The following is a 57,671-nucleotide window of genomic DNA, read 5'->3' as shown; positions in this document are numbered from 1 at the left end:
AGCAACTCGTTCTATTGACTTGACAAAGGTGGGAATTACTGGTACTTGGTCTGCACGTGACCTTTGGAAGCATGCTGATGAAGGAACTGTAAGTGATAAGATTGAGGCGATCATTCCTGCACATGGCTGTAAGATTATCAAGCTAACAAAGTAAGACTAGCTCTCTTCCGTCCCTTTATAGGGACAGAGCTATTATACAAATCGAACCAGTTGGAAGCATCCAGCTGGTTCGATTTCTTTATGTTCTATGTTCAAGCTAATAGGCTTATTTCGCAAACCGATTAGGTTAGATGTATTCTCGATACACCTTATTATATATGTGCTAACCCATTTCTATTGTCCCATCCTTATTCACTTTCAATCGCGGCTTGGGCTGTGGTGCAGCTGGTTGAGGCTTCTGTTGTCTTACAGGAGCAGGTTTATGTTGTGGAACAGGCTTAGCTTTAACAGGTTTTGGTGCCGTTGTCCGTTGCCTAGCGGGAGCTTTCCTCGTAGGTTGATGAGTAGCTGCATTCTTCTTATTGGGTACTATTCTGCTCTTCATCTCACCACCAACATAAGTACCATTAGGTCCTTTCGTCCGATACGCATAGAATGTGCTTTTAGGGAGATATACAGTATCTTCGATACATAGACCATCATCGTAACGTGCGTGTTCGATAATCTTTTGCCCAGTATCATCGTACACGTAGGTCATTCCCTGTAGTAGTCCATTCTCGTAGTTCTCAATGTATTCAAGATAAGGATTTGCACTGGGACAATTCATCTTTTGGTACTTGATGAGCTTACCCTGCTTCTTCCCTTTGCTGTAACTCACGATACTTTCGATGTTACCAAACGCATCGTAATACTTCACCTGTCCATCCCTTAGACCGTCCTTATAGTCTTCTTCCATGGAGAGGCTCCCATCCTCCTTATATGAAACACAGTGTCCTTCTAATAACCCCGTCTTCTTATCCCTATAAGTAATCGACTTTATCTGTCCATTGTCATAGGTTTCTACTATCTTCTTCACCTGTGCGTTACACGCTAAAGGTAGTGCGATAAGGAGGAGCAGAAGAACTTGAATCTTTCTCATACTATACTCGTGCTTAATACTCATTGCTTTAGTATCTTGTGTTCAGTCGCAAACTTATACTCATACTTCAGGTAGCCTTCCTTCAAAGTAAGGCTTGCGATGTAGTGTTCATCATCAGTTTCACTGTTCTCCTTGGTCGCTCTGAACCATATCTTCTGATTATCTCTTATAATGCCACCTATCTTCATTGGAAGCTCAAGAGAGTGTGTCCAGAGAATCACCCCATTAGTGTTCCGAAGTTGAAGAACCGTTGGTGCATCCTCCGAGATACTAGCATTATACTCTATAAGGATATACTTCGAGTCTTGGTAATCAATCTTTGTATTGAAGCCAGCAAACCAATCTGTTATTGCATTATGACTAATCATTCGACCGTCACCACGCGGAGTATCTGTCACACCATATAGGAAGTAACCAGCGTCTTGAGGGTCTCCTAAGTGATACATGAAGCGTATTCTCCATAATCGGTTTAGGCCTTTTTGGCTAGAGGATTCGCTCGCTTCCTTTCGATCTAATATATAGAATACACTATCGTGAACCTCTCCATTGAGTTCAGAAGCAGGTAGTTGCTGGGCGTATTCATAGGCTTCCTCCGTATAAAGACGGTCTGTGGCGGGGAAGTAATAATAGGTCTCTGCCATATTGTTGGTGACTTTGAAGCCCTCACCTACGCCCGCCGTACTAGCGTGGTCTTCGTAGGTATCAGAGATAAATGCTACTGATGAGATACCACTTGACATCGCTTTTTTATTGGCGAAGATAGTCTTTGAGACATTCTTTAGTGTGAGTGTCTGTGGGTCAATCTCGAGTATAAACTGGCTAGGAATCGTGATATACCACTTCTTGGCTTGGTTCAGATGTTGTATCTCAAGCATGTGGAAAGCTGTCATACCAATCTTCCTTGCATCGTCATCACTGATGAGAAGTTTGTCAGCTAACACCTTTCCGCTATCCGGATCGATAAATCCATAATAGTAACCATTCGATGAGGTTCTATTGTTGTAGAATGTGTTATGGAAACGGCGATCGGTTAGATAGAAGAAACAAACACGTCCGTCATGCTTCACTGGGACGATGGCTTTATAAGTGTCATCTACGTTGAGGGAGTCGTCTGAACTAAGGTCTGGACTGGAAGAGTGGAACCCGAAGAGCATAATACAGAACAGAAAGAATAAGACACCACCGATGATGACGAATGCTCGTATCGCATTGCTCATAGAGACGTTAGCGTCTCCTTTAATGCGCGTGAAGCCCCCATCGTCAAAATGATGCTTAACATGAATGGTTATATCATCGTCATCTAAGAAGTATTCCGTTCCACAGTTTTTACAGCGATAGAGCTTTTCATCCAGTTGAATATGCTTTTCACTACCGCAGTTCGGACACTTTATAGGTCTTATCTTTGTTGACATTTTCTTACAGAATCAGTGCTTATGATTGTTTCTTATAGTGGATGGCTAGATAACTCAAGACGCCTTCTACAGCCGTAAAGATAGCGAAGAGGATAATCCACCAGTTGTCTTTTACGCTGCTCGGAGCCACTAGTCCACTGCCAAACTCTATGATGCTGGCAAAGAGGAAGAGCATTCCTAGGCTCAAACGATGTGTTCGTTCTGCACCAAGAGCAAACAACATGACCACCAACAGGGTGTTAACAATGATGGCAGCACTCGTGTAGAGCATGTTTGCTAAGGGGTAAACAGAGAGAACCAGACCTGCAATGATGTTGACAAAGAGGATGGCTATGGCGGGAATTAGGACTTTATTCATAATTTAGAAAGTATTTCGTTCTTCTTTTGCTCGTATTCTTCTGCTGTGATGAGCTGCTCGTCAAGTAACTTTTTGAGCTTCCGCAAGCGTTGAGAAGGGTCACTGCTTGCACCTCCCGACTTGAATATGTCTTGTGCTAACTGCAGTCCGGCACCCATTTGCAAACCAGCTCCTGCCAGTCCACCTTGGTTCTTTGCAGCATCACGCAAGGCTCCTAACTTCTGCAACTCGGTGTAGTCTAGGTCTACTTCGGCTGCTGCTTGCTTCTCAGTGGCCATATTTGCAATGCGCCCAATACGTTCCATCGTATCGTCATCGAATGTGACTGATGCAATACGGAAGTCGGTTAACTCTAGACCAAGGCGTGATAACTTCTCTGACGTCTTCTCTCGTAATTCATTAGAAAGCTCTTCTAAGTGCGTATCCACCTCTTTGTAAGGGTATGCTTTGACTGCCAGAAAGTTGGTGAGTGGCGTTATGATGCGTGAAGAAACAAGTTCCTGCACATCCTCTACATAGTAGTTTGCAACGGTACCAAGCACCGTAACGAACATTTGTGATGCGTCTTGAATCCTTACGGAGAAGTTTCCACAGGCTCCAAGTGCCACTGGTAAGTTGTAATAGGGTTCTATATACTTCACTGGTGAGGCTGTTCCCCAAAGGATATTCACCATCTCTGCCGTGCGGAAGAAGTAGAACCTCATCTTGTGTTCGCTCTCTGTTTGCTGTGCAAGATTGAGCAGTGAAGTGATAAAGGGATGATTAGCGGTTTCCATGTCATAGATGCCGGGTTCAATAAGGGTGCCTTTTACCTTTCCATCATAAATGATAATACAACCTTGTCCCGGAGCAACGATAAGTTTACTTGCGTTCTTTATTTCATCTGTAGTAGTTTCCAATTGATGAAATAATAGGTTAGTTTTCTGCTCTTTCCATTCTATGACAGTTCGCAGTTGGCGTTTGAAAAAATCTTTTATTCCCATAGCTTTATTGGTTCTTCTTCAAATTCGTTTAATAATTGCTGTGTAATAAGTTATGATGCCTACTTTAATTCTAATATGCAAATATAATGATTTGTATTGGAAAGAACAAAAAATAGTAGGAAAAGGTGAGCTTAATTCAGTCCCAAGGCGTTCAATCAGTTCTTGTGTTTTGTTTGAAGGAAAGACTTATCGCATAGTGGTTTGCTTGTTTTTATTTTGCTCTTAGTTGTATAAAACAAAGCAGCCGCATCACCCAGTTGGGCAATGCGGCTGCGACTTAAGTATCAAAATATAATTCAGAGATTTCTTATAGTCTAACGCTGAGACCTACATACCATGTTGCACCATAAACTGGAGCATACATGAAGGCTGCGTCGTCTGTGTGTTTCTCGTCCTGAATATAGCTGAAGATATTCTTAGCACCTGCATAAACAGTACATGAACCGAAACGCTTTGCAGCACGGCAGTTGAAGATCATGAAGGTGTTTGTCTTCTTAATCTTTGATGTTGCACCATCGTCCTCAGAGTTGTAGTCGATGAACATTCTTCCCTGTAATGAGCTTGTGAGAGAGAAAGTCCATGTGCCAGGGGTATAATCGAGGTCGATATCGCCAGTCATTGCTGGGAAACGAGAAACGTTACGGCTGTCCTTCGCATACTGCAGACGCTGTGGGAACTCTTTTACAGTCTCATCGTTAGGGTCTGACCAGTCTGCACGCTCGTGCTTAAACTTACCTTGATTGAAGGTCCAGTTAATACCAGCATTGAAGTTGCGGAAGAGATTTGCCTTTGCACCTAATTCAACACCCTGTACGTAGGCATCGTCAACATTCTCCCACTGGTAAGAGTAACCGAACTTCTTAACCTCATCGTCTGCAGGAGAGAACTGAATCTTATCTTTCAAGTTGGTGCGGAAGATGTTGATGCTGAACTGATATTTCTTAGCATAATAGTCTGCTGAGAGGTTGTAGCTAATAGCACGCTCACCCTTAAGGTTAGATGATTTCCATACACGTGGCGAACCACTACAGAGGTGGAGGTCCTCAGAGAATCCGTAAGGAGCACGGAAACCTGTACCTACATTAGCACGAAGAATGAGTGAAGGAGTCAGTTCATATTTGATAGCAATACGAGGATTGATGGTTGTCTTACTAAACTTAGTAGTTGGGAAGGCGCTATCAGAAACCTTTACGCTGGTAGCGTACTCCTCACCAGAGCTATGATAATCAACACGGATACCTGGTACAACAATCAACTTTGGAGTCACGTTCCACTCATCCTGTACGAAGAAACCAAGCTCGTTGGCGTGTTTCTTACCGATAGAAGTATATGGAACGCCATAGTAAGGACTTGTCTTCTCGTCCTCAGCAGAGATGACATAGAGTCCAGTCTCACGCAAACGAGTGAAATAACCCTGTACACCACCAAGCAATGTATGGTTGCCAAGAATTGAAGTGAAGGAGAGTGATGGTGTCACCGTATTCTCCTTAGCAATGTATGGGCGCATCATAGAAACGTCAGGTTCTGCACCGTCTTCATCTGGATGTGCTGGATCCTTGTGAGAATCCATATAGTCGTGAAGGAAGGTGTCGTTTGTTGCCAGGCGTTTGTGATATACGTAAGCTGTTGTAAGATTTAATTCAGAGTGCTTACCGATAGGCAAGGTGTAAGCGAGGTCAGCTGAAAGACGGTTGGTACGAATGTCTTCAGTACCATCAGTATATGGATTCATATATTGATCATTCGTCATAACACCACCGAAACGGTGCTCGTCAATCGCCTTACCACGCAGTACGAGTTTATCGTTCTTAGCAAAAGGCTGATAGAAATAAAGGCTGAAACCAAGGTTATTCATCGTCTCATCTACACGATCAGAGATACCATCCTTGTTCTTTACTTCCTTACGTGTAAGTCCATTCTGTGTGCGGTCGATAGCGTCCATCTGTGTTCGCTGTGCGAATACACTCAGACCGATGTTGTTATAACGCATAGAACCAGAACCCTTATAGCTCTTGAAGCCAAAGTTTCCAAACTGAATATCACCATTAACAGATGGCTCAAAGGTTGGTTCCTTTGAGATAATATTGATAGCACCAGCAACGGCACTACTTCCATAGAGTGCAGAACCAGCACCCTTAACCACCTCAAGGCGGTCGATGTCATTGGTTCCAATCTGCTGTAAACCATAGACACCAGCAAGACCAGAGTAAATAGGCTCACCATCAATGAGTACCTGTGTGTGCTCAGCGCCCAAGCCTTGCATACGTACTTCAGAGAAGTTACAGAACTGGCACTGCTGTTCTACACGGATACCCGGTACACCTTCAAGTGCTTCGTATAAGTTCTGGGCATTCTTCTTGGTGATAGCCTGTGATGTCAGAACCTCTGTACGGATAGGCACGTCCTTTACAAAGTGGCTGGTACGAGTACCAGTTACAACGACCTGACTTAACTCTAATGGATCTTTTTCCAACTCAAAGTAAGCACCAGTACCCTTGTTGGCTTCCATATTTACTTCGATTTCCTGCTGCTGATAACTAGAAAGTGTAGCAATGATAACCTGCTTTCCAACAGGAAGATTACTTAATTTGAAGTGTCCAGTAGCATCGCATTGAGTTTTAAGGTTGGTACCTTTTACTTGGATTTTAGCATGAGAGAGGTGTTGTCCACCTTCTTTTGCCTTTACGTCACCGAAGAGCATTGCGTCGGTGTTTTGTGCCATGGCTGCTAAAGAGCATAATATGGCGGTTAAGATTAGTAAATATTTTTTATTTGTTATTATATGGTTTGTAAATAACTTTGCAAAGTTATGTTGTTTTTATAAATTAGGCAATACCTATTGGTCGGTATTTTCATTGCTATTGGCCTAATAAGCCTAATATCAGTCAGAACTTTCGTTTTTCTTGTCAATTTAGGAATAACTCTTGCAGGTTTCAATAATTTCTTTTTACTTTGTAAGCAGAATCAAAACGCTAAGCTATTGAAAACAATTCTCACAATAACAGGTTCAGATAGCACTGGTGGCTCAGGAGTGCAGGCTGATATCAGAACGATAGCTGCATTGGGTGGCTATGCGGTGTCGGCTGTAACCTCCGTTACTGTTCAGAATACATTGGGTATTCAGGCCTTCTATGATCTTCCTGCAGAAATAGTAAGGGGACAGATTGAGGCCATTATCAATGATATGCAGCCTGATACGGTAAAGGTGGGAATGATTAGAACCATAGAGACTTTGGCTGTTGTGGTGGATGCGCTGTTGAAGTATCGTCCTCACCATATTATATACGACCCGATTGTGACGGCAAGTAATGGTGACAGATTGATGACAGATGACGTGATAACACAGATACGTTGTCGATTACTGCCCTTGTGCTCTCTGGTTATCTTGAGGGAGGGTGAGCCTGAAAGAATCTTTGATTGTTCGGCTTTGAAAGGCGATGGGAGTCGAGCTGTTCGTTCATTCGTGTTAGACGACCCTTTGCAGCATGGTCTTGCCAATAGTTTTTCATCTGCTCTTGCTGTTTATCTGAGTCAGGACGAGACAATGGAAACTGCTTTGCAGCATGCACGGGAATATGTAAGAACATTGATAATGCGACAGAGTGATATCCGTGGACGGAGTAGCCAGTTATACTATGATTTTCTGGAAGCAGTACAGCAACATTATCGTACTAATCGTGATGTTGCCTTTTATGCTGACTGTCTGAATGTTTCTCCACGTTATCTGTCACAGGTGGCACATCGTATTTCTGGCAAATCGCCTAAGTGCATCATCGATCATACACTCGCAGAAGCACTTGCTTGTCAGCTACGAACAACACAGAAAACAATCCAAGAAATAGCTTTTGAGCATGGCTTTGCTTCGCAAGCTCAGTTCTCAAAGTTCTTTAGGAAACAGATTGGGCAGACGCCAAGTGAGTGGCGACGTCCTAAGAAAGACTTCCCCTTAACACCTCAGCAAGAGGGGAGTACCTAAGCGCAGTTATTGAGATTCATCAGATTTCAGATACTTGTTATCTTTGGTTTTCAATATCTTAAATAGAATTTTAACTATTAATACTAACATATCTTTCTTTATGCTCTATCACTTGTTGGTATTGCCTTGAAGGGAGTTCTAATAAATTAAGTAAAATGACAAATAGACAAGAACTAAACCGCAATCTAGCCCAGATGTTGAAGGGCGGTGTAATCATGGACGTAACAACACCTGAACAGGCTCGCATCGCTGAGGCTGCAGGTGCTTGTGCAGTAATGGCTTTGGAACGCATCCCTGCTGACATTCGTGCTGCTGGTGGCGTTTCACGTATGAGTGACCCTAAGATGATTAAGGGTATTCAAGAAGCTGTGACGATTCCTGTGATGGCTAAGTGTCGTATTGGTCATATCTCTGAAGCGCAGATTTTGCAGGCAATAGAGATTGATTACATTGACGAAAGTGAGGTTCTTTCTCCTGCAGATAATATCTATCATATTGACAAGACTCAGTTTGAGGTGCCTTTCGTTTGTGGTGCACGTAACTTGAGCGAGGCTTTACGTCGTATTGCTGAAGGTGCAACGATGATTCGTACGAAAGGTGAGCCTGGTACTGGTGACGTTGTACAGGCTGTTAGCCACATGCGTCTGATGCAGAGCCAGATTCGTGATCTCGTTAGCAAGCGTGAAGATGAACTCTTTGAGGCTGCTAAGCAGTTACAGGCTCCATACGAACTCGTGAAGTATGTACATGAGAATGGTAAGTTGCCTGTTGTGAATTTCGCTGCTGGTGGTGTAGCTACTCCTGCTGATGCTGCGTTGATGATGCAACTCGGTGCTGAGGGTGTCTTCGTTGGTTCTGGTATCTTCAAGAGTGGTGATCCTGCTAAGCGTGCTGCAGCGATTGTAAAGGCAGTGACAAACTATAACGATCCTAAGGAATTGGCTAAACTATCAGAAGACTTGGGTGAGGCTATGGTTGGTATCAACGAGCATGAGATTGAAGTGCTCATGGCTGAGCGCGGACAATGAGAATCGCTATTCTTGCCCTGCAGGGAGCGTTCTTAGAGCATGAGATGATGCTCAATAAGCTGGGTGTTGATTGCTTTGAGGTTAGACAATTGAGCGACTGGCATCAGGTGAAAGATGGATTGGTTATCCCAGGTGGTGAGAGTACCACACAAGGAAAACTCCTTCGTGATCTTGGATTGCTTGAGCCTATTCGTGAAGCTATCGAAGCTGGATTGCCAGTCTTTGGTACTTGTGCTGGTTTGATACTCCTTGCACATGAAGTGGAAGGGAATAGTCCGTCTGCACCTGTCCCTCCTCGATTGGGCACAATGAATATGACTGCTGCTCGTAATGCCTATGGTCGTCAGTTGGGTAGTTTTCATGCGGAAGCTTCTTTTAAAGGGATTGATGGCAATATTCCTATGACTTTCATCCGTGCACCTTATATAAAGGAAGCAGCTGGAGAGGTTGAAATACTCTCAGAAGTGGATGGGCATATCGTTGCTGCCCGCCAAGGAAACCAACTTGTCACGGCCTTTCATCCGGAATTAGATAGTGACACGCGTGTACATGAATATTTCTTGGACATGGTGAAGGCTAGATAATAACTAAATAAGATAAGTGAGATTTATGTTTATAGGCTGTTATAGATGCTTGTTAGCGTCTGTGACGGCCTATATAAGTTTTTATGGCTAACTTAAACTTACGTCTTATACTTTCAATGTAGTATTCTAATTGTTCTGTCAATATATTTTAAAAGAACTTGAATGAAAATGTATAAAGTCCTAATAAAAACTGTCCGGAGCGTCCGGACAACTTGTCCGAGTGTTTCGGAACAATTGTCCGGGTGCTTCGGAACAACTGTTCGGGACGTTCGGATAAACTTTATCAAGTATTTTTGGACTTCAAAGAGGTAAACATTTGCTGATAAGATAAGGGTAGGTTATAGAATGTATTAAGTTTGCTTATGTGGTTAAAGTGTCCAATGTTATTGGTGCTTACTATTCATATCATTGGTGTTTACTATCATTATAAGGCGTATGTACAAAAAACATGGCTGAAGAAAATGAATGTGTAGGGGTTCTTGTGAGCATTATAAATTATGCGAGGCACCACAGATAAAAGATCTCAAAATAGGTTTATCGATGGTATAAACAATAATGTAAACTTGTATTTACGGAGAGAATGTTTTTATGTAGCAAACAAAAAGGCATAAAAAAAGGACTACCGCTGTAGTCCAACCTTTGTTAACCTTAAATCTAATACTATGAAAAACACGATGCAAAGATAAATAGTAATTCTTAAATTTGCAACTTTTTCGATGTGTTTTTTGCGTAAAAGTGTTATTATTGATTTATATCAAGTAAATAATATGACAATGTGATAGATTATAGTGTTTTTTATCAATTACCACTACAGGATTGATAAGGTCGCATGGCTTGTCCTTCATAAGGTAAAGTGACTCTTTTATGTGGTCGAAGCCATTGAAACGATGCGTCACGAGGTATGAAAGATCTAATCTGCCTGATGTAATTAACTTGGCGAGTTTCTCCATGCGTAACCGACCGCTTGGCATCAATCCGCCTCGGATAGTTTTGTGTCTCATTCCGACAGCCCACTCAATGCGTGGAATTTTAATCGTATCGCCAGAACCGAGATAGTTCATATTTCCAATAATTCCATCAGGTTTTAGTACGCTGACTTTTATATTTGCAAGTGATTTTAAGGAAAAGAAAAATGTCGCTTCATTAGGATTAAAAAGGAGGAGGGTTAGGAAGAGTGAGCGTATAAGTTTTTGTAAGTCAACGTGCATAACACTGGTGTAAAAAGGATTGCATAAATGTTGAATGAATAAGTTTATATTGAAAGAAAATGGTCTAAGAAACTAACTGAAACGCATTTTTATCCCTTAAAACTTTGTTATGTCATTTTTTAAGCCTATCTTTGCAAAAAATAAAGAGATAAAGGCATTTAAGGATATGGGATTCCGGCATTCACTGAGATGATGTTGGAATTCTGTCTTTTTTATGTCTATTGAAAAGCAATTAATTTTTAAAATAAGATATTATGGCTTATATGTCACAGGAAGGCTACGACAAACTCGTGGCTGAGTTGCAGCATTTAGAATCTGTAGAACGTCCGAAAGCATCAGCTGCGATTGCAGAAGCTGCTGATAAAGGCGACTTGAGTGAGAATTCTGAGTACGATGCCGCTAAGGAGGCACAGCGTCATCTTGAGGCACGTATTGCAGAGATGAAGATGACCGTGGCAAAGGCAAAGATCGTCGATGTGTCACGTCTGAGCACAGATGCTGTGCAGATTATGTCCACAGTAGAAATGACAAACGTGAAGACAAATGCTAAGATGAAGTACACGATTGTCAGCGAGACAGAGGCTAACTTGAAGCTGAACAAGATTTCAATTAAGACTCCTATTGCACAGGGCTTGTTGAATAAAAAGGTGGGCGACGAGGTTGAAATCAACATCCCTCGTGGTACTATCACCCTTCGCATTGATAAAATTTCAATTGATGCATAACAATATAACAAGGAGGTTGATATGACAATATTCAGTAAGATTGCAGCGGGTGAGATACCAAGCTACAAATGTGCAGAGAACGAACAGTTCTACGCTTTTCTCGATATTGACCCAGTAACAAAGGGTCACACACTTGTTATTCCTCGCAAGGAGATTGATTACATCTTCGATATGGATGATGAGGAACTTGCTGCTTTTGAGATCTTTGCAAAGAAAGTAGCACGTGCTATAAAGACAGTCTTTCCATGTAAGAAGGTGGCTCAGGTCGTTTTAGGATTAGAGGTTAACCATGCACACATCCACCTCTTGCCAATGAACAGCGAGGCTGATGTTGATTTCAAGCATCACGTACAGGTTGAGGCTGAGGAGCAGAAGGAGATTGCTGCAAAGATTTTCAAAGCTTTTCAAGAATTGGATTAAGCTATATTTGTTGTAAAAGAAATAAGAAAAACGGGGATATATAATAATGTATATATCTCCGTTTGTCAGTTATACTAAATCTTTTTTACTAATAAGTGGTATAAAGGACATCATAGCATCACTCCAAATTCCGTGGAAAAGCCTAATTTTTTACGTTGTCTGACTTCAATTTGTTATCTTCTTACCCAACGTAGATGGGGCTTATAGAAACTCTTCCCCTTTCTTTATCTGTACCTCATTGGCATATTTTCTCACCAATGATGACGATTCTTCTTTCTTGCAGATAAATAAGACATTGTCCTTTTCGACAATGATATATCCGTCTAGTCCGTTGATAATACCCAATTTACCTTTGGAAAGTTTTATGATATTATTGGCTGAATCTTCAAGGATAACATCAGAGTCAATAACGACATTATCTCCTTCTCGTTTGCTCATTGACTCATAGACACCATGCCACGTACCAAGGTCTGCCCATCCGAAGTCACACTTCATTACATAGACATTCTCCGACTTTTCCAAGACACCATAATCTAACGATATGTTTGGATAGCGTGGAAAGTTCTCCCGGACGAAAACCTCTTCTTCTTTTATGGTCGTTATCTTTTCTCCAATTTCTCCAACAGGCAGGACAGAGGGGAGGAAACCACAAAGGCATTGGCGTAGATATTTTGTGTTAGAAAGGAAGAGTCCTGTGTTCCAATACCATTCTTTGCTATCCATAAACATCTGTGCAAATTCACGGTCAGGTTTCTCCGTAAAAGCTTGAACCTTATATATATCGCCTTCTCCCGTATAGACTCCTTTCTGTATATAACCATATCCAGGCTCTGGTCGGGTAGGGCTAACTCCCATGGTCAATATTGCATCGTTTTTCTCAACGAACATCAATCCTTCATTAATATTATGGTAGAAAGCGGTGTCATTTACGATATTATGGTCTGAGGGTGAAATTATAATGTTAGCTTTGGGGTCAAACATCATGATACGATGTACTGCCCATGCAACACTTGGTGCCGTGTTTCTATGTATAGGCTCAGCCATGATATGGTCAGCCGCCACTTCAGGCAGTTGTCCTCTGACAAGGTCGAGGTAATCGCAACTAGTGTTGATATATATGTTCTCTTTGGGAAGAATATGGGTAAAGCGATCAAAAGTTTGTTGAAGTTGAGTACGACCTACGCCAAAGAAATCAGTAAATTGCTTTGGAAATTTGTTTCTGCTCCAAGGCCATAACCTGCTTCCCTTGCCTCCGGCAAGAATCACGCAATAGTTGTTTCGTTCCGTAGTCATTATTTTTGTAAGCTAACCTGTTTCTTTCTCCAAAGATACCTTATATTACTCATACCTCCAAATCTTTTATTGTAAAATACCACAAATATTCATTAATCAACTTATTGTTGTTAAATAATTCCTCAAAAATTTGCCACATTCAGATTTTCTCTCTACCTTTGCACTCGTTGTTCAAACAACAGCCATGCCCAGATGGCGGAATAGGTAGACGCGCTGGTCTCAAACACCAGTGGGGCAACCCATCCCGGTTCGAGCCCGGGTCTGGGTACGAAGCAAAAAGCTAAGTGGTTTATTATTAAACACTTAGCTTTTTTCGTTTTAATAAATGTTCCCGAATTGTTCTCAGCAATCCTTTTTTAAAAGGTTATTATGGAATCATGAAAACGCATTTGATTATTGATGCAGAAAGTACCCATGATGAAAGGAGTACCCAGCAGACTGATGCCCAGATATTGACGAGTATAAGGTAGGATTGTTGGCGTACTACCTAAAAGAATGCTGATAGGCTCAAGGAAAAACCATCCAAGTAGCATGACAATCAGCGAGAATACCAATGTGTAGAAAAGTCCAGTACTTGCCATCACCTCTGCATCCTTGGTATTCTGAGTACCCAACTGACGGGAAATATAATTGCCCGACCCATTACCAAAGAAAAAAGAAAAGGCCTGTATGAAAAACATCACACTGAAAACGATACCTACCGCAGCCGTGGATTGTGTATTAATCTTACCTACAAAAACGTATCGACCAGATTATACTGGTCAGCAGCATAGAGATGATGGTAGGTATAGCCATGGCGCCTATCACACGATGGACAGGCGCCTGGGTCAGGAATGTATATTTATCGCTCATTGCTTTATTTTACAATCTTAGCTATCCAGCTGAAGAGTTCATTCAGGGCATAGTCGCCACTGTGAGGGCGGTTCCAAGGTAGCTTGAAGTTAACATCCTTACCTGCGTTCTGCAGTTTTGTTGCCATATTGATAGCGATAGGGAAAGCAGTATCACGGTCGCGAGCACCATGTCGGATATACCAGTGGGGAGCAACAGAGGTAGCTGCATCACCGATGAAATACATAGGGTTCAGCAGACGAACATTCTCTTTTACCTCGTCAGACAATGTGCTACCGGTCTTTGCAGCAGCCCATGTAGTAAAGTTAACATCAGAACCATGCTCGTTTCCAAACTCACCGTTCTCACCACTTGCAGCTGCTCCGTCCACGTTATAGCTGTCAAAAGCTGGTACACCCTTGAGAGCTTGCGTACTTACTACGTAGTTAAGATACTTGTTCATATCAAGGTCTGTGATATATTCACCAACCCTTTTTCTGCCACCCATCATCATCGGAGGCATACCGCCACCCATTCCTGCAGGTCGCGCCATACCTACACCGCCATTGATAGGAGCCTGAAAAGCTGCCTCACTGCTGAATGTAAAACCGATAGAATCAGGGATGTCTGCACCTGCATCTTTAGCATCCTGAGCACTACGGATAATAATCTGCTTGATATAGTCAAGATAATTGTCAGCATTTAGCAGTGTACCATCAGTCTTCTTCAAGCCAAGTGAGTTGATATAAGATGGGAACTGTGCTGCCAATTCCTTTATCAATGTCTGCTTACTTGCAGCGAGGCTCTTGCGACTATCAGTATTACCATACAGCCATTCGTATGCCATATCCGCATGATCGAGGTCGGTAATCGGGCAATAGCACACACTCGCAAAGACATCATCACGTCCGTCAGCTGCACCCATAGCCTTGAGCAGAGGCTCATAGGCAGGGTTGTTGCCTGTTGCACCCATCAAACTCGACATCGCTCCACCTGCACTGGTACCGTCAGTAATAATCTTCTCCGTATTACCCGGTATCAGGTTATCAAAGTGACGCAGGTAACGGATAGCCGCTTTTAAGTCGAGTAGGGCTTTCGGAGCACGACCAGTATAAACCGTCTTCTTTCCTTTCTTTACGGTAGAAGTACGACCACGGCTACCGGGAATGACGAGAACATAGCCCTCAGCCAAAGCACGTCCGCTGGCGTCCTGTGCTTGTGGGTCACCTGCCTGACTTGCCATATAACCTCCCACGTAGGTGCGGAGGAAGATAGGTGTCTGCTCGTTAGCCCCTTCTGGTACAAAGATATTCATATACTGATAGGTAGAATCCTCTACGTTGGTAACAAAATAAAGTTTGTTATAAGCCGTGTAATTCACCACTTTGCCATTAGGCATTGTCAATGATGCCTTCACTCCACTCTCAGGATTAAACTGCAGAGCGTTTGTCTTTGGTTTCTTAGCAGCATTCACATTCATTGCGAGCATCATTCCTAAGGATGCAATAATTAGTTTCTTCATATTTATTGTTTTATTGAAATTGCTTTTATATCTTTCGCTTATTACTCCTCACCATAGGTATTGTATGAAATGTTTTCCGTATTCCATTTATCCTTCGGACTCACATCAGCATCAGGATAACCAATGACAATCGTGTTTAGTGGAATTAACGACTCTGGAAGACCAAGTACCTTAGCTACGTCAGTACAACGTTCTTTTGAAGGGTAGGTACCCGTCCACACGGCTCCAAGTCCCATCCCTGTAGCAGCCAAGAGAATATTCTCCGTTGCTGCAGAGCAATCCTGAACCCATAACTCACGTGCATCACCTTCAGCCGCCTTTTTCATATCACCACAAACAACGATAGCCAGTGGAGCCTTTGCAGCCATAGCAGCATAGGGGTTAGCCTCAGAAAGCTTTTGTAGCTGCCCTTTATCCGTAATAACGATAAAATGCCAAGGCTGTTTATTCATAGCTGTTGGGGCAGCCATTCCTGCACGAAGCAGTTTTTCTATCTTGTCCTTTTCAACAGATTTGTTCTCATAAGAGCGGATAGATGTACGCTTGAGAATCGTATTGAGTACTACTTCAGAGCTATCTTGTTCCTTACCTTTGTCATTCCCAGTTACAGCAAGTTTATAACTAAGGAATACAAGTGCAATGGCAAGCACTGTATTGATAATCATTGAAATCTTCATATCGCTTATTTCTTGTTTTTTGAAGTTGACTGTTGACTATATTTAAAGAGCGAACCTGTTGGGCAAACAAAGCGACAGTAAGGTCGCACAATCACTGTGGAGAGTGCCACAAAGACGACAGCAATAACGATAACTACCCACGAGGCAGACTGGAAAACAAAAGCAGAGAATGGCTCATAATCAATCCAATCGAACCATACACCTGTCCACAGACATAGCATGAGGATTGCCCACAGCAGCTGTCGGAACATATCTAAACGTTTAGCCGTCTTTGGTTTCATTTTGATTTTATAACCTACACATTTTCCAGCAAGCTCTTGCAGCGAACCAAACGGACATACATGCGTACAATAATATGACTTTTTGCCAAAGAGGGGATACACAAACGCGGTGATAAGCATAATGACGGGTACTATCAGTGTCAGCACATTCATACCATTTGACATATAACTAACCATTGATGTAAAGCTTAGGAACGAACCACACCAGAAACCCAATACTATCACGTTGAGAATCTGCTGGCTTATCCTGTATCGTCTATCCTTGACAAAGAGCGGTATGATGGTAGCCAAAAGTACTACGATCAGTCTTGCTATAGCCTTGCTCGAGAAGTCCAGCTCCGCCCATATAGAATCCTGTACAGGATTTTTTGCAGCATATTGAAGACCACGTTGCACGTTACCAATGATAGCCTTTGACGAGAATGTAGCACCTGACACAGCATCCACTTTCAGCTTCTGTGCCTCTTCAACAGTACGTCCGTTCCACTTAGTTAGAAGTGCTGAAGCCTCCTTAAAGAAGTCGGGTGTTTCTGAATTTTCAAGTGCCTTGATACTCTTTATCTTACCATCTTCCAAGGTAATCTCCAAGGGAACGGTTCCTCCATAGCCTATGATGTCCTTACTAAGTTCAGTAGTATTCAACCGTACCGAACCATCTTCAAGGACAACCATTGTCTCTGTCTTTGTCGAATCCGTCTGTTGCTGCTTCAATTCACGTCCTACAACCTTTCCGTCTCTACGGATACTGACTGCCATAATTAGTAGAACACAGGTCAGCAGAGACAGCAACTGCTGTAGTTTTCTTGAATAATTGTTCATATTATTGTCTTATAATCTTTCTTTCATACACCTCCCTCATCAACTTTAACGTCTGATTACTACTATCACATATCCATACGCGCGTGTATGGACAAAAATAGAGTTACTTCGGCTGAGATTGAATGCCCCGGTTTCTACCAAAACCATTCTATATGACGACCACTAATAACGAAGGTTTAATCCCATCCCTCTTTTTTATCCTGCTATCTATAAGATTAGCGAAACAGTTGTATACGTAAAGCTTTTATTTGAAAATATGTAATGATATTTCAACACCTTACCTTCTCGAGAAAGTAATCCAAATGACTTATTTCAGATCTCTAAGTTTACATTATAGATTACAAACTTAGAGATATGGGATTATGTAATTCTTCTAATACAAACATATATCTTTTTCTGTTGCAGCATCATAATCAAGTACTTTCAATTTGATACTGTTGAAAAGTATTATCCATACAATAGATTTCAACTTCACCACAATTAATTTTCATTTTTTCGTATATCTCTTGTAATGGGATTGTATTTATAACTTTATATTGTCGTGTATCTATAATGATAACTTCTAATTCAGTAGCAATAAGTATTTTCTTTTCAAATATAATCATTTCACAGAAAAGAAACTTTAAGTCTAAATACATTATTCTACGTTTCGAGTCAAAATCATAAATAGCAAAATCCTGATCAATTCCTATAGCAAATATCTTTGGGAATATTTCTATGAACTGAGGCAGTAATAAATCACTTGACCAAGCAATTTTCGCATAGGAATCACCTTCCATTATCTTGCCATATATTTGATAAGAATCATTATGACAGTCTTTGAATACTGAATCATAATTTAATCTTTTATATATAGCATAATCGACAATTTCAATATTCATTTCTTTTTTAATATTTTTGAATCAACAAGAAAGTATCTTACTTGACGGTCTATTAAAGCTACAAGCTAATAAGACAGCACTTTGTCCAAAGTATTTAGTGGAGTCATCATGTGCATTAGGATTAGCTCCTAACTCTAATAATTTTTTAACGGATTCTATTTTATTAGTACGTGTTGCTAACATCAAAAGAGTCTGCTTGTACTTTGGGTCTCGGTAATCTACAGAAAGATGCTTTATGTTTATAATAATTTTATTCTTTATATCTTAAAATCCTTCCTGTAAGTAAAATGAAAAAGCTTAAAACCATTTGTAGTTTTGGAAAGGACTAACTTACTTATAAGTTATTTGTGCGCTATCTACATAATATACGTGAGGAAAAGGTTCCTTTAGCAAAAATCGTACTACGATATGATTGATAACCGAGTCTCCATAAATCTGATATAAGCTATCCGATTCTTGAGATGTTGGAATTTTGAGTTTACTTCCTTTACATTCTATTCTAAATCCACTACTTGCCCCTTTTCCACCAGAACCTGTTGGAATATAATACAATACCGGGAGTTGTTTGGTGAGATAACCTTTCAAACTTCTGCTTTTCAAATCGCATATACTATAAAAGATTAACCAAACTACAAAAAACGCACAACCTACAACATAAGAATAGTAATGCAGTTTATTCTTTATTCTAAGTATTATATAAGAAAACAAAAAGATCAAAATATTTAATGATATCATATAGAAATATGTATCTATAATGACATCCGCATCCATATAGAGTAGTATCCACAGCCCTGCTAAAGCCAAGAAATACCAAGTTGCTTCTTCCTTTAATATTTTTTTTAGATTCATCATCTTATCATGTTTTTATAAATTAAACTTCCTACCTTTGATCCTGCATTCGTCCCTATACTATTAAAGAACCTTCTGGTATAGACTTTTTTCCTCATAGAGTTTGCATGGAGTGTAGCCTTTTTCAGATTGGCTTCGTAGTTTTGACGCATAAAAGTACTACCACGATGAGCATTATGTCTATTCAACGTAACCTTAGCATCCTTAACAGCCTTCTTAGCACTTGAAAAAGAAGCTTCCAGTTTTTTTGATAATTCACCCAATCCTGCTTCTGCTAGAGAATTACCAAGTGCTGAGAAAAATTGTTCTTTAAAATCAACTCCGCTTAGGGATTTTTCCTTCCATGCTTCTGCAGTGATATTCGTTACCATATTAACAGCTGTATTTACCAAAATCTTGGCAAGAGTAGAATTTCCAACTTTAATAGATGAAAGTTTCTTTATTAATTTTGTTGTAGATGCACCAGAGACAACGAGGGACATAACTCCAGCAACAACTGCGTCTTTTCCTGCACCTTCCCAATCAATCTGGCTATAGGCTCGTTGTACATTTCCACCATTCTCTAATAAGTTCTGAACAAAACTTGCAACTGCTGAAAAAACAAAAGTACCTACACCTTCAGTTATTGCGGATACAAAGTCTTGTCCATCAGTGTCCGCCAATTTTATTGGGTTATTCAACGTATGTACAAATCCGCTCGTTGTGACATATTTCTCTGCCAACGGATCCACTCCATACCATAGACTCGTGACTGGGTTCAAATACCTTGCACCATAATAGTACAAGCCTGTCTCTTCATCAAACTGCTTGCCGTTGAACTTATACGATAGGTCCTCGGATTAAGAATGCTCGTCACCTAACAGTTTGGAGCGTCAGAGTAGCGTTTGTAGTGAAGTTAGGGCATAGATACGGGAGACAGCCGTCCCTGCTGTGATTTCCAATCACAGCACAAAGAGACCTATTTCTCTTGCACCACAACCCGACATCCACTGTAAGGCTCAATGCCTGCAGATGCTCAGTGTTATGTGTTTTATCGTAACTATGCCGGCTATGTTATTCTCTTTTTGAAAAGAATAAATAATCCGACATAGCACTTTCTAAGGCAAATATACAACTTTATTTTGTAAATGTATTCGTACAAGGAAGAAAAGCTATATTGGGTGTGTTATACACCTTTGATTGAATCAAAACACTGAGCTAACAGATTGACATATACATTTGTACCCAAAGCCTATGAATACACTCTCGTATGATATCTAAACCCCTAATTAAGTTTTAATTTTAGTTGCTGTCATTTTTAACATTTCGCGTACTAGGCTTATATTCATGTGATTAAAGGCGAGAACGGAGTGACAGAAGTGACAGCAAATGAAAAAACAACAAAATCCAGCATAAGAGTAACTATAAAGACTGCAAGTTGGTTGGATGAGTTGAACGAACCAGATGAGCAGATAACTCTGCAGCCTGAGCTGATAGCTACGCCGTCTTCTTGCTTGCATCTGCTGTAGCTTTCTCTGCCGCATTCTTTGATTTGTCTAAAAATGATCCGAATGCCATTGCGGTTTATAATTAGGACCCGCTAAATCATAAAAGAATAGCCTCCAACTAAACACAACTCCAAATTGACCTTAGGCTTAATACGCTTAACTCACATTAAATCCCTACCCTCCCATACATAGAAATGGTGTTAGTCCTTCGCACATGTGGTGCATACCATCCGCACAACATGTGCTAAGCACCCGCACCACATGTGCAAAGCACCCGCACCAAACCGGTGGAATATCAACACACAACCCACACGATTCGTTATAGAGCCTTATTTTGTAAATATCCAAGAGTACCTACTATTTTTAATTTGTGAGACTTTATTACAACACTGCTAATATTCTTTTATCTTTTGTAACAACAGATTACTGGCTTCTCTGCATTATTAGAATAAATATGTATCTTTCCTCATGATTATAAGTGTTCTTTACATTGGAACAAAGAGAAGCAAAAAGGCTGAATCCCTCACTTAAGATTCAGCCTTAAATCATATCTAATAAAATGTTTAGTGGACAGCGATTTTATTCTATCCTATTGCGGTTATACGTCCATCCCTATTGTATAAGAGCTCTAGGGATACTTATACCTCACTAATATAATATCTGGGGTATGTGTATAATTATCTTTCTAAAGTTTCCCACCCCTCTATTTCATGGGTATTTCAACCAAACTGCTTTGTGAATACCCATGAACGTGAGCCGTTAACACATGTCTAAAATATGTTTACGGTTGTGAGCTTTTCTTGTTGCCTGTCTTCCAATGCTTTGACCATAATCTCAAAGTTGTTCCGCATTTCTGAGTCGGTGACTATTAACTGCCCTATCTCACTAACAGAGAACCCAAGAACGTCACAAAGAGCAGCAAGCAACCTCTCTATGCACTTCAGCACACGATGCCATAACGTAAGTGCCATGACATCATCTTCCATGTCAGCAAACAATTCACCCATGGTCTCGTACTCTGACATCCGTTTTTCTAACGACATCACGATATATGTAATGTAGCAGAGCGTTGCATCAGCAATCTGACCATCAAAGTCTCTCCCCATGTATGAGCCGAGCCTGAGATGTCCTTTTGTCTCCTTGTTGACCACTTCAATGTTCCATCGTATCTGGTATAACTCGAAGGCACGCACAAAGTTCATCGGTAAATCAGTACTAAGCATGATATTCCAAGTCTGTCGACGTCCATATTTAATCAGGTATATCCTGACTGGTATATTCCCCAGACATCCCCTCAACTCAATGTACTGACACTTGTACTTCCGGCAGCATTTGGTACGTCTTGTATACATTGCTACGAGCTCAGCGGCATTGTGTCGCTTGTTCTCCACAAAGTACTTTGTCTTTCCCATCTTTGCAAGACCGATGTAGTGTATAGCTCCGTTGCCTACTCTCCTGACTTCCTCAATGAACTTCTCGCAGGCAAACCAACTATCCGCCAAGGCATAATGGGGATGAATACCACTCTTCCACATGCGCTGGAGTATCCTTATGGCGGAGTCCATCTTGCTCATACCGCACTCTTGATTCCGCTCATACGCTGGACTCTCTTTCATGCGTCTCTTGGAGAATCTGCTGCGGAGTGCCTTCTTGCCAAGTCCGCCATCCTCTTTCCCTCCAAGTTCCTCATGGAGGGAGAAGTCGAACGGCAGAGAGGACTTACCATCGAAGAACAGGCATAAAAGAAGCTTGTAGCCCAGAACATAGTTCATTCGTACATGGTCGAAAACCTTGGTGATATGCTCAAGCTTTCTACCAGTCTTTTCCAAGGTTGTATCGTCAAATATGACACAGGAGTTCTCGCTCTCTGTCTGAATGCCATTCTTTCGGAGAATGCATTCAAAACGAAGAACAGTATAGCTAAGCAAACGACGCCAATTCCTTGTCTGCCTGACTATCATACGATAATAGCAGTTCTTTCCAGTGGTGAGAAGATGGTAGAAATTCTTCTTGTATATGGAGTGTATTGTCTCACCATTAATACGGAAAAGACAAAGGGAAAGAATCAGTTGAACAGCGGAGATACCATCGTGTTTCTCCAAAGAAAGCCTACAGAGCATACGTCCAAGACCAAATTTTGAGAAAAGTGAGAGAATATCGCTTCTCATCTTACTTTTAACACTTAAAAGCTTGGATATCTCGCTGAAATTGTCTAATTTTGTATTCATAATAGTTACTCTTTAATTTGTTGATAATCAATGTAATAAAGCACTACAAAGTTACCAATAATTATTGAGAAACTGTTATTTTAAACCAACTTTTTGAGGGTGGGAAACTTTAGTCAGATAATTAGTTTTAGATATAAAACTTTATTCTTTGTTGCTAATTGACTTTTCGTCTACGATATAATTAAAAAATAAGATGAAATGTGATAGATTGTAAAAGAATATGTATATATTTGCATCGCTAAGCAATATTAAGTACTAATCAACCTATCTCCAAAAATAGTAATTTAAATGGCTAATTAGTATGAGTGAGAAGTGTTGGATTAGTGCGAAGACAAATAAGTTCTATTGCAATGGAAGACATTTATGATAAGTGGGTAATGCAGTTGAGAGAAGGTTCTTACGAGGCTTTCTCAGAATTGTATATGTATTACTCGAACAAGTTATATAGCTTCATATTGGCGCAGACAAAGAATGTTTCACTTTCAGAAGATATCGTTCAAGAAACTTTTATGAAATTGTGGAATATGCGTGAACAATTAGATTGTTATGGTAATGTAAATGCCTTGATATTTACCATTGCTCGTAATTTAATTATTGATAGTTTTAGGAAGCAGGTGGCACAGCTTGATTTTGAGGACTATCGTCAAGCATGTGATAAACTATCTTCATTTGCAACACCAGAAGAACAGCTTGATTACTATGAGTCGGTTGATCGAATTCGGCAGGTAAAGAAACTGTTATCAAAGCGTGCTTGTCAGATTTACGAGATGAGTCGTGAAAAGAATATGCCCATTCAAGAGATTGCAGAGTCCCTGAACTTATCTTCACAGACTGTAAAAAACTATCTTACATCTACTTTAAAAATATTTAGAAGAGAGTTGTCAAGATAGCATTCTAAACTACAAGATAAGATGCAGAAAATGAAAATATATACTATCTCTATCTAGCTTTACCAAACGGTATATTCTCTTCTTAATCGATATATGTAAAATATTTTCATCTGATTCGTAACCTATATATGCTCTTTTGGTTTCTAAAAAACGCCCAATTGAGTTGCAATAGGTACCCTTTTGAGGTCTTACTAACGCCCTTTTGAAGTCCAATTAAGCACCTTTTATTTTACTACTCTGTAACTAATTGATTTTCTGTTGATTGCAAACTTGCTTTTTATATGTGTTTTTGCCGTCCTTTATAGATGTTTTACCCGAAATTATGTAATGATTTTTCAAATACTTATATGTCGATTTTCGAGGTTTTAAAATGAAATGGTTTTCAATGTTAAAGGATGATAATAGGAAAGATAGATGACTGTTTTAGCAATGTTTTTTTAAAGAGTAACTTCGGTTCTTCCATTAAATTAATACGAAACGCGTCCATACATTTAACGGAAGAATCTTTTTTGTTTTTTCATAATTTGTTAATAAAAGTTATTTTTAGGTATTATCTTCATATCTATACGTATACATCTTATAAGCTAAAAACGTATGGAAAAGAAATTCGAAGAATTATATAAGCAATATTTATCGGGACAAATATCTCAAATGGATTTTGAGCTATTGAAAAATAAGGTTCCGCTCACATCAGATGAGGAGTTGTGGGATTTAATGTGTGATGATTTATCTACATCGTCAGAGTCTGTAAAGATGAGTAGTGAGTCACAGCAAAGAATCTTGCAAAATATCTATGCTAATGTGAAAGAAGAGAAACGTCAGACACGTGTTCGCAGATTCTTGCGCTATGCGGCGATGTTCGTTTTGATGTTGTCATTGGTAGGTGGCAGTTATTGGTGGATAAACTCATTGGCTCCTTCGGCTCCGGTTTATACTTATGTAAGTGTTAAGGCGGGTAGTAAACGTACGATAACCTTGCCTGATGGTACGCGAGTAACCCTCAACGGAAATAGCCAATTATGTTATAATGTAGTACCTCAAAAACATCGTGAAGTGGTGTTGACAAAAGGTGAAGCTTTTTTTGATGTAACGAAAGATGCCTCTTGCCCATTTCGTGTAAAGGTAAACGATATGCAAATTGAAGTCTTGGGTACCGAGTTCAATGTACGCTATCACGAAGATGCCATTGAGACAGCCTTGTTCTCTGGTGCCGTTCGACTTACATCAGAGGCGCTGAAAGAAGATTATCGTCTTTATCCAGGAAAGAAATCAATCTATAAGCTTGCTTCGCATCAGCTTAAAATCTGTGACAATGATGCGACAACTGATGCACGTTGGAAAGAAGGCTATCTGGCATTTAATAGTAAGGCGTTGGCTGAGGTGTTACATGAAATTGAGGATTGGTATGGCGTACGCATTCAGCTTCGTAATAAGAAGTTAGCTAACGACCTCCTCACGGGTACCTTCTATAATGAATCATTGGAAAGTGTACTTAGTTCGTTGAAGATGCAGTATAAATTTAATTATCATACAGATAATGGAACAATAATCATAGAATAAATCTTTATATCTAAACCCTTATAACTAAAAACATAGTATATGGCAAACAATCTAAAAACAAGAAGGAGATTCCTTCTGCGTTGCTTGTTGGTTATGGTATTATCACTTATACCGACAATGTTGTTGGCGCAGCGTGGTAATGTGAGCCTAAATCTCCAAAACGAAGAAATCAGTCGGTTTATTCGGCAAGTTGAACAACAAACGAATTACACATTTGTGTATCGTAACAATGTACTTAACTCTAAGACGAAAGTAACATTGGTATGTAAGAACTGGCCTTTAGAGAAAGCCCTTACACATGTGTTTTCTCCTCATGGAATTCAATATTCTTTCAACAATAATACTATTGTATTAAGCCTTGCCCCTGTGGCAAAGGAAAGAGTTGAGAGTTCTGAACAAAAAAAGGCAGTAGCTATTAATGAGCGGGAACAATATACACCAGAGAAGCATAAAATCTCGGGTGTTGTTCTTGAGGCAAATGGTGATCCAATCATCGGTGCGAGTGTCTTTGTAAAAGGAACAACGATAGGAACAGCTACGAATACCGATGGAGAGTTTACGATAGAAGCTCCAGCAAATAGCGTACTTTCTATTTCATACATTGGTTTTGCTACTCGTGAGGTAGCTGCGAAGAGTGGTGCCAATCTGAAGATTACCTTAAAGGAAGATGAAGCACAAGCCCTTAATGAAGTTGTTGTCGTAGGTTATGGTACACAGAAGAAGGCAACCGTAACAGGTGCTATTGCATCAGTGTCAACAAAAGACTTGGTACAAACCCCACAGGCAAATATTAGTAATATGTTGGTCGGTAAGATGCCAGGACTTATTGCTATGCAGAGAAGTGGTGCGCCAGGTGAAGACAACTCAACCCTTTTGATTCGTGGTGTGAGTACATTCTCAGACAACACAGCCCCTTTAGTAATGATTGATGGTGTAGAGCGTCCAAATTACAATGGACTCGACCCTAATGAAATTGAGTCGGTAAGTATTCTTAAGGATGCTTCTGCTACTGCTATCTATGGTGTACGTGGTGCGAATGGTGTTATCTTAATAACAACTCGAAAAGGTCAGAAAGGTAAGCCACACTTGAGTTATTCTGGTAATTTCGCAGTTCAATCACCTACAGCTTTACCACATTATTTAAATAGTGCAGAATATTGTGAGATGTATAATGAAGCTTTGAAAAATGATGCTTACACAAAGGGTACATCTTATGTTCCACGCTTTACCGAAGCAGATATTCAGCTCTATCGTGATGGAACAGACCCTATTATGCATCCAAGTACTGACTGGGTGGGTAAGTTCTTGCGTAAGGCTTCTCTCCGTACACAGCACAACTTCAATATTTCAGGTGGTACAGATCGTATGAAGTACTTTATCTCTGCTGGTTTCTTCAATCAAGGAGGTATGTACAAATATACGAAGGTAGATCGTAATCACGATGTGAATGCTTCTGACACACGTTATAACTTCCGTTCAAATCTCGATTTTAATATCACACAGGACTTTAAGGCAACTGTACAACTGTCAACACAAATCAATAATATCCGTACTCCTGGTATTGGTAATAGTGAACTTTGGAAAGAGATTTCTTGGGCAACACCATTGGGTACTCCAGGTATGGTAGATGGAAAGTTGGTACGTCTTGAGAATACAATTGATGATGAGAATCCATGGCAAGCATTGTTGAACAATGGTTATAACAATACCTATGCTAACACCATTAACTCAACTTTGCGTTTTGACTATGATTTGTCACGTTTATTGTTGAAAGGTCTTTCAGTTCATGCAAGTACTTCTTATGACAGCTATTACTACAGTAAACGTCTCTCGGTGAAAACCATGCAGACTTTCGTTCCTAAGGTAGACCCAAGTGATCCAACGAATATCATCCTTGTACCACAAAACGAAGAAAGCACTTGGGGTGGAGGATTCAATTACGGAAAGAACAGAAAGGTTTATTTCGAGGCTGGAATCCACTTTGATCGTACATTTGGAAAGCATCATACTACTGCTCTCTTGCTCTATAATCAGAGTAAATATTACTCACCAAGCCTTGCCTATCATGTGCCTAATGCCTATCAAGGTATTGTAGGTCGTGTGACCTATGGTTATGCTAGTCGCTACTTGGCAGAGTTTAACATGGGTTATAATGGTACAGAGAACTTTGCTGCAGGTCGTCGATTTGGTTTCTTCCCTGCTGTATCTGCAGGTTGGGTAGTCAGTGAAGAACCTTTCTTCCCAAAGAATGATTGGCTTGTTTATATGAAATTGAGAGCAACCTATGGTGAAGTAGGTAATGATAAGATTGGTGGTGACCGCTTCTTATATCTGCCTTCTGTTTATGGCTCAACAAGTGGAAACCTTTCTGGTTATAACTTTGGTTCATCAGCTAACCCTGTTTATTCGCAGATGATAGAGGAAAAACGTTTGGGTAACCCATTGTTGACATGGGAGAAAGCTCGTAAGTTGAATCTTGGTGTTGATATGAACTTCCTCAAGAATCATTTGACAGTTTCGTTTGATTACTTTAAGGAGCGTCGTAATAACATCCTCTCAAATCGAAACAGTGCGCCAATGTTGATTGGTGCTTCTTTGCCAGCTTACAATATGGGTGAGATGGAGAACTCTGGTTTCGAATTTGATGTAAACTATCGTAATAAGATACGCGACTTCAACTACTGGGGGCGTTTCAACTATTCTTTTGCGCGCAATAAAATTCTCTTCCAAGATGAAGTTCCTGAAAAGTATGCTTATCAGATGCGTACAGGTCGTCGTGTAGGTCAGTTCTTTGGTCTTCTCTCTAATGGCTTTTATAATTCTTGGGAAGAAATCAATGCGCTCGACCGCCCCGTAAGCAGTTGGAATGGTAATCGTTTGCAGCCTGGTGATATCCGCTATGTTGACGTAAATAAGGATGGAAAGATTGATATGTATGACATGGTGCCAATAGGTTATTCACCTACTCCAGAGATAATCTATGGATTCTCTGCAGGATTTAACTGGCGTGGCTTTGACTGTTCAGCACTCTTCCAAGGTGCCTCACACGTTTCTATTAAGTACTTTGGTCGTGCATTGTGGCCATTCATCAATGCCCATAATAGTGCTAAGACTTTGATTTTGGAACGTTGGACACAAGACCGTTATGACCGTGGTGAAAACATTAGTTTCCCTCGTTTGTCAATGAGTCCATCGCGTGATACTGATAACAACTATCAGGATTCAGACTTCTGGATTCGCAATGCTAACTATTTGCGTCTGAAAAACTTAGAGCTTGGTTATACCTTTAATAAGAAGCAGCTCAAGGCATTGGGATTGGAAAGTCTGAGAGTGTTCATTAGTGGAACAAACTTGTTTACTTGGACAGATGTTATTGACTTGGATCCAGAGGCTCCATCAAGAGGAGGAGCAACTGAGATTAATACCTACCCATTGCAGAAAATCTATAACATGGGTATAAATATTCAATTCTAAAAACCTTTCGTATGAAGAAGAATTTTTTATATATAGCATGTAGTTGTGCTTCTATTTTGCTCGCATCCTGTTCTGACTACTTAGAGACTCCACCCTCTGTCGACTATGGAGAGAATGAAGTTTTCTCAACTCGAGCAGATGCAGAGAGATTATTAACAACGCTCTATGCAGAAGGAATGCCCTATGGCTTTTGTATGAGTAGTTCTAATACAGATCGTCGTTTGTTGTCTTCTTCGACCTTAGCTTCAGCTTGCGATGAGGGAGAAGATGTTGCAACTTGGGCGATGGGCAATGCTGCATGGAATGCAGGCAACCATACAAATAGTAACTTTACATGGGACGAAGATTGTCGCTTTTATTTAAGAAACCATACAACACGTGTTGCAAATCTTATCTTAAAGCGTATTAATGAAGTGCCTTTTGATGAAGGTGATCCTGAATTTAATAAGCGTGCTACTGGCGAAGCTTATTTTATGAGAGCCATGCTGTTATGGGAAGGTGTCTATCGATATGGTGGTATGCCAATCGTAAGAGAGGTGATTGATCCAACAGACTTCTCAGAACGTCCTCGTAACTCGTTCTCTGATTGTGTTGATTCTATTCTTGTTGACTGTGATAGAGCAACACAATTTCTCCCTGATTACTATACTGATGAGTCAAAGTTAGGTCGTGCTACACGCATAGCAGCCTTAGCTTTGAAGGCAAGGGTTCTACTTTATGCAGCAAGTCCATTGTTCAATACGAACAGATCTTATATGGCATTCCCTGGTCACGAAGACCTCATTGGTTATGGAAACTATGATAGAGAGCGTTGGAAGAAGGCAGCTGATGCAGCTAAGACAGCTATTGATGCAGCAGTTTCTTCAGGACATTATAAGATTCATAATACTGGTAACCCAGAGAAAGACTATGAAGATGTATGGACTATTCCTAATAATGAGGAAATCATTTTAGGTAATATGAAGTACAGAAACTTCAAGACAACAAATCGTCCTTTGGTTGCAAACTTGCCTACTTGGGCTATGAACAAGGCATGGGGAGATGCAGGTTTATATGTAACATTCAATTTTGTTCAGCGTTATGAGAAACGCGCAGATGGTCAGCCTGCTGATTGGAATATGAATGGTGGTGATAACCTCATTGATATTTATAACAGTCTTGACCCACGTTTCAAGCAAACTATTGCTTATCATAGCAGTAGCTGGAATGATGAAATCCCATTTATCAACTTCCTCGATGGAGGTTCTGAGAAGTCTGCTATGGACCGTACAGCTCATTTGCTTCATAAATGGGTTCCACGTAGTTTACATGTAAATGGCAGTAATTCTACCGATGTACAGTGGCCTGTTTTCCGTTTGGCAGAACTTTATTTGAATTATGCTGAGGCACTTAACGAATATGAAAGTACACCTTCACAAGCAGCTTACGATGCTGTTAACCTTGTTCGTGCACGTGCAGGTATGCCAGACTTCCCTGCAGGTATGCCACAGGAGGCTTTCCGAACAAAGCTTCGTAATGAACGTGCAGTAGAGTTGGCATTTGAAGATCATCGTTTCTGGGATATCAGAAGATGGCTTATCGCTGGTGACGAAGGAGTGATGAAGGGTAAGTTCTATGGCTTGAAGATTAATTCAACAGACGGTAATAAGACACATATCCATTATCAACCATATGTGTTTGAACACCGTTTTTGGAATGATAACTGCTACTTGTATGCTATTGACCAGAAAGAAGTCAATAAGGGCTATCTCATTCAGAACCCTGGATGGTAATAACGTGTAAATCTTAATGTAAAATAATTGAACAATGAAATATAAGATTCATATCATAGGAGGTGCTCTTATGCTATCCAGTCTTTCTGGATATGCACAAGAAATCACTGATACAACAGTCGTAAATGTAGCTTATGGTGTACAGTCTTCAAAAACACAGTCGGCTGCTATTTCTACCGTAAAGGGTGAGCGCCTCATGGAGATTACATCACCAACGGTGGGTAACTCGTTAAAGGGAATGCTTCCTGGACTATCGATTCTACAGAAATCGGGTGAGCCTGGTTACGACTTCTATATGGAGAATATGTTCACACGTGGTGTAAGTTCGTTCAACAGCAAGCAGCAGATGCTTGTCTTTGTTGATGGTTTTGAAGCTCCATTAGATAACATCTCTGCCGAAGAAATAGAGTCAGTATCTTTATTGAAAGATGCTGCAGCCTTGGCTATCTACGGTTCAAGAGGTGCAAATGGTGTTTTGTTGATTACTACAAAGAAGGGTTATCATTCTTCTCCTAAGATAGGTTTTCGTATGCAGACGGGTATCCAAATGCCAACAATCATGGATACACCGATGGATGCTTACAATTATGCACGCCTGTATAATCAAGCACTTGAGAATGATGGAAAAGCGGCTTTATATACGAATGAAGCACTTGCTGCTTATCAGTCAGGAAGTAATCAATATCTTTATCCAAATGTGAATTGGAAGAATCAGTTGTATAAGAATACCACACCACTGACGATGGGCGAATTGTCTTTCCGTGGTGGTGGCGGTGGTCTGAACTACTATGTAATGGCTGGATTAATGCATAATGATGGTATTTATCGAGGAACAGATTCAAAGCAACGAGAGAATGCCAATGTAAACTATGCACGTTATAACTTCAGAGCAAATTTAGATGTTGATATCACAAAGTATTTCCGCACGTTCCTTTATTCAGGTGTGAGCTTTGCAGAGAAGACAACACCGGGTGCTGGTGGTGCAGATGATTATTTGAAGTCTGTTTGGACGACTCCCCCTAATGCTTTCCCTGTTTACAATCCGAATGGAAGTATTGGTGGAACATCATTGTATACCAATCCTGTTGCAAATCTTTTGAACAGAGGCTTGTATAAGGAGAACTCTCGTTCGTTGCAGGTTATCTTTGGTTTGCAGTATGACTTCAGTGCGCTCGTTCGCGGTTTGAGTGCCAAGGTAATGTTTGGTTATTACAACTTTATGGCTGAATCATCTCCAAAGACACGTGACTACGCACGTTATTCTCTGGCTCAAACAGGTGTTGATGCACAAAATAACCCTGTTTACAATTATACTCAGTATGGCTCAGATGCAGCTTTGACAGCTACAGAAGGCTTCAGAACCAGTCAGTCACGTATAGGTTTACAAGGTCAGATTGATTATCAGCGTCAGTTTGGAGATCATGGTGTTCATGCTATGTTGTTGATGCACAATGACCGTTATCAGGTGTATGATGTACGTGATGACGAATGTTATGTGAACTTTGCAGGCCGTCTGTCCTATGATTATCAGAAACGTTATATTGCTGAAGTTGTAGCTTCTTATATGGGTACAGATAACTATGCACGTGGTCGTCGTTTTGGAGTATTCCCAGCAATGTCAGCAGCATGGGTCGTTAGTAGCGAATCGTTTATGAAGTCTTTGTCATGGGTTGATTTCTTGAAGTTGCGTACTTCTTATGGTCTTACTGGTAACAATCAAACTTCTGCTCGCTATATTTATGATGAGTCATACGGTGGTAGTGGTAGTTATCTGTTCGGCACAGGTAGCTCGCAGTCTTCTGGTTTCACAGAAAAGACTTTGGCAAACCCATTTGTAACATGGGAAAAGAAGCGTATGTTCAATGTTGGTATTGATGCTACACTTTGGAAAAATCTTTCTGTCAACTTTGATGTCTTCCATGAGGTGCAGTCTGATATCCTTGCTTATCCTTATGCGCAGGTATTGGGTATTGTTGGAGCTTCTTATGGTAGTATACTACCTTTGATGAATGTGGGTAAAGTGACAAACCACGGTTTCGAGCTCAAAGCACGTTATCAGGGTAAGGTTCGTGATAACTTTTCTTACTTTGCTGAGGCTGGAACATGGTATGCTATGAGTCGTGTTGATGAGCAGGGAGAAGATGTTAAGCCAGAAAGCTACCTTTATAAGAAGGGTAATTCTGTGTGGAAACCTATTGTTTTAGAGGCTGATGGCTACTATACAGCAAATGATTTCGATAGCAATGGAAAACTTAATGCTAATCTTCCGCAACCTCGTTTTGGACGTGTTGCACCTGGAGATATCAAGTATAAAGACTATAACAATGACCAGGTAGTTGATGAGAATGATGCTCATCCTATTGGTAATAGTACTGTCCCTGCATGGAATTACATGTTTAGTGGAGGCTTTAAGTACAAAGGTTTTGATTTCAGTGTAATGTTCCAAGGTGTTGCGCAGCGTGATATCTATCTCCGTGGAGCGAATATCTACTCTTTCCAAAACAACGGTACAGCATCTAATTTAGCACTTGATAGTTGGACTCCAACACATACAGATGCTTCCTACCCACGTTTGTCAACGATGAATTTCAGCAATAATTATCGCACTTCAACCTTCTGGCGTCGTAATGGAAGCTTCTTGCGTCTACGTAATGTTCAGGTAGGATATGAACTTGCAAATTCCGTTACACGTGCATTGCGATTAAGTAGTGTTTATTTCTACGTGAATGCTACCAACTTGTTCACACTGGATCATCTTGGAAAATTGGGTGATGCTGAGCAAGATAACCTCTTAAGCTATCCACTTATGCGTACTGTTAGTGTAGGTTTAAAGCTTGCATTCTAATTTATGTCTTATATTAGAAACTTTATTCTATGAAAACAAAGTTTTTTTCAAATATTATCATCCCAGTGTCTATCAGCACTGCACTGGTTCTAAGTTCATGTAATAGTCTTTTGGACCGTGAGGAAGATTCGTTTATAGATAAGACTGCAACGTTTGATTCTTACAATAGAACAAAGCAATATCTTACCTATGCTTACTCACTGCTTCCTGAGGGATTGAACCGTTTGTCAGATGGAGCTATGTTAGATGCTGCAACAGATGATGCCGAGTTTGCTATAGAAACAGCAAATGTTCAACAGTTTAATAATGGCTCTTGGAGTGCTTTGAGCAATCCTGATGACCATTGGAATCGTTACTATGCTGGTATCTCTAAGTGTTGTACTCTACTGGAAAACACCAATCATGTCAATCTTGATATTACACGATTGGACCCTAATAAGCAGGTTGAGTATGCTAATAACTTGAAGGATATCCGTATGTGGCGAGCAGAGGCTCGTTTCCTTCGTGCCTACTTCCAATTTGAATTGTTGAAGCGTTATGGTCCAACTCCAATTGTTACCTCTACGCTCAGTCTCAATGAGAATTATGAGAATACTCCACGTCCAAACATGAAGGAGGTTGTAGACTTCATCGTTAAAGAGTGCGACACGGCTGCAGATACACTTGAACTGACACCATGGCGTAATAATAATGATGCTTTTGGTCGTGCAACGAAGGGCGCAGCGTTGGCTTTGAAGAGTCGTGTGTTACTTTATGCTGCCAGTCCTCTTTACGTTAATTTTGGTGATTTAAACGAATCTAATAAGCCGTCTGATGCTTCTCTTTGGAAGGCTGCAGCTGATGCGGCTAAGGCTGTTATCGACCTCAATCAATATGAGTTGGCTACCTCTTATGGCGATTTGTTTAAGAATGACTTCCAAAATAAGGAATATATCTTCGTACGTAGATATGGTGCAAACTCAAGTTTTGAAAAGAGTAACTTCCCAATTAGCTTTGGTGGAAAGGGGGGAACTAATCCTTCACAAAACTTAGTTGATGAGTATGAGATGCTTGACGGAACAGCCTTTGATTGGAACGATCCTGCTAAAGCAGCACAGCCTTACATAAATAGGGACGCACGATTGGCTGCAACAATCTTGATGAATGTAGCTTCTTTCAAGGGAAAGAATGTAACTACTTTCCCTGGAGGTGCAGATGCAAGTCCTAATCCAAATGCAACCAAGACTGGATATTACTTGCGTAAGTACCTCAATGAGGATGTTAATATTCAGACTGGAGGAGGTAGCGGTGGTCATGTTGTCCCATTGTTCCGCTTGGCTGAAATCTATTTGAACTATGCTGAGGCACTCAATGAATATGACCCTTCTAATCCTAATATTGCTATTTATTTGAATAAGGTTCGTAATCGTGCTTCACTTCCAAATGTCGTAAGTGGACTTTCACAAGATGAGATGCGTAAGGTTATACAGCATGAGCGTCGTGTGGAGTTGGCTTTCGAGGAGCATCGTTCTTGGGATGTACGCCGTTGGAAAATTGCTTCTTCTACACTTGGTTCTCCACTTATGGGAGTACAGATTGCCAAGAAGGCTACAGGTGGATTTACCTATGCACCTACAGAAGTAGAACATAGAGTTTTCCAACCTAAAATGTATTGGTATCCAATTCCAGAGTCTGAGCTACTCAAGCTGAAGAAATGGAGTCAAAATAGAGATTGGTAATATAATTACTGCTGTCCGATAAAGCCTTAACACGATTGGTGTTGGGCATGAACACCACACGTGCTGAGCACCAGCTCCACGATATAAGATGGTAAGATAGGGGCATTACTTACATTAAAAATAGAGTAAGACACTAATAACTAACTTACAAGGACATGGTTTGTCGGACAGCACTATAACAAAATTAGAGCATCATGATAAAGTTAAAGAATATCTTTACTATGTTGTGCGTCTTAGGCGTTGCAGCTTGTACAGAAAATAATATAGCCTACGATGAGGTTGTGAATGTGCCAGAGGGAATCTATCTTTCAGGTTCTTCATCAGAGTTCTCTATCCCAATTGAGACAGGACGACTAATTGCTGGCTCTCATGCTAATATGTTAAGTCTTAAGGCTTGGTTGAAGAAAGATGGTCGCTTTCAGATTTCCTTTGTGGGTACTGATGGAAAACCTATTGTTTATGGAAAGGGAAGTGAGATTCCGCTTTCTAACGCTCAGGCGGCAGCTTATAGTTTGACAGAAGGTGGTGAAGGCTTCTCTGTTCCTTCAGAAGGACTGTATCAGATTGTTGTTAATCAGCAACGAAAGGAATTGACCATCATTCCTATTCAGTTTACAATGAAGGGTGATAATGCGCTTACAGCAGATGGAAGTACGGCTATTCCACTTAATAATGTTACTTATGACAAGCTTACGCACGTTGTGACTTGGAGCAATGCTGACTCAACTCAGCAGCTCTTGCCAAGTAAGTATGTCTTCAATATGAATGATGGTACAACTTTGTATCTGCGTGATAGCGAAACGGAGGTTGACACTTTGTCGGCTGTTTTCACTGGTACTGCTTTGGCTGAACGTGCCAATCAGCTCAATGATAGTTATCAGCCATTGACAAATAAGTCAAATGTTAAGTTGAAGTTCCCTTTGAAAGGACAGTACAGTGTTCAGGTGCAATATAGTGTTTTGACTGGTAAGTTTACTGCACGTATGGGTGGTAAGGGTGTTGAAGTTACTGGACTTTCCAACGAACTCTATATGGGTGGTTCAAACTTCGGTGCTTGGAACACGAATGGAGTTGTAAAGATGGCGCCTGTAGGTGCTGTTGGCAATGGTGAGTTCTGGCGTTTATGCTATCTGCAGGCAGGACAAACAGTAGAGTGGGCTATGTCAAAAGATGGTTCACAGGCTTTCTCTTCATTGGCAACAATGCAGGGAGTTACTGTGGATGGTAGTGGTAAGGCAACTGTAAATACCTCTGGACTTTATTTGGTTTATGTTAATTTAGACCGTAAGTTGATTTCTTTTGAAACACCGAAGGTGTATGCTTCGGGCACTGCATTAGGAGATAAGGAACAGGCTTTAGAACTCAATGGTAGCAACTTATCTGTTGAGACAACTGAGACAGGACAGCTTAACTTCTTTGCTAATTCTGAACAGAATGCACGTGATTGGTCAACTATGATGTTCACAATTCGTAATGGAAAGGTGGAATATCCTGGTGTAGCAACGAGTGAAGCAAGTGTATTGCCTGTAGCGAAGGGTACAAAGGTAAGCCTTGATATTGCTAATAATACAGCTGACTTTGGTGGTACAACTCCTGAGAATCTTATTCCAGAAGGTGTTAAACACCTCTATATGACTGGTGATGACTTTGGTAATTGGGATTGGAGTTCTCCAGAGGTAGCGTCATTTGAGAATGGTTATGCGGGTGACTCTCGTTGGTTCTATATCACTTATCTTCGTGGAGGGACTGCACTTGAGTTCTCAACAGAAAAGGCATTCGGTAAAGGAAACTTTGCACAATTGAAGACACTGACAGACTATACTGTTGCTAACAATCGTGCAGTCGTTCCAAGTGATGGTATTTATATTGTCTTTGTAGCCTTGGATTCTCGTGATATCGCTATTCAGCCACTTAAGTTATCGGGCGATTGTGGCGGTGCTCCAGTAGTATTTGCAGCGAATGCTGATGGTAGAACTATGAGTGCAACGATTACGAATGGGGGTAGAATGCGTATTTATCCAGATATTCCTGCGTTCAAGAACGCGAAGAAGTTTAGCTCTTGGAAACGTGAGGTATATGTTAATCCAGAAACAAAGGATTTTCTCTATCGTAAGAATGGTGAGGGAGAACCTAATAAGGATTATGTTTGGAAAGCAGGAACAAAGGTTACTATTGACTTCGTAACAAAGAAAGCTACCATCGTAGAGCCTTAAGGTTCTTAATGTAACGAACTTATACTCTCTATCAAATGATTAAGCGAACTCTATCCTATAACATTAAATTCCCCCTGTTATTGGGATAGAGTTGCTTAAAATAAAAGTAAAAAGAAACTTTTCAAATAAAATAAAACAAGCTTATGAGGATTCTTATTTCAATGATTTGCGTCCTAAGTATGGGTGTAATCAACGTAAGAGCGCAGTCGGAAGTATCTGAGGTTCCTACTTTACCAGGGTGGAAGAATTTGCCTGGTGATGAGTTTAATGGTACTTCTGTAAACAAAAAGATATGGGGACTATATGGTGACCCTAAACGAAACTATGCCAATGATGCCTATGGTAATAACCCTGGACAGGGTATGGCACAGACTTATCGTGAGCAAATGGTTACGGTAAAGGATGGTATTCTAACTATTCGAGCTACACGTGACCCAATTAATACGGGAATCAGTAAACCAGAAGTTCCAGATCCTTATGTGGATTATGGAGTTATTCCTCGTTATCCACTAAAGCCTAATCACAATGGTACAAACTTAGGATGGTGGTCAGGCTTCTTGTCCAGTAGGGATGTTAAGCGGTATTACCCACTTTATTCTCGCATCGAAATAAAGGCAAAGGTACCTTATGAAATTGGAACTTGGATGGCATTATGGCTTCGTCATCGCTTAGGTGCAAGTACTTTTGAGGTAGACCTTTTAGAGTTCTTTGTGAATGATGACAATGCTGATAAATGGAATAATTGGGAACAGCATACTTATAAATTCAAGGGTAAGAGAACGCTTCATCAGTCTGTGCATGGATTGGGTTGGTTTCAAGACAAAGATAAAAAGCTCACGCTCACAAACAAATATAACTATAATCCTTTCTCTGAGCGTGTAAGAGAAATCTCTTTTGATCCTGCTGCTGATTTTCATGTGTACGGTGTACAAATGGACCCTGTACCGGGTGATTCGTCTAAACATATTGCTATAAGTTTCTTATTAGATGGAAGAGTACGGTCGGTATTCTCTACAAAAGATTATGTTATTGACGGAACTTCTATTTATAAATACAATGAATTTCTAAAGAAAAAATATACCGCAGACATTGATAGCGTTTGGGATGTAGCTATAAATGGTGGAATTGGTGGTACGCCTGATGAGGATGGTGGTGGTATTCTTTATCCACACATGGATCCTAAGTATGGTGGTGACCCTAATAAAGTTCCTCATAATTATGAGATGAATGTTGATTGGATGCGTATATATAAACGTGCTAATCAACCATTGTGGCTTGGCTCTACACCTGTTAGTTGGGATTGGAAGACCAAAACGGTTGAGTTAGTAATTCCTGCAGAACGCTTTACTAATCTGAAAGTAGGCGACCAGCTGGTGATGGATATTGATACGCTGAGTGCATCAGAACATCGTGAATCTGGTAAAATAAAGCTTGATATCTATGATAAAAAAGGTGAAAATATTATTGCAGTAAGACCTGAACTTGCTCAACTCGATGCACAGGTGACTTTTGTTGTCAATACAGAGGAACTTTGCAATAAGCTAAAAAGCGAGGGTTGTATGTTGAAGGGTGAGAATCTTCGACTATTCTCCGTTTGCCGTTCTTCTAAAGATATTGCAAAATGGCTTGGTTTTAAGCAAATTAGTTGGGGTGAAACACTCATCCCTAAAGAGCAATTTAAGGATGTAGAAGATAAGTACCAGTTAGAAGTCATTGTAAGAGATGTTAAGCCAGATGCAAAGGTTTTCTTACGTCAAAACAAGAATCCAGAGGAGGGACAGCGTGACAGACCAGCTCTTTCATCTGATAAACCATACGGTAATATTATCAAGCTGACAGAGGGTGCTGATGAGATGGCCTATGTGTTTACGATTAATGCTGCTGCTGCACAGGAACTGAAGAATAACGGTTTAGCTGTGACAGGTAATGGATATTACTTGCGTAGTGTTCGTCTGATTAATAATGCCAGTACGGCTGTGAACAATATAATAACCACAGCTCAGCATGATGGTGCTGTTTATACCCTTGACGGGATTAAGGTAGCCGAACGGTGGGGGGCAAACACGCTTACACGTGGGGTCTATATTGTTGATGGACGTAAGGTAATCATTAAATAACTTGTGAAAATAAACATTCTATAAATATAATTGCTATAAGTAAAGTGCTTTTTTCTTGGTGACAAATTGCAATGCGTGTAAGGCTCCGCACCATTGGTGCTGGGCGTCAACACCATTGGTGCTAAGCATCAATACATAGGTAGGAAATTGTATGAAAGGACCGTTAATGTCATTATGTACATAATAAGATACTAATGTTTCCCTTTAAGAGAAGTTTTTACACAATAGCAGAATATAAAAAATGTACTTAATAAAATATGAGAAAATCCACCTTCTCTCTCGTGCGTCGTAGCAGTTTTGTTCTGCTATTACTACTGTGTTTATATCGTTTAGAAGGACATGCTTTTGAACGTAACTTATGGGATGATGGTTGGCGGTTTGCCATTTGTCAAGATGATAGTCCTCAGCAATCAGTATTCGATGATAGTGCTTGGCGGTTATTAGACCTCCCACATGATTGGGCTATAGAAGAAGACTTCCATGCTCTACACCCATCGGGGGCTAATGGAGGAGCCCTTCCTGGTGGTAAGGGATGGTATAGAAAACACTTAGTCTTACAAGATAAGGATGCAAGTTCACGTTATGCGCTTCATTTCGATGGTGCATATATGAACACTTCTGTTTATGTAAACAGTCAGCTTGTGGGTACTCGACCTTATGGATTTATTAGTTTTAGCTTTGACCTTACACCTTATCTTAATAAGCAGGGAGATAATGTTATTGCAGTGAAGGTTGATAACTCCCATCAACCTAACAGTCGTTGGTATACGGGATGTGGTATTTATCGCCATGTCTATCTTATGAAATCAACGGATGTTCGCGTAGCCCAATGGGGTGTACAAGCTATCACAGAAGTGAAGAAAGGTGTTGGAAATGTAATGCTTAATACGCAGATAGAGAATCTTAGTGGTCGTAATCGTCGTTTGATAGTACGTCAAAAGGTTTGGAATAAGAATCATGAAGTTGTTGCTCAAAGTTCTAAGGCTCTTAATGTTGTGGCTTCAGCTACAATGGTTAGTCAGCAAATGCGTGTGCAGAAACCTAAGTTGTGGTCGCTTTCTTCTCCTTATCTCTACACTGTTACAACAGAAGTTCTTGAGAATGATCGTGTCATCGATTGTGACACTTTCAAGTTAGGTCTTCGTACTGTAAAGTTTGATGTTCAAAAGGGATTCTTCTTGAATGGTGAGAATATCAAGATTAATGGTGTTTGTCTGCATGGTGACTTGGGTTGTTTAGGTGCAGCGATTAACGAAGATGCTCTTCATCGTCAGGTTAAAATGATGATGGAGATGGGTGTTAATGCGATAAGATGCTCACACAATCCTCCAGCTCCAGAGTTACTGAATCTCTGTGATAGTTTGGGTGTGTTGGTTGTTGATGAGTCCTTTGATAGTTGGTTACAAGGAAAGACCCCTTATGACTATTCATTGTATTTCAAGTCATGGTTTGAGCGTGATCTGAGAGATATGGTGCTGCGTGATCGCAATCATCCTTCGATTATTCTTTGGAGTATTGGTAACGAGGTCTTGGAGCAATGGAATAAGGTAAATAACTCAGGAATGGCATTGGAGGATGTTAATATCCTATTGAATAATACAAGGGATAAGTCTGCTCTCTCACAGGGTGATACCCTCAATCTTAATTCAAAGCTTACCCAGGCTTTGGCTGCTATAGTTCGTCGTTATGACCCGACCCGAATGATTACAGCTGGATGTAATGAAGTATCGCCTAATAACAACTTATTTAAGAGCGGAGCCTTAGATGTGATAGGCTTTAACTATCATCAGAAAAAGGTGAAAGATGTACCACAGAATTTCCCTGGTAAGCCTTTCCTGATGACCGAAACGGTTTCTGCTTTGCAAACACGTGGCTATTATAAGATGCCAAGTGATTCTCTTTTCCGCATGCCGGGCAAGAAACGACCGTTCACAGATCCTACTTTCCTTTGTTCTTCTTATGACAATTCTTGCGCTTATTGGGGTTCTACACATGAGCAAACATGGGATGTTGTGAAGCATACTCCATATTGTGCAGGACAGTTTATATGGACAGGCTTTGATTATATCGGTGAACCTACGCCTTTCAATTTCCCTGCTCGTAGTAGCTATTTTGGAATAATCGACTTAGCAGGTTTCCCTAAGGACTGCTACTATATGTATCAGAGTGAGTGGACCGACAAACCTGTTTTGCATCTTTTCCCACATTGGAATTGGATAGAAGGACAGACAATCGACCTCTGGTGTTATTATAATCAAGCTGATGAAGTTGAGTTATTCATTAATGGAAAGTCGCAGGGGGTACGCCAGAAGCGCAATGATCATGAATATCATGTGGCTTGGCGTGTAACCTTTGAACCTGGTGAAGCATGCGTTGTAGCAAGAAAGAATGGTAAGGTTGTTGGTGAACAGGCACGGAAGACAGCAGGTACTCCTCATCACATTCGTTTGACTCCAAATCGTCAGGTGCTAAAAGCGAATGGTAGAAGCTTATCGTTTGTATCGGTAGAGGTTGTTGATAAGGATGGTAACCTTTGTCCATGGGCAGAGAATAATATCCATTTTTCATTATCAGGAGATGCGAAGATAGCAGGTGTAGACAATGGAAGTCCGTTCTCATTAGAGCGTTTCCAAGCTAATGAACGTTGTGCTTTCTTTGGCAAGTGTTTGGTTGTAGTACAGGCAGGAAAGAAGCCTTCTAATATTCAACTCACTGCTAAGGGAGTTGATTTAGCTCCACAAACAATAAATATTAAGTCTGAATAATATAACAACTGCAATTATATGAAACGAACTATTGTAGCTATTGCTTGTGCAATTGGCTGTTTCTGTGTAGGTAATGCACATAATGTAAATTCTCAACTTCCTCAGAAACGAGAGAAAAAAGAAGTTAAGGTGGGAGATAGTGAGACAAAGTTTGTGCATGAACTTATGCAGAAGATGACGCTTACAGAGAAGATAGGGCAATTGTCTCAATATGTAGGAGGAACGCTTTTGACAGGTCCTCAGAGTGGAGCTCTTTCTGATTCGCTCTTTATTCGTGGCATGGTGGGGTCAATACTCAATGTCGGAGGGGTTGATAATCTGCGAAAGTTGCAGGAGAAGAATATGCAGTTATCACGTTTGAAGATACCAATTCTCTTTGCTTTCGATGTTATTCATGGTTATAAAACGATATTTCCAACGCCTTTGGCAGAATCATGTACGTGGGATTTAGATTTTATGTATGAGACTTCCAAAGCTGCAGCTATAGAGGCTTCTGCATCAGGTATTCATTGGACATTTGCCCCAATGGTTGACATTGCACGTGACCCGCGATGGGGTAGAATCGTAGAAGGTGCTGGTGAAGATACTTATCTGGCTTGTAAGATAGCTGAAGCACGTGTGCGTGGTTTCCAATGGAATCTTGGTAAACCTAACTCAGTTTATGCTTGTGCCAAGCATTTTGTAGCCTATGGTGCTCCACAAGCAGGACGTGATTATGCACCAGTAGATATTTCAATGTCTACTTTGGCTGAGGTTTACCTGCCTCCATTCAAGGCTTGTGTTGATGCAGGTGTGAAGACTTTTATGTCAGCTTTTAATAGTCTTAATGGTGTTCCTGCAACTGGTAATCGTTGGTTGATGACCAATCTACTGCGCAATCAATGGAAATTCCAAGGTTTTGTAGTAAGCGATTGGAATGCTGTACAAGAGTTGAAAGACCATGGTGTAGCTGCAACGGATGAAGAAGCTTCCCTTTTGGCTTTTAATGCTGGTGTAGACATGAATATGACAGACGGTTTATATAATCGTTGTTTGGAAAAAGCCTTACGTGAGGGGCGTGTCGATATAAAGGCTATTGACGCATCAGTTGAGCGTATTCTGCGTGCGAAATATGCCTTAGGCCTTTTTGAAGATCCCTATCGTTTCTTTGATTCTAAGCGCGAACGTACTGAAGTTCGTTCTAATAGTGCTATGACTTTGGCTCGAAAAGTTGCTGCATCGTCAATGGTTTTGTTGAAAAACAGTCAAAGTACACTTCCTCTTTCTAAGCATACAAACCGCATTGCTCTCATCGGTCCTTTGGTTAATAATCGTTCTGAGGTGATGGGATCGTGGAAGGCACGTGGTGAAGACAAAGATGTTGTGACAGTATTAGAGGGTATTAAGAATAAGTTGGGTAGTGCTGTAGCTATCAATTACGTACAAGGTTGCGACTTCTTAGACCCTTCAACGCAGGAGTTTTCGAAAGCCTTTGAAGCAGCAAAGCAAAGTGATGTCGTGATAGCTGTTGTTGGTGAAAAGGCTTTGATGAGTGGAGAATCACGCAGTAGAGCAGTCCTTCGCTTGCCAGGTCAGCAAGAAGCACTCCTTGACACACTACAAAAGGCTGGTAAGCCGCTTGTTGTTGTGTTGATGAATGGTCGTCCTCTCTGTTTGGAAAAGGTTGATAAGCAGGCAGATGCTTTGCTTGAAGCTTGGTTCCCTGGTACACAATGCGGTAATGCAGTAGCTGATATTCTCTTCGGTGATGCTGTTCCTGCAGGTAAGTTGACAACCTCTTTCCCTCTCTCTGAGGGACAGATTCCAAATTATTATAATTATAAGCGTTCAGGAAGACCGGGTGATATGCCTCATAGTTCAACGGTTCGTCATATTGATGTTCCTAACAGAAACCTCTATCCTTTCGGTTATGGCTTGAGTTATACGAAGTTCTCTTATGGTGAGATACAATGTGCAAACGAGTTTAATGTTGATGGTACACTACAGATTTCGGTTGATGTTACCAACACTGGTGGTTATGATGGCGAGGAAATCGTACAACTTTATGTAGCAGATAAGCATGCTTCTATGGTTCGTCCAGTGAAGGAGTTGAAAGGCTTTAAAAAGGTTTTCATACCAAAGGGTGAGACTGTGCGCGTAGACTTCACTCTCAATGCTCGTGACTTAGGTTTCTGGAATAATGAGATGCAATATGTAGTTGAGCCAGGAATCTTTGAGATTATGGTGGGAAGTAGCAGTGAGGATTTGCAGAAGAAAGAAGCTATTTGGAAAGGAGATAAGTAAATAAAAGAAGCGTAAAGGAATTGTTCGGTAAGGTTCTTATGTATAGGTTCATCTTTGGTGGCTTATAGTATGATGGGTTATAATGATATTCAAGAGACTCACATATCATCTTCTATAGTTGTGTTGTTGCCCAGCACCATTGGTGTTTGTGGTTAACACCAATGGTGCGGAGGGTTAAGCATAATGCAGGATGTCTCCAAAGGAGATTAAACTTTGCGTTAGGACGGACTTATATTGGACAGCTTTAATACGAAATGATGGTATATAAAGTTCTATTTGTTTGTGAGGAAAAGCCAGTATAATAGTTGTGGCTGATTGTGCAGTGACCTTTTTATATCAAAAAAGTTGTATAAAATATAGTACTTTGTATGCTGTCTTGCGTATTATTTATAGATTCTTTTTTAGGAAAAACGATTAATGATTTTAAGTAAAAGTAGATGAAACATTTATTGTTAGGTTTATTGTTGCTGCTTTCATTTAGTGCCAAGGGCATTGAGGTAACTCATGGCCCTTGGATTTGCGACATGGATAGTACAAGTGTTACAATTGTTTGGGTGACAGACAAGCCTGGAAAGGCGTGGGTTGAGATAGCACCAGATGGCCCTGACCATTTCTATGGTAAGGCTCGTCCTCGTTATTATGATATTCTTGAGGGGCGTAAGGTGCTCACCGATAGTGTTCACCGCGTTCATATTGAAGGTTTAAAGCCTAATACAAAATATCGTTACCGCGTTTTCACACAGGAAGTTGCTGAGTGGCGTTATGATGATTGGGTGACATTTGGTAAGACAGCTTGTACTGATGTATGGCGTGGAAAACCTCATGAGTTTACAACCTTCCCTGCACAATCACGTGAAATAACATTCTTAGTACTAAATGATATTCATGAACGTGCCAAGTTTATGAAGGATTTATGTAAGAATATCGACTTCAAAAAACTTGATTTTGTGCTGCTTAATGGCGATATGTCAAATCGTTTGAGAAGTCAGCAACACATGATGGAGGCTTATTTGGATACTTGTGTGAGCATGTTTGCTACTCATACTCCTTTATTCTTCAATCGTGGAAATCATGAACTCCGTGGTCAGTTTGCTGATTATCTCTATCGTTATTTCCCGACTAATTCAGGTAAATACTATCGTCTACAACATGTAGCAGGTGTTGATTTCTTGTTCATAGACTCTGGAGAGGATAAGCCTGATGAGGATATAGAATATAGTGGCATTGTAGATTATGATCAATATCGTGTTGAGCAGGCTCGTTGGTTGCGTCAACTTCGAGAGGAGAAGAAAGTGGGTAAATACCCATTGGTTGTGTTTTCGCACATGCCACCAACACTTGAGAACTGGCATGGTCCATATCACATGCAGGAAACATTGACACCAGAACTTAATAAGATGAATGTGTCTGTTATGCTTTCCGGTCATCTTCATGCCTTTGGCTATCAGAAACCAAATGAGATAATAAACTTCCCTAACTTGGTTAATAGTAATAACACCTATTTGTTATGTCGTATTGCAAACGGCAAGATGGAGGTGGATTATGTGGGACTTAATGGTAAGGATAAGAAGCATTTCACGTTCCTAATGAAATAGATTCTTCTTTTAGGTTAAATATAGGTTTTATGTGGATTACAGATTTGATAATATTTTATTATCATTTTGTAATCCATTTTTTTATTCAGATATCAAAATCGAGTGTCGTCTTTTGGTAAATAATAATTGGATATTACCAAATCTATAAAAAAAAGACTTATCTTTGTCCTTCAGATATTGTATAGAATAAAATTGCAAAATGATAGATAAAACGAAACTGATGCTTGTTCTGTTGGTAGTGATTGTGACGGTTATAACTTGTATTCATCCAATCTATCCGAATGAGCAGACGCTGCAGCATATCGGTACTGTGCTGTTGCTGATACCGCTGACGATGGATGTCTTTAGGAAACAACTTCCAATGTCGGCGTTTATTGGTATTGTTGGTTTTACGCTGCTTCATGTTATTGGAGCACGTTACATTTATTCTTACGTTCCTTATAAGGAGTGGGCTGTATCGTTAGGTTTGGTTGAAAAAGGTTTCTTCCATGACCCACGTAATCATTATGATCGGTTAGTACACTTTTCTTTTGGGGCATTGTTGTTCCCTTACTTCGTCTATCTTTGTCGGAAATGGGTAAAACATCAGTCGTTTGTTGCTGTTGTGATGGCATGGATGATGATTCAAACGGGTAGTTTGATTTACGAGCTATTTGAATGGTTACTGACGATAGTCATGACCGCAGAGGAGGCTGATTATTACAATGGTCAGCAAGGTGACATGTGGGATGCGCAGAAGGATATGGCTTTGGCACTGTTTGGCTCTACTGGAATGTTCCTTGTATATGCTGTTCGTAGCCTTGTTAGAAGGGGTAAATAGGACAAACAGAGATGAAAGGTTACGTCGCTGAATAGGCTTATGGGCATAAAATAAAAATAGATTTTACGCCTTGAATTAATTAGAAAGCATTGCTGTGTAACTACAGATAATTATCACTTCGGAATTATTTTCACGACAAGAAGAATTTATTTTCATGAAAAGAAATATTTATGTTCATGAAGAAAAATATTTTTTTTCATGAAAATAATTTGAGAAAGGATAATTCTGATGGTGAAAGAAGGGGAAAGTCTTTTGAATATTGATAGTTCTGAGAAGTTGAAAATAGGCTTAGGATGGTTTGAAATGAGGGTGATGTATTTTGCTTAGTTCGGCTTGTGAGGGAATGTGAAAAGGTGCAAATTGTCATTTATGGATAGCATTTAGATGTAATTTATGTGTGTTTTCTTGGCAAATCAACCTTTTTTGCTTACCTTTACACCTAAATTTGAATAACGAAGATTATGAGTTACAACTTATTAAAAGGTAAAAGAGGTATTATTTTTGGAGCCCTCAACGAGATGTCAATTGCATGGAAAGTGGCTGAAAGAGCAGTTGAGGAAGGTGCAATGATCACTTTGTCAAATACTCCAATCGCAGTAAGAATGGGTACAGTAAATGCACTGTCTGAGAAGTTAAACTGCGAGGTTATTCCTGCTGACGCAACAAACGTTGAGGACTTGGAGAACGTATTCAAGCGCTCAATGGAGGTTTTGGGTGGTAAGATCGACTTCGTTCTACACTCTATTGGTATGTCTCCAAACGTGCGTAAGCATCGTACATATGATGACTTGGACTACAAGATGCTTGACACTACATTGGATATCTCTGCGGTATCATTCCACAAGATGATTCAGAGTGCTAAGAAACTTGATGCTATCAATGAGTATGGTTCAATCCTTGCACTCTCTTACGTAGCTGCTCAGCGTACCTTCTACGGTTACAATGATATGGCTGATGCTAAGGCTTTATTGGAGAGTATTGGTCGTAGCTTCGGTTATATTTATGGTCGTGAGAAGCATGTACGTATCAATACAATCTCTCAGTCGCCTACAATGACAACTGCTGGTTCAGGTGTGAAGGGTATGGATAAGCTCTTCGACTTTGCTGATCGTATGTCTCCATTGGGTAACGCAAGTGCTGATGAGTGTGCTGACTATTGTATCGTAATGTTCTCTGACCTCACTCGTAAGGTGACAATGCAGAACCTCTACCACGATGGTGGTTTCTCAAATGTAGGTATGAGCCTCCGCGCTATGGCTACATACGAGAAGGGGCTCGATGAGTATAAGGACGAGAACGGTAAGATTATCTACGGATAAGAAAGCCCCACCCCGACCCTCCCCGAAGGGGGAGGGAGGCAAATTCGCCTATGGTTTGGAAAGTAGTTTTGAGAAGAACAATAGAAAAAACTCCAGTAAGTGAAAACTTACTGGAGTTTTTTATTATTTTCCTTAGACCTTCCTCGTCGTAATCATAAAGAGGGTTTATATTAGATAGTAGTAGAAAACTATCATGATAAAGATAATCTCTTTATCCTATCCATCCTCTATTTGTCTCCCTCCCCTTTCGGGGAGGGTCGGGGTGGGGCTTTACTTCCTACCAAAGTCGGCAGGAATCTCACCCCACTGCTTTGTTTCCCACTTTATAATAGGTGTTGTAACCTTATGCGTTTGGAGCCAATGTTCTGCACGAGCAATGATTTGATGGAGTTCTTCAGTTTCTGCATTGCGGACAAAAGTAGTCTTACAACGCTTTTTGTTTACCCATAAGATAGCATTATAAGAGTCGCTATAAATAACCTTATCCTTGATACCTTGCTTCTCCATCAGTGCCAAAGCATGAACAATAGCGAGGAACTCACCAATATTGTTTGTTCCCATTACTGGACCAAAATGGAATACTCTCGCACCTGTTTGTAGGTCAACACATTGATACTCCATAGGTCCAGGATTGCCAGAGCAAGCGGCGTCAACAGCCCAAGCCCCCCTCGGTCCCCCCGAAAGGGGGGAAGCCCCAATCTGCTGTGGTTGGATAGCTGACTGAGTGTTTGTTTGAGAAGTCGTCTGTGTATTTGGTTGAGCACCAATAGCTTGATTCGTGTTATGTGAGTCTATTGCCATTATGGTTTCTTTAATCTTCTTGATAACTTCTTCCCGATGGTTGAATATTTCTTCATTAGTGAATCGGATGACTGTATAACCCCATTGCTCAAGGTCACGAGTCCGTTCCTCATCCTTTATAATCTGTTCATCATTAAAATGATACTTACCATCAATTTCAACAATAAGTTTATACTTAAGGTTGATGAAGTCGGCAATGTATTGTTTGATGATATGTTGTCTACGAAACTTATATCCACTTTGTTTTCCTTTTAGGTATAACCAAAGTAGGTTTTCTGCTTGTGTAGCATACTGTCTGTTCTTGATAGCATTTGCTTTCAGCAGTTCATACTCTATCTCATCAGCCGTTTCGTAGATATACATAGTCTAAGCAAGTCTCACTTTTATCCCCCTTGTCCAATTAGTTTCCCTCCCATCTCTTCAAAAAGGGCTACTATGACCTTTCTTATCCTATTTGCCTCCCTCCCCTTTCGGGGAGGGTCGGGGTGGGGCTACATCCTCTCAGGCACTTCAATACCGAGTAATGCCATACCATTCTTGATGACCTTAGCCACGTTCTTGGCAATCACAAGGCGGGTAATCTTCTCTGCTTCAGTGTCAGCGTTGAGGATGCTGTAGTCATGATAGAACTGGTTGAACTCCTTAGTTAACTCATAGCAATAGTTTGCAATACCACTTGGGCTATAGTCAATACCAGCCTGTGCAACTGCAGCACCGAAGTCATTGAGCTTCTGGATGAGTGCAATCTCCTTCTCATTGAGTGGAGCATCGTCGTTAAGTGATGCTGGCAAGGTGATGTTCTGTGCCTCAGCCTTACGAAGGATACTGCGGATACGTGCGTAAGTATATTGGATGAATGGTCCTGTGTTACCATTGAAGTCGATAGACTCCTCTGGGTTGAAGAGCATATTCTTGCGCGCATCAACTTTAAGGATGAAGTACTTCAAGGCACCCATACCCACGATACGAGCAATCTCGTTCTTCTCTTCCTCTGTGATACCTTCGAGTTTGTTTACCTTATCCTCGCTAAGACTCTTTGCATTCTCAATCATTGATGCAACAAGGTCGTCTGCATCAACCACTGTTCCCTCACGACTCTTCATCTTACCATTTGGCAATTCAACCATACCGTATGAGAAGTGTACGAGGTCTTTACCCCACTTGAAGCCTAAACGGTCCAAGAGGATAGAGAGAACCTGGAAATGATAGTTCTGCTCGTTACCAACGACATAAATCATCTTGTCGATAGGGAAGTCGTTGAAACGCATCTCTGCCGTACCAATATCTTGTGTCATATAAACCGATGTACCATCCTTACGCAACAAGAGCTTCTGATCTAAGCCCTCGTTGGTGAGGTCAGCCCATACAGAGTTGTCTTCCTTACGGATGAAAAGTCCCTTCTCAAGACCCTCTTCTACCTTCTTCTTACCAGCAAGATAGGTGCTTGATTCGTAGTAGATCTTATCGAAACCAACGCCTAATGCCTTGTAAGTCTCGTCGAAACCAGCATATACCCAGTTGTTCATCTTCTCCCACAAAGCACGAATCTCTGGGTCGTTAGCTTCCCACTTCACGAGCATATCGTGTGCCTCCTTAATCAGTGGAGCCTCGTGTTCAGCCTTTTCCTTTGCCTCTTCGGCCGTCAATCCCTCCTTCTCATATTGCTCTTGCAACTGCTTGCACTCCTCTTTGTAGTGCTTGTCGAAGAGTACGTAGAAGTCACCAATCAAGTGGTCGCCTTTCTTGCCAGCCTGCTCTGGTGTGATACCATTGCCCCACTTTAGCCAAGCTAACATAGACTTACAGATGTGGATACCACGGTCATTAACGATATTCGTCTTAACCACCTTGTTACCATTAGCCTCCATAATCTGTGCCAATGACCAACCAAGTAGGTTGTTACGAACGTGACCGAGGTGAAGTGGTTTGTTGGTGTTAGGTGAAGAGTATTCGATCATCACCAATGGACTCTCGTCTGTCACACGCTTCTCGCCAAACTTCTCGTCAGCGTTGATATCATTCAACAGCTCTGTCCATGCTGCCTGCGCAATAACGAGGTTGAGGAAACCCTTTACAACGTTGAAGTCAGCCACAGCCTTACAGTTTTTCTTCAGGTATTCACCTAAATCCTGTGCCGTATCTTCAGGCTTCTTGCGTGAAGTCTTCAGCAATGGGAAGGTGACGAGTGTGAGGTTACCCTCGAAGTCGCTGCGTGTCTTCTGCAGCTGAATCATCTTTTCAGGAACTTCTGTTCCATACAATTCCTTTACAGCTGCAAGTGCAGCAACGGTAATTTGCTCTTCTATCTTCATCTTTTGTTTCTTTTTATCTGCCTGCAAAGTTACGGAAAATCAGCCGAATAACGGCAGGAGGAGAGGGGTTAATTCATAATTCATAATTCATAATTCATAATTATGATTGGTTTTAATTCATAATTTATAATTCAGAATTCATAATTATGATTACTTTTAAGGCAAAATGGTGATGTAGTAATAGATTATGACCAAGGCTAATAGTCGGTTGTGTAAGTCCTTTCTAACGATAGATTGCTGTCATGTTGATTGTCTGTGAAGTGGTGTTTAGGCATCAACACCATCGGTGTTCATGCCCAGCACCAATGGTGCGGAGGCTTAACACCAATGGTGTTGAGCGCTAATCGCCATGCAATATATGATGGGGGAGATATCAACTTGTTGTTAAAAAAGAGTCATACTGTTAAAAAGTAATTAATGGTTATTCGATGTAGGCGCTTACTTTTTTAAGTTTAAAACGATGATAATAGAGGATTATATGATTTAAGTTTTATCGGCTATAATGCTCACTTTTAGTTGTAAAGTTTTGTATTTATGTATGTTGAGTTCTGTTGAAAAGTAGTTTTATTTCTTGTTTATTTGCAATGTTTACGCTATCTTTGCGATTAGATTAACTATAAAAAATAGATCATATGCGTAAAAGTATTCAGAAGTGGACTTATGCCCTTGTAGCCAGTGTTTTTGCATTGGTAATGTGTTTTAGCCTTAGTGCTTGCGGTAGTGATGATGACAATGATGTAAACAATGGGATAAGTCCTGTTCTTTACAGTGATTTTGGAGGTGAAATCGGTGTCAACTATCCATTGGGTATCTCAGGTAAATTTGTTGGTTTCTCTATTCCTAAGAGCCAGGCAGGAAAGATTGTTGACTTAACAAAGGGCGGTGATTGGGTAGCTGGTGGTTCTGTCGTTGGTGGTTTGTATAGGTATGATGACCATTTCTTCCAGAAGGGAAGTTATGTTTATCTTCTCAAGACGGGTGCAAATGAGATAGAACTCCGTTATAAATATATTTGGAAAGAAGGTACAGCAACTCGTACAATAGAGGGAAACTATAAGAACGTAAAGATGACAACGCATCAAGGTGCGATTGATTGGGCACATAGGCAGGGCTTGTATTAAAGTCTCATTAGTTTTTTCAAAAGAAATTATAAAAGGAGATTGTGCCAGAGTATCAGGTTCTACCAATGATATTTCTGGTACAATCTCCTTTTATTTTTTGCTTTTCCTACTGCGCGTTAAGGAGATGATAAGGGAGAAAAGATGAAAACGTGTGTCTTGTTTGTAAATTCCCTCTTGTTCAGATTATGCCTTTTCTGCATAATATCCACCCTTCTCTTTGATATAATCAATGAGTTCTGCGAAGATTTGATTTTGTCTTAATGTTGGCTCATTACCTGTAAGAATCAACTGTTTGCGAGCTCTTGTGATGGCAACATTCAGTTTACGGTCGATGGGTTGACCATCTTCGTAGAAAGTGTTGGCGGTGAGGAAGTCGAGTTGATAGCGGCTTTGGATGGTGAAAGAGTAGAGAATGATGTCACGTTGGCTACCCTGATAGCGCTCAACCGTATCGATGCTGATTTCCTCTAATTCGGGAATTCCAAGCTTCTCAATCTCCTTTCGTATCATAGCAATCTGATTACGGTAAGGAACGATGACGCCAACAGACTTCTGTGGGGCAAAATCGTTGCCGAGTTGTCGGTGTAAACGCCTTAGCAGGTCAGTGATGATACGTGCTTCCTCTGTGTTAACCTTCTCTGAAATATTCAGTTGTCGACATGGCTTTGAAGGAATGAAAATCATACGATGTGCCTTCAAAAGGTCGTCTGTCGCATCTTCGCTTGCTTCGTTATATGCTAATGCTTGTTCAGTCTGATGTGCTAATGGTACACATTCTAATTGCTCCTTTGCGTAGAACTTGCGGTTGGCAAAGTCGGCTATGGCTGGGTGCATTCTTCCTTGTTTGTGTAGCGTACCAATAAAATCCGTACGTCCAGCAGCCCTCTCGGTGAGGATAAGGCGCTCAAAGAGAGAGTTTGCGCAAGAGTAAAGATGAATGTTTCTTAGCGTTTCATCTTCAACAACCACTTCTGTATCACTCTGTTGCACAACTGCAGGTAATTGCTTATGATCGCCTATCAATACAAAGCGCTCTATTGCACGCCTTTCTGCATGTCGGGTAGAAAGTAATCCAATGATATTTGGTTCTAATATTTGACTTGCTTCATCAATGATGGCGAGGTCGAAATGCTTGATATTAAAGAGTGCAGCATTGCTGTTCATTGTTGAGGTTGTGGCTACAACAATTCGAGTATCTGCTAAGGTTGACTTTATGCTGTTGAGGGTTGCGTTGTCATCTATCACTTCCTTCAATAAATGCTCACTATATTTCGGGTCACAACTGAACTCATTGCCAATGCGGATATAATCCAGTTCGTTCTCTGTTAGCATATTACAAATTTCGTCAACAGCACGATTCGTATAAGCCAAGAGAAGGATTGAACTTTGAGCTTTGGACTTTGAACTTTGAGCTTTGGACTTTTCTGCCAACTGTTCACGCACAAGGAATTGCAGGGCTTGTGAGGTTTTGCCAGTTCCAGGAGGACCGATAAGAAGGAAATAATCCTGTGCCTGCTTTGCTTTCAAGATGATTTCATCATAATCGGGATGGTAGCTGCGAGATAAGGTGAGAGTCTTATCGGTGCGTGGTGTACGCTGTCCCAAGAGCAACTGACGGCGTTCTTCATTTGAAGTGATGAAGGTATAGAGGCTACGGATGGCTGATGTTCCACCGATATCACTGCCAGCGTGCTCAATAGCGAAGTAATCACCACTGATAAGGTCAGGGTTTTGCTGTCCGTCATTGAGGTGTACCACAATGCTGTCGCTATGTATTTCTTGCAATGATCCTTTGAAAAGAATACTCTTTCTTACGTCAGGCATCTCGTTCTTCTTGTATGCATAGAGATAAATCATGTCGCCACGGCGAAAGTTAGGGAGGAAATCTTCGCCCTGCTGAGGTACGGATAGCGTTATCGTGTCGTAGCCATTGAAAGAGTTGCTACGCTCTTTCTCCGTGATTGTCAGTCCTGTATAGATGTTTCCTGTTTCCTTCTTCTCAGGCAAGGGCATATTCCAGAGGTCAGAACTACTATTGCCCACGCCCTCTTGTGCGCCCACTTTCCCAACGAGTTGCTCTTTTATGACAAAGGTCATCATCCGTGTGAAATAAGCTCGTTCAAGGTCGTTGAGCTGGTGAAGAGGTAATAATGTCGATGTGAGTGGTGGTAAGAGGTAGGTGTTGTAGAAGTTATCATGCTGCTTCTCAGTGTTCAGTGTCTGTGGTGTAAGCAATGGTAACACTCTTTGAAATCCATTTTCTGCCATCCAAAACTCTGTTGCTACGGCTTGATTACGGAAGCGGATGGCCTCACGAATCAGTGTTTGCAGCGGTTCCACTTCGAGCAATCCGTCAGGTAGAGGATACTTGGAATACATGAGTTGGATGTGCGCATTCTTCGGACTCAGCTGGAAGTTATATTGCAGAATACCATAGTAGAGTAGTAACTGCACGTAATGCTTTTCCATGTGGATGGAACCATGTGCATTCTTGAATTTGCGTTCAATAAAGATATTCTTGCCCGACTTCTGTTCAACAAGTAGTTTTAAGTCGGTTGTCATCAAATCTACACGACCCTGTATCCCCAATCGTTCGCATACGAAAGACGGCTCAAGGATAGCTTTCTCACGATCGAAGGTGCGGAAGATGTCGTCAACGATCTCCTTCATATTCTCCACTTGTCGCTCAGCCTCCAGTTTGAAGGCTACCGCATCAAAGTCGGGACAGGTGGCAAAGTCTAATGCCTTCTCTCTGAAGTTAGAACGAAAGGTCTCTTTGATGTCGTATCCTGTTGAATGATTGATGATGTCATCGAGGGCAGAACCAGCGAAGTTACCTAACACAAAATGCTTGTTAGTGGTGCGAGGGCTAAGTCGGTTGACGATGAAAAGCAACGGATGGTGTCCGTAACTTTCAAAACAATTGGCAATGGTGGAGATGTCAATCAGGTAATCAGGTTCTACAACGATAAGACGTGGTACGACTTTCTTTCGGGTGACCGTACAATCAAGAAGATTCAACTGCATCCCTTCGCGTAACAACGTCCGCAGATAGCTAAAGTCAACATACTCTGGCGTGTCCATATAATCGACCGTTAGGAGCTCTTCGCTACTATCTTGATTGGTCACGACTACTTGAATGATACTATCGTTCCACTCTCTTACGATACATCGGATGTAACGATAATTCGCAATCTGAATGTTCTCTGTGATGCGTCCGTGTGCAGGAATCTTGCCGACGAGGAAAGAGGGGATAGCTTCTTGTACAACAGCAGAAACGAAAATAGCCAAGGCACGGCAGTCGTAAGCCACATCTTCGGGAAGGATGGGGGCGTTCGAGTTGCTGTGTCGGCGCATTTTCTGTATTGCTACAATATCTTGTGGGGCTATGTTATACTGTCTGCAGAGCGATTCAACTTGTGAAGAAAGGTTGCCGAAACCATGTCGGGTGTTTTTCAATCCTTCGTGACAAGCGATGACGAGTGTCTCGTGCATGATAAGAGCCTGCGCTTCAGAAGGTGCCGAAAGGATGTCAGCGATACGTGAGAATAGTTCGTGTGCCATTATGATAATGTTTCCCCAGTCCTCTTAATAAAGAAGAATTGTTTTTATACTATGTGTGGGAACTAATTCGTTGGGTTATGTTTTGAGTGGGTGTTATTGCTTTGTTATCAGTTGGTTGTGAGCGTTCTTTATTGTAAAAAGCCTATTGTTGCGAATTATTTTCATGAAAAGAAGAATTTCTTTTCATGAAAATAAATATTTCTTTTCACGATGAAAAATATTTCTTTTCATGAAAATAATTCACAGAAGTGAGTCTTTTCGCTCGCTTACTGTCCTCCCAAGCGTTCAAAGAAAGTGATAATTTCCTCCCAAGTCTTGAACTCTTCGCTACCGAAAAGTAGGCTTGTCCCGAGGAAGTCATCGTGTTCAGTACTACTGATGAAGTAGTCGCCATAGAGAAGTTGAGGTTGGTTGGTAAAGATGGTATGGTTCCACGCTGGTGCGCTGAAAGCATCCTCAATCCATGCCTGCTGTTCGGTCAAGGCTGATGGGGTGTTGGTAGGTGCAGGGCACACGAAGAATACATTATAGTTATCAAGTAAGAACTCGTAAGCTTTATTCAAACTTGATTTCGGTTTACCATATCCATCAGCGAGGGTGTTCTGGTCAATGAGTACCGTACGACGTTCGCGAACTTCCTGACGGTCGTCAATCCATCGGATGACGGGCATTAGGTAGTGGTAAATAGCCTTCTCTATGAGTCGGTGTTCACCATGAAAACGAATCGCTTGAGGATAATGTTCATTGAAAAGGTCGAAGGTATGGACAACGGGATCAGCATCACCAAAGAGCCCGAAGACGTGTTGCTGCTCTTCCTCTGTCACTTGTGAGAAGCATTTTTCAGTTATCTCTTTGTATTCCTTTACCAATGCTTTGGTCACGATAACCTCTTGTACGCCATCTTGTCGTGGATTTTGGAATACCTGTTTACCCATCATATTCGTCTCGCTGATGGTTGCTCCCATTTGAAAAGCAGGATTCACGCAGATGCGGTCAACACCATAAAGCATCTCGGTGTACATACCTCCCATTGATGTGCCAATGATGAGGTCGGGCTTTTCAGTTTCAACGAGGTTGCGTAATAACTCCATCGCTTCCTCTGGATGTATGGGGAGGTCGGGTGCAATGACAGTTGCTTCAGGCATATAGTCCCTCAGAATCTGTACCGTATGACTTGAACCGGCTGACATGAAGCCGTGAACATAAATAATTTTCTTTCCTACCATGAGGTCAGGAAAGGTCTTTTTATATTGATTTTCCATTGTTTCTATTTGGAAGTTGAAGGAGTGAAAGGGAGGGAAGGAAACTTAGGAGTTAAAGGCGTTGAAGGAGTGAAATGGAGTTAAGACGAATGTCTTTTGGGTTTTCTTTATCCTCATTTTCTTTATTAAAAGCCATTCAAAGTCTCCTCGAAGTGAATATTCTTAAGCCTTCTTTAAAGTAGAGAGAATGCTATCGCATAGTTGAATACTCGTAATCTCCCTCTCTTTTTTGCACTCCCCTCCTTTCGGAGGGGGCGGGGGAGGCTTCCCTATATCAGTGGTAAACTAATACCATTTATCTTCTGATAGATGTCGAGTGCATAGATATCAGTCATTCCGCTGATGAAGTCCAAGACAGCCATGATACGTGTTTCAAGGCACGGACTCTGGATGTCATACTGACTTGAGAAGCGTCGGATGAGTTGCTGGCTGTGGAAATGTTCGGGTTCAACAGCAGCACCGATGAGTGCTTCCATCAAGGTCTCCATAATCTTATAGCCTGATAACTCGACGTCGAGAACCGTTTTGCTACGATAAATCCTATCTACGGAAACCTCTGCACAGTGTTTGTAAGCCTTTCTAGGAAGCTCGGAAATATGC

At 40.9% G+C, this 57,671-nt stretch carries 41 protein-coding genes, 1 tRNA gene and 1 pseudogene (2 of these 43 running past the window's edge); 22 read left to right on the top strand and 21 right to left on the bottom strand.

Going from position 1 to position 57,671, the window contains the following annotated elements; genetic code table 11:
- Positions 1 to 154 carry the 3' portion of an alpha-galactosidase gene (locus tag J4856_RS11845; RefSeq protein ID WP_025839256.1) on the top strand. It extends 1,295 nt beyond the left edge of the window, so the window shows 154 of its 1,449 coding nt (coding positions 1,296–1,449); its start codon lies off the left edge, out of view; it ends in the stop codon at positions 152 to 154.
- Between the two features lie 168 nt (positions 155 to 322).
- Here J4856_RS11845 and J4856_RS11840 read toward each other — a convergent pair whose 3' ends face one another.
- The 5 genes from J4856_RS11840 to J4856_RS11820 form a co-directional block, all read right to left on the bottom strand.
- The gene (locus J4856_RS11840) at positions 323 to 1,078 is read right to left on the bottom strand and encodes a toxin-antitoxin system YwqK family antitoxin (protein WP_025839254.1); all 756 of its coding nucleotides are present in this window, start codon (positions 1,076 to 1,078) and stop codon (positions 323 to 325) included.
- A 20-nt stretch (positions 1,079 to 1,098) separates the two neighbouring features.
- Positions 1,099 to 2,490 (bottom strand): TFIIB-type zinc ribbon-containing protein, encoded by a 1,392-nt coding sequence (locus tag J4856_RS11835; RefSeq protein ID WP_065367689.1) that lies wholly within the window; start codon positions 2,488 to 2,490, stop codon positions 1,099 to 1,101.
- Between the two features lie 19 nt (positions 2,491 to 2,509).
- Entirely contained in the window at positions 2,510 to 2,848 is a 339-nt protein-coding gene (locus J4856_RS11830) for a hypothetical protein (protein ID WP_025839251.1), read from the bottom strand.
- A complete protein-coding gene (locus tag J4856_RS11825) occupies positions 2,845 to 3,831 on the bottom strand; it encodes an SPFH domain-containing protein (RefSeq protein WP_065367690.1) in 987 nt (328 codons plus the stop codon). The genes J4856_RS11830 and J4856_RS11825 overlap by 4 nt, the downstream gene beginning before the upstream one ends.
- Before the next feature lie 307 nt (positions 3,832 to 4,138).
- Complete coding sequence (locus J4856_RS11820; RefSeq protein ID WP_044081202.1) at positions 4,139 to 6,553, bottom strand: TonB-dependent receptor; 2,415 nt, start codon at positions 6,551 to 6,553, stop codon at positions 4,139 to 4,141.
- Positions 6,554 to 6,811: 258 nt separating this feature from the next.
- On the opposite strand from J4856_RS11820, the gene J4856_RS11815 reads away from it, so the two are divergent.
- The 3 genes from J4856_RS11815 to pdxT all read left to right on the top strand — a co-directional run bounded on the left by J4856_RS11815 (position 6,812) and on the right by pdxT (position 9,419).
- Positions 6,812 to 7,807, top strand: a complete 996-nt coding sequence (locus tag J4856_RS11815; RefSeq protein ID WP_025839248.1) for a hydroxymethylpyrimidine/phosphomethylpyrimidine kinase — start codon at positions 6,812 to 6,814, stop codon at positions 7,805 to 7,807.
- 155 nt (positions 7,808 to 7,962) lie between these two features.
- A complete protein-coding gene (gene pdxS, locus J4856_RS11810; RefSeq protein ID WP_025839246.1) occupies positions 7,963 to 8,835 on the top strand; it encodes a pyridoxal 5'-phosphate synthase lyase subunit PdxS in 873 nt (290 codons plus the stop codon).
- Entirely contained in the window at positions 8,832 to 9,419 is a 588-nt protein-coding gene (pdxT, locus tag J4856_RS11805) for a pyridoxal 5'-phosphate synthase glutaminase subunit PdxT (RefSeq protein WP_025839244.1), read from the top strand. The genes pdxS and pdxT overlap by 4 nt, the downstream gene beginning before the upstream one ends.
- Positions 9,420 to 10,168: 749 nt before the next feature.
- Here pdxT and J4856_RS11800 read toward each other — a convergent pair.
- On the bottom strand, positions 10,169 to 10,627 hold the full coding sequence (locus J4856_RS11800) for an MDR/zinc-dependent alcohol dehydrogenase-like family protein (RefSeq protein WP_065367691.1): 459 nt from the start codon (positions 10,625 to 10,627) through the stop codon (positions 10,169 to 10,171).
- A 254-nt stretch (positions 10,628 to 10,881) separates the two neighbouring features.
- Here J4856_RS11800 and greA point away from each other — a divergent pair, with 254 nt between their 5' ends.
- Both greA and J4856_RS11790 read left to right on the top strand, forming a co-directional pair.
- A complete protein-coding gene (gene greA / locus J4856_RS11795) occupies positions 10,882 to 11,352 on the top strand; it encodes a transcription elongation factor GreA (RefSeq protein ID WP_025839241.1) in 471 nt (156 codons plus the stop codon).
- Positions 11,353 to 11,373: 21 nt separating this feature from the next.
- Positions 11,374 to 11,772 (top strand): HIT family protein, encoded by a 399-nt coding sequence (locus J4856_RS11790; RefSeq protein WP_025839239.1) that lies wholly within the window; start codon positions 11,374 to 11,376, stop codon positions 11,770 to 11,772.
- A gap of 201 nt (positions 11,773 to 11,973) precedes the next feature.
- Here the strand turns inward: J4856_RS11790 and J4856_RS11785 are convergent, their stop codons facing one another.
- A complete protein-coding gene (locus J4856_RS11785; protein WP_025839237.1) occupies positions 11,974 to 13,065 on the bottom strand; it encodes a mannose-1-phosphate guanylyltransferase in 1,092 nt (363 codons plus the stop codon).
- A 186-nt stretch (positions 13,066 to 13,251) separates the two neighbouring features.
- Here J4856_RS11785 and J4856_RS11780 point away from each other — a divergent pair.
- A tRNA-Leu gene (locus J4856_RS11780) sits at positions 13,252 to 13,333 on the top strand.
- 112 nt (positions 13,334 to 13,445) lie between these two features.
- Here the strand turns inward: J4856_RS11780 and J4856_RS11775 are convergent.
- From J4856_RS11775 to J4856_RS11740, 8 genes and pseudogenes are all read right to left on the bottom strand, one after another.
- Positions 13,446 to 13,917, bottom strand: a pseudogene (locus J4856_RS11775) (MATE family efflux transporter); the annotation flags it as partial.
- A gap of 4 nt (positions 13,918 to 13,921) precedes the next feature.
- Positions 13,922 to 15,418 (bottom strand): CocE/NonD family hydrolase, encoded by a 1,497-nt coding sequence (locus J4856_RS11770; protein ID WP_025839231.1) that lies wholly within the window; start codon positions 15,416 to 15,418, stop codon positions 13,922 to 13,924.
- Between the two features lie 41 nt (positions 15,419 to 15,459).
- The gene (locus J4856_RS11765; protein WP_025839229.1) at positions 15,460 to 16,095 is read right to left on the bottom strand and encodes a nitroreductase family protein; all 636 of its coding nucleotides are present in this window, start codon (positions 16,093 to 16,095) and stop codon (positions 15,460 to 15,462) included.
- Positions 16,096 to 16,100: 5 nt separating this feature from the next.
- The gene (locus J4856_RS11760; protein ID WP_025839227.1) at positions 16,101 to 17,195 is read right to left on the bottom strand and encodes an FMN-binding protein; all 1,095 of its coding nucleotides are present in this window, start codon (positions 17,193 to 17,195) and stop codon (positions 16,101 to 16,103) included.
- A gap of 413 nt (positions 17,196 to 17,608) precedes the next feature.
- Positions 17,609 to 18,076: a hypothetical protein gene (locus J4856_RS11755; protein WP_025839225.1), complete on the bottom strand. Its 468-nt coding sequence runs from the start codon at positions 18,074 to 18,076 to the stop codon at positions 17,609 to 17,611.
- A 21-nt stretch (positions 18,077 to 18,097) separates the two neighbouring features.
- Entirely contained in the window at positions 18,098 to 18,262 is a 165-nt protein-coding gene (locus tag J4856_RS11750) for an ankyrin repeat domain-containing protein (protein WP_262502751.1), read from the bottom strand.
- 144 nt (positions 18,263 to 18,406) lie between these two features.
- Positions 18,407 to 18,928, bottom strand: coding sequence for a hypothetical protein (locus J4856_RS11745; RefSeq protein ID WP_025839223.1), 522 nt, complete (start codon positions 18,926 to 18,928; stop codon positions 18,407 to 18,409).
- Positions 18,925 to 19,710 (bottom strand): hypothetical protein, encoded by a 786-nt coding sequence (locus tag J4856_RS11740; protein ID WP_234967294.1) that lies wholly within the window; start codon positions 19,708 to 19,710, stop codon positions 18,925 to 18,927. Before J4856_RS11740 ends, J4856_RS11745 begins: the two co-directional genes overlap by 4 nt.
- A gap of 543 nt (positions 19,711 to 20,253) precedes the next feature.
- Here J4856_RS11740 and J4856_RS11735 point away from each other — a divergent pair.
- The gene (locus J4856_RS11735; protein WP_143150366.1) at positions 20,254 to 20,433 is read left to right on the top strand and encodes a hypothetical protein; all 180 of its coding nucleotides are present in this window, start codon (positions 20,254 to 20,256) and stop codon (positions 20,431 to 20,433) included.
- A gap of 749 nt (positions 20,434 to 21,182) precedes the next feature.
- Here the strand turns inward: J4856_RS11735 and J4856_RS11730 are convergent.
- The gene (locus J4856_RS11730) at positions 21,183 to 22,640 is read right to left on the bottom strand and encodes an IS4 family transposase (RefSeq protein WP_065367693.1); all 1,458 of its coding nucleotides are present in this window, start codon (positions 22,638 to 22,640) and stop codon (positions 21,183 to 21,185) included.
- A 350-nt stretch (positions 22,641 to 22,990) separates the two neighbouring features.
- Between J4856_RS11730 and J4856_RS11725 the strand changes: the two genes are divergently transcribed.
- The 13 genes from J4856_RS11725 to J4856_RS11665 all read left to right on the top strand — a co-directional run bounded on the left by J4856_RS11725 (position 22,991) and on the right by J4856_RS11665 (position 48,011).
- On the top strand, positions 22,991 to 23,530 hold the full coding sequence (locus J4856_RS11725; RefSeq protein WP_044081239.1) for an RNA polymerase sigma factor: 540 nt from the start codon (positions 22,991 to 22,993) through the stop codon (positions 23,528 to 23,530).
- Positions 23,531 to 24,124: 594 nt separating this feature from the next.
- Positions 24,125 to 25,090, top strand: a complete 966-nt coding sequence (locus tag J4856_RS11720; RefSeq protein ID WP_025839636.1) for a FecR family protein — start codon at positions 24,125 to 24,127, stop codon at positions 25,088 to 25,090.
- Positions 25,091 to 25,129: 39 nt separating this feature from the next.
- A complete protein-coding gene (locus J4856_RS11715) occupies positions 25,130 to 28,564 on the top strand; it encodes a TonB-dependent receptor (protein ID WP_025839638.1) in 3,435 nt (1,144 codons plus the stop codon).
- A gap of 11 nt (positions 28,565 to 28,575) precedes the next feature.
- Complete coding sequence (locus J4856_RS11710; RefSeq protein ID WP_025839639.1) at positions 28,576 to 30,336, top strand: RagB/SusD family nutrient uptake outer membrane protein; 1,761 nt, start codon at positions 28,576 to 28,578, stop codon at positions 30,334 to 30,336.
- Positions 30,337 to 30,370: 34 nt separating this feature from the next.
- Positions 30,371 to 33,181, top strand: a complete 2,811-nt coding sequence (locus J4856_RS11705; protein WP_025839640.1) for a SusC/RagA family TonB-linked outer membrane protein — start codon at positions 30,371 to 30,373, stop codon at positions 33,179 to 33,181.
- A gap of 29 nt (positions 33,182 to 33,210) precedes the next feature.
- Positions 33,211 to 34,899, top strand: coding sequence for a RagB/SusD family nutrient uptake outer membrane protein (locus tag J4856_RS11700; protein WP_025839641.1), 1,689 nt, complete (start codon positions 33,211 to 33,213; stop codon positions 34,897 to 34,899).
- Positions 34,900 to 35,093: 194 nt separating this feature from the next.
- Positions 35,094 to 37,112, top strand: a complete 2,019-nt coding sequence (locus J4856_RS11695; protein ID WP_025839643.1) for a cadherin repeat domain-containing protein — start codon at positions 35,094 to 35,096, stop codon at positions 37,110 to 37,112.
- Between the two features lie 143 nt (positions 37,113 to 37,255).
- Entirely contained in the window at positions 37,256 to 39,229 is a 1,974-nt protein-coding gene (locus tag J4856_RS11690) for a glycoside hydrolase family 16 protein (protein WP_025839645.1), read from the top strand.
- A gap of 257 nt (positions 39,230 to 39,486) precedes the next feature.
- The gene (locus tag J4856_RS11685) at positions 39,487 to 41,994 is read left to right on the top strand and encodes a glycoside hydrolase family 2 TIM barrel-domain containing protein (RefSeq protein ID WP_025839646.1); all 2,508 of its coding nucleotides are present in this window, start codon (positions 39,487 to 39,489) and stop codon (positions 41,992 to 41,994) included.
- Between the two features lie 18 nt (positions 41,995 to 42,012).
- Positions 42,013 to 44,277 carry a beta-glucosidase BglX gene (bglX, locus tag J4856_RS11680; RefSeq protein WP_065367694.1) on the top strand — a complete coding sequence of 755 codons (2,265 nt, stop codon included), beginning with the start codon at positions 42,013 to 42,015 and terminating at the stop codon, positions 44,275 to 44,277.
- Positions 44,278 to 44,714: 437 nt separating this feature from the next.
- A complete protein-coding gene (locus J4856_RS11675) occupies positions 44,715 to 45,872 on the top strand; it encodes a purple acid phosphatase family protein (RefSeq protein ID WP_065367695.1) in 1,158 nt (385 codons plus the stop codon).
- Between the two features lie 199 nt (positions 45,873 to 46,071).
- Positions 46,072 to 46,692: a DUF2238 domain-containing protein gene (locus J4856_RS11670; RefSeq protein WP_025839648.1), complete on the top strand. Its 621-nt coding sequence runs from the start codon at positions 46,072 to 46,074 to the stop codon at positions 46,690 to 46,692.
- 461 nt (positions 46,693 to 47,153) lie between these two features.
- A complete protein-coding gene (locus tag J4856_RS11665) occupies positions 47,154 to 48,011 on the top strand; it encodes an enoyl-ACP reductase FabI (protein WP_025839649.1) in 858 nt (285 codons plus the stop codon).
- Positions 48,012 to 48,281: 270 nt separating this feature from the next.
- On the opposite strand, the gene J4856_RS11660 is transcribed toward J4856_RS11665, so the two are convergent.
- The gene (locus J4856_RS11660; RefSeq protein WP_072904660.1) at positions 48,282 to 49,175 is read right to left on the bottom strand and encodes a DUF559 domain-containing protein; all 894 of its coding nucleotides are present in this window, start codon (positions 49,173 to 49,175) and stop codon (positions 48,282 to 48,284) included.
- Between the two features lie 128 nt (positions 49,176 to 49,303).
- Positions 49,304 to 51,124 (bottom strand): arginine--tRNA ligase, encoded by a 1,821-nt coding sequence (argS, locus tag J4856_RS11655; RefSeq protein WP_025837747.1) that lies wholly within the window; start codon positions 51,122 to 51,124, stop codon positions 49,304 to 49,306.
- 632 nt (positions 51,125 to 51,756) lie between these two features.
- On the opposite strand from argS, the gene J4856_RS11650 reads away from it, so the two are divergent.
- Complete coding sequence (locus J4856_RS11650; protein ID WP_025837749.1) at positions 51,757 to 52,245, top strand: hypothetical protein; 489 nt, start codon at positions 51,757 to 51,759, stop codon at positions 52,243 to 52,245.
- A gap of 183 nt (positions 52,246 to 52,428) precedes the next feature.
- Here the strand turns inward: J4856_RS11650 and J4856_RS11645 are convergent, their stop codons facing one another.
- From J4856_RS11645 to dgt, 3 genes are all read right to left on the bottom strand, one after another.
- Positions 52,429 to 55,809 carry a DEAD/DEAH box helicase gene (locus tag J4856_RS11645; RefSeq protein WP_065367697.1) on the bottom strand — a complete coding sequence of 1,127 codons (3,381 nt, stop codon included), beginning with the start codon at positions 55,807 to 55,809 and terminating at the stop codon, positions 52,429 to 52,431.
- A 266-nt stretch (positions 55,810 to 56,075) separates the two neighbouring features.
- Positions 56,076 to 57,071 carry a YqiA/YcfP family alpha/beta fold hydrolase gene (locus tag J4856_RS11640; RefSeq protein WP_065367698.1) on the bottom strand — a complete coding sequence of 332 codons (996 nt, stop codon included), beginning with the start codon at positions 57,069 to 57,071 and terminating at the stop codon, positions 56,076 to 56,078.
- A 269-nt stretch (positions 57,072 to 57,340) separates the two neighbouring features.
- Positions 57,341 to 57,671, bottom strand: partial view of a dGTP triphosphohydrolase gene (dgt, locus tag J4856_RS11635; protein ID WP_065367699.1) — the final stretch only. Its footprint extends 1,007 nt past the window's final position; 331 of the gene's 1,338 nt are visible here — the last part of the coding sequence; the start codon falls outside the window, past its right edge — the gene reads right to left on this strand; its stop codon occupies positions 57,341 to 57,343.

The sequence above is a fragment of the Prevotella scopos JCM 17725 genome, from assembly GCF_018127785.1.
In the GTDB taxonomy this organism is placed as follows: Bacteria; Bacteroidota; Bacteroidia; order Bacteroidales; family Bacteroidaceae; genus Prevotella; species Prevotella scopos.
Note: the sequence above shows the minus strand (reverse complement) of the source record. Positions and strands in the feature narration are given on the sequence as shown.

Bases quoted from the DNA above. Each gene is read 5' to 3' on its own strand.
- J4856_RS11725 (WP_044081239.1), top strand. From the start codon at position 22,991: ATGGAAGACATTTATGATAAGTGGGTAATGCAGTTGAGAGAAGGTTCT.
- J4856_RS11730 (WP_065367693.1), bottom strand. From the start codon at position 22,640: ATGAATACAAAATTAGACAATTTCAGCGAGATATCCAAGCTTTTAAGT.
- J4856_RS11685 (WP_025839646.1), top strand. From the start codon at position 39,487: ATGAGAAAATCCACCTTCTCTCTCGTGCGTCGTAGCAGTTTTGTTCTG.
- pdxT (WP_025839244.1), top strand. From the start codon at position 8,832: ATGAGAATCGCTATTCTTGCCCTGCAGGGAGCGTTCTTAGAGCATGAG.
- J4856_RS11825 (WP_065367690.1), bottom strand. From the start codon at position 3,831: ATGGGAATAAAAGATTTTTTCAAACGCCAACTGCGAACTGTCATAGAA.
- greA (WP_025839241.1), top strand. From the start codon at position 10,882: ATGGCTTATATGTCACAGGAAGGCTACGACAAACTCGTGGCTGAGTTG.
- pdxS (WP_025839246.1), top strand. From the start codon at position 7,963: ATGACAAATAGACAAGAACTAAACCGCAATCTAGCCCAGATGTTGAAG.
- J4856_RS11705 (WP_025839640.1), top strand. From the start codon at position 30,371: ATGAAATATAAGATTCATATCATAGGAGGTGCTCTTATGCTATCCAGT.
- J4856_RS11745 (WP_025839223.1), bottom strand. From the start codon at position 18,928: ATGATGAATCTAAAAAAAATATTAAAGGAAGAAGCAACTTGGTATTTC.
- J4856_RS11755 (WP_025839225.1), bottom strand. From the start codon at position 18,076: ATGAATATTGAAATTGTCGATTATGCTATATATAAAAGATTAAATTAT.
- J4856_RS11650 (WP_025837749.1), top strand. From the start codon at position 51,757: ATGCGTAAAAGTATTCAGAAGTGGACTTATGCCCTTGTAGCCAGTGTT.
- J4856_RS11785 (WP_025839237.1), bottom strand. From the start codon at position 13,065: ATGACTACGGAACGAAACAACTATTGCGTGATTCTTGCCGGAGGCAAG.
- J4856_RS11830 (WP_025839251.1), bottom strand. From the start codon at position 2,848: ATGAATAAAGTCCTAATTCCCGCCATAGCCATCCTCTTTGTCAACATC.
- J4856_RS11820 (WP_044081202.1), bottom strand. From the start codon at position 6,553: ATGGCACAAAACACCGACGCAATGCTCTTCGGTGACGTAAAGGCAAAA.
- J4856_RS11700 (WP_025839641.1), top strand. From the start codon at position 33,211: ATGAAAACAAAGTTTTTTTCAAATATTATCATCCCAGTGTCTATCAGC.
- J4856_RS11670 (WP_025839648.1), top strand. From the start codon at position 46,072: ATGATAGATAAAACGAAACTGATGCTTGTTCTGTTGGTAGTGATTGTG.
- J4856_RS11770 (WP_025839231.1), bottom strand. From the start codon at position 15,418: ATGAAGAAACTAATTATTGCATCCTTAGGAATGATGCTCGCAATGAAT.
- J4856_RS11840 (WP_025839254.1), bottom strand. From the start codon at position 1,078: ATGAGAAAGATTCAAGTTCTTCTGCTCCTCCTTATCGCACTACCTTTA.
- J4856_RS11645 (WP_065367697.1), bottom strand. From the start codon at position 55,809: ATGGCACACGAACTATTCTCACGTATCGCTGACATCCTTTCGGCACCT.
- J4856_RS11760 (WP_025839227.1), bottom strand. From the start codon at position 17,195: ATGAACAATTATTCAAGAAAACTACAGCAGTTGCTGTCTCTGCTGACC.
- J4856_RS11710 (WP_025839639.1), top strand. From the start codon at position 28,576: ATGAAGAAGAATTTTTTATATATAGCATGTAGTTGTGCTTCTATTTTG.
- J4856_RS11720 (WP_025839636.1), top strand. From the start codon at position 24,125: ATGGAAAAGAAATTCGAAGAATTATATAAGCAATATTTATCGGGACAA.
- J4856_RS11665 (WP_025839649.1), top strand. From the start codon at position 47,154: ATGAGTTACAACTTATTAAAAGGTAAAAGAGGTATTATTTTTGGAGCC.
- J4856_RS11835 (WP_065367689.1), bottom strand. From the start codon at position 2,490: ATGTCAACAAAGATAAGACCTATAAAGTGTCCGAACTGCGGTAGTGAA.
- J4856_RS11715 (WP_025839638.1), top strand. From the start codon at position 25,130: ATGGCAAACAATCTAAAAACAAGAAGGAGATTCCTTCTGCGTTGCTTG.
- J4856_RS11660 (WP_072904660.1), bottom strand. From the start codon at position 49,175: ATGTATATCTACGAAACGGCTGATGAGATAGAGTATGAACTGCTGAAA.
- J4856_RS11640 (WP_065367698.1), bottom strand. From the start codon at position 57,071: ATGGAAAATCAATATAAAAAGACCTTTCCTGACCTCATGGTAGGAAAG.
- J4856_RS11695 (WP_025839643.1), top strand. From the start codon at position 35,094: ATGATAAAGTTAAAGAATATCTTTACTATGTTGTGCGTCTTAGGCGTT.
- argS (WP_025837747.1), bottom strand. From the start codon at position 51,124: ATGAAGATAGAAGAGCAAATTACCGTTGCTGCACTTGCAGCTGTAAAG.
- J4856_RS11675 (WP_065367695.1), top strand. From the start codon at position 44,715: ATGAAACATTTATTGTTAGGTTTATTGTTGCTGCTTTCATTTAGTGCC.
- bglX (WP_065367694.1), top strand. From the start codon at position 42,013: ATGAAACGAACTATTGTAGCTATTGCTTGTGCAATTGGCTGTTTCTGT.
- J4856_RS11690 (WP_025839645.1), top strand. From the start codon at position 37,256: ATGAGGATTCTTATTTCAATGATTTGCGTCCTAAGTATGGGTGTAATC.
- J4856_RS11765 (WP_025839229.1), bottom strand. From the start codon at position 16,095: ATGAAGATTTCAATGATTATCAATACAGTGCTTGCCATTGCACTTGTA.
- J4856_RS11790 (WP_025839239.1), top strand. From the start codon at position 11,374: ATGACAATATTCAGTAAGATTGCAGCGGGTGAGATACCAAGCTACAAA.
- J4856_RS11800 (WP_065367691.1), bottom strand. From the start codon at position 10,627: ATGCACGTTGACTTACAAAAACTTATACGCTCACTCTTCCTAACCCTC.